Source organism: Streptomyces sp. GB4-14, from assembly GCF_022696125.1.
GTDB classification, from domain to species: domain Bacteria; phylum Actinomycetota; class Actinomycetes; order Streptomycetales; family Streptomycetaceae; genus Streptomyces; species Streptomyces werraensis.
In genome coordinates this window covers 1,368,669-1,425,810 of the sequence record NZ_RZHO01000002.1, presented here as the reverse complement: position 1 = coordinate 1,425,810, position 57,142 = coordinate 1,368,669, and the positions used below count along the sequence as shown (strand labels likewise).

The following is a 57,142-nucleotide window of genomic DNA, read 5'->3' as shown; positions in this document are numbered from 1 at the left end:
GTCCATCCTGCCACGCAGGCGGCCCCGGGCGCCGGTACGCAGTCGACGCGACGGCGACCGGGGCCGTGCTCCCTGGCCTTACGATGGCGCGGTGCTGGTCAAGTGGATTCGCTGCACCGTGGTGGACCGTCGGGGGTTCGAGCGGGGACAGCGGAAGTGGGCGGGGCTTCTGGGGGAGCCGGGGTTTCGCGCGCAGGGCGGAGGCTGGAGCCGGGGGCGGCAGGACGTGGCGCACGTCTTCTCCTTCTGGGAGAGCCGCGCCTTCTACGACTCCTTCATGGCCCGGTCCCACGACCGGCTGGCCTCCTCACAGGCGGGAACCTTCACAAACGCCCAGGTCAGACTGTTCGACCACCGTTTCGACGTGAAGACCGGGTTCGAGCCGCGCTTCACCGACGCCGACCTGATCCGGGTCGCGCTGTGCCGGGTCCACGAGGAGCGCGCCGAGCACTTCGTGCTGATGCAGGAGAAGGTGTGGAACCCGGCGATGGCCGGATCGCCCGGCATGGTGCGGGGGCTGTTCGGCGAGGCACCGGGCAACGAGTACCTCGTCCTGTCGATGTGGCGGTCCGCCGCCGAACACGGCAAGTACCGGACCGAACGCGTCGAGCGACTGGCCCTGCGGGCACAGACCGAGGCGGACGTCGCGGCCCTCGCGGGAGACATCGTCGACATGGAGTCCGCCTGGACGGTGTGAGCGCTTCCGTGGCCCGGCGCGGCAATGAAGTGTGACAAATGCCGTACGGAACCCGCACGAGTGCCCGAAGTGCCCCCACCCGATCTAGGGTTTTGGCATGGCACGACCACGGCGCATCGTCCTTGTCCGGCACGGTGAATCAAGGGGCAATGTTGACGACACCGTCTACGAGCGCGAACCCGACCACGCCCTCGGCCTCACCGAGCGGGGCAGGAAGCAGGCCGAGGCGACGGGCGAGCGGCTCCGCGGCCTCTTCGGCCAGGAGCGGGTCAGCGTCTACGTGTCCCCGTACCGACGGACGCTCGAGACCCTGAACGCCTTCCGCCTCGACCCGGACCTGATACGCGTCCGTGAGGAACCCCGCCTGCGCGAACAGGACTGGGGCAACTGGCAGGACCGCGAGGACGTCCGCCTCCAGAAGGCCTACCGGGACGCCTACGGCCACTTCTTCTACCGCTTCGCCCAGGGCGAGTCCGGCGCCGACGTCTACGACCGCGTCGGCGGCTTCCTGGAGAGCCTGTTCCGCAGCTTCGAGGCCCCGGACCACCCGCCCAACGTCCTCATCGTCACCCACGGCCTGGCCATGCGGCTGTTCTGCATGCGGTGGTTCCACTGGACCGTGGCGGAGTTCGAGTCGCTGTCCAACCCCGGGAACGCCGAGGTGAGGATGCTCGTCCTGGGCGAGAACGGGAAGTACGAGCTCGACAGGCCTTTCGAACGCTGGCGCGAGCCGGAGCGCTACCCGATCACCGGACAGGCGGAACGCACTGGAGTCGGCGAGAGCCGGATGGGAGAGTTCCGAGGCGATGACCACTGATCGTTCCCCGGAGGCGCGGCTGGAGCGCGCGCTGGCGAGCCTGCGCGGCCTGTCGGTGGGGGATGCGCTCGGCTCGCAGTTCTTCGTGCCGGTGAACCATCCGCTGCTCAAGCGCCGCGAACTGCCCGAGAGCCCCTGGCAGTGGACCGACGACACCGAGATGGCGTGCTCCGTCGTCACCGTCCTGGCCGCGCACCACCGCATCGACCAGGACGCCCTGTCCCACTCCTTCGCCCACCACCACGACTTCGACCGGGGCTACGGCCCCGCCGTCAACCGCCTGCTGCGCCTGGTCCGCGAAGGCGGCGACTGGCGCGAACTGGCCGCCGCGCTCTTCAACGGCCAGGGTTCGTGGGGCAACGGCGCCGCGATGCGCATCCCGCCCCTGGGCGCCTGGTACGCCGACGACCCCGAGCAGGCCACCCACCAGGCGGAGATCTCCGCCTACCCCACGCACCAGCACCGCGAGGCCGTGGTCGGCGCCATGGCCGTCGCCGCGGCGGCCGCCCTCGCCGCCGCTGCGGACGGGCCGCCCGGCGCGGGGGACCTCCTCGACGGGGTCATCGCGCTGATCCCCGCACGCAGTGCCGTCGGCGCGGGGCTGCGCCGGGCGCGCGACATGCTCGACTACGGCGACGCGGCCACCGTCGCGGCCGTCCTCGGCTGCGGACGGCGGACGACCGCGCACGACACCGTGCCCTTCGCGCTCTGGTCCGCCGCCCGCTCCCTGGGCGACTACGAGAACGCCTTCTGGACGACCGCGCAGGTGGGCGGGGATGTCGACACCACCTGCGCCATCGTGGGCGGGGTGGTCGCGGCAGGGCCGGCGGGGGCGCCTCCCGAGGAGTGGACCGAGCGGGTGGAGCCGTTGCCGGAGTGGGTGGCGCGGGACGTCGAGGTCTGAGGGCTTCGGTCTTCGGGAGCGCGTCGCGGGCGGGTCGCGGGAAACTCTCCGTATGTGACGGGAACTCTGCGTGACCGGCTGCTCGTTGTCGGTGTGTCCGCTGCGGGCGGTGTGCGGCTCGGTGGACCCGTGGGTCCTCGGGAGCTGACACGTGTCGTCCCGCTGTGGACGCGTGGTGAGAGTGCTTCGGGGGGCGGCATGACGGTGTGGGCGGGGGTGCTGTTCGTGTGGTGCGGCGCGCTGCTGTCGTACGCGCGCCGGCCCGGCGTCGCCCCGCCGGCCCCCGTGGGGTCGGCCGGTGCGTCGCCGGGCCGGGCGCGTGTGGTGGGGGCGCCCCCCTCAGCCGATGCCGGGTCCCGCCGTGCCGGACAGCGCCTCCAGGTCGCTCTTGCGGACCCGGATGACGAGCCAGGCGACGGCCAGGGCCAGTACCGCCATGGCGGCCGCCGGGACGAAGGCCGAGGAGATGCCCTGCGCGAGCACCTCGTGCCCCCACGGCGCCGGAAGCTGCTGAGTCCGGGCGAACTCCGCCTTCTGCTCCGCCGTCGCCTCCGCGAGGAAAGCGGGCACCTGCTTCTCCGCCTCGTCCCGGCCGGCCGTGCCGAACACCGTGGTCAGCAGCGCCAGGCCCACCGACCCGCCCACCTGCTGGGTCGCGTTGAGCAGGCCGGACGCGGCTCCGGCCTCGTGCTGGGCCACCCCCGAGACCGCGGTGAGCGTCAGCGTCACGAAGTTCAGACCCATGCCGAAGCCGAAGACCAGCATCGGCCCGAGGATGCCGCTGACGTAGGAGCTGTCGGAGTCGATCAGCGTCTGCCAGGCCAGCCCCAGCGCGGCCAGGGTCGAACCGATGATCATGAACGGCTTGGGGCCGAACACCGGCAGGAACCGCTGCGAGATTCCCGCTCCGGCGGCGATCACGACCGTGACCGGCAGGAAGGCGAGTCCGGCCTCGATCGGGGTGTACCCGAGGACGTTCTGCACGAAGAGAACGATGTAGAAGAACATGCCGAACATCGCCGCGGCGAGGCTGAGCATGATCACATACGTGCCCGAGCGGTTGCGGTCGGCGAACATCCGCAGGGGCGTGATCGGTTCCTTGGCGCGCGACTCGATCAGCGCGAAGCCCGCCAGCAGGATGGCCGAGGCGACGAAGGAGCCGATGGTGACCGTGTCGCTCCAGCCCTCCTCGGCCGCGCGGATGAAGCCGTAGACCAGTGTGGCCATGCCGGCCGTCGAGGTCACCGCACCCGCGATGTCGAAGCGTCCGCTGTGCCGTTCGGACTCGTTGATGTACATCGGGGTGAGGACCGCGATCAGCAGGCCGATGGGCACGTTGACGAAGAGCACCCACCGCCAGTCGAGCCACTCGGTGAGCATGCCGCCCGCGAGCAGTCCGATGGCGCCGCCACCCGCCGAGACCGCGGCGAAGACGCCGAAGGCCCGGTTGCGTTCGGGGCCCTCCGGGAACGTGGTGGTGATGAGCGCCAGCGAGGTCGGCGAGGCGATCGCGCCGCCCACGCCCTGCAGGACGCGCGCCGCGAGCAGCTGCCACGGCTCCTGGGCGAGCCCGCCGAGCAGGGAGGCCGCGGTGAACAGCAGGATGCCGCTCATGAAGACGCGGCGCCGCCCGAGGATGTCGCCGGCCCGGCCGCCGAGGAGCAGCAGCCCGCCGAAGGTCAGGGTGTAGGCGCTGACCACCCAGGTGAGGTCGGTGGTACTGAATTGCAGGGCATTCTGGATGTGCGGGAGCGCGATGTTCACAATCGTCGCGTCGAGTACGACCATGAGTTGACAGGCCGCGATGACGGCGAGGGCGATGCCGGGGCGCCCTGGCCGGCGAGCCGCACCCGGCTTTGGATCCTGGAGCAAAGGAGAGGTGGTCACGATGGGTCCCCCACGGAAGAGTTAGTGAACGAGCGCGTTCACTGTTGCGTCAACGGTAGAAGCCCCCGACAGTGAACGCAAGCGTTCACTGAATGCCCGCCGTGTCGGTGCGTCCCCCTTCGGTGCCGTGCGGCGGATGCTTCATCCCCGAATGCCCGCTTCCTCTGCTCGTTGGAGAGAGTCAGATGGTTACTTCGAGCTGGGCCGCCGCCCAGGCTCAGACGGCCGCCTCCCGCCGCCGCGGCGCCGTACTGGAACGCGCGATCCTCGAGGCCGCGCTGGAGCAGCTCAGCACGGTCGGCTGGAACGGCCTGACGATGGAGGGCGTCGCCGCGGGCGCCCAGACGGGAAAGGCGGCGGTCTACCGGCGCTGGCCCTCCAAGGAGGATCTCGTCGCCGACGCCCTGCGCGCCGCGCTGCCCGACTTCCATGAGGCGCCGGATCTGGGAAGCGTGCGCGAGGACCTGCTGGAGCTGTGCCGCAGGGCCCGGGACGCCATGTTCTCCAAGCCGGGATTCGCTCTGCGCGCGGTCATTCACGAGTGCGACAGCACCGAGGCCGAGCGCTTCCACGCGGTGATCTTCAACGGTGTCGTGGAGCCGACCCTCACGATGCTCCGCGAGGTGGTCGAGCGAGGTGTCGAGCGGGGAGAGGTGCGGCCGGACGCGGCCAACGGATACGTCTTCGACGCCATCCCGGCGATGATGATGTACCGCTCGAAGATGTGCGGCAGCGAATGGTCGGATGTCGATCTCGAGCAGATGATCGACCAGTTGATGGTCCCGCTGCTGCGTCCGCACGCCTCCTGATCACAAGGTGGTGACGGCGGTGACCGCAGTCCGGGAACCGGGGTGTCGGACGCCGGACCCGGCGGCGTACGCTAAGGGCGCCATGCCGTACGAACCACCTACTCACACCGTCGAGCGCTCACTCCGCGCCACGACCGGAGCGAAGATCGTTGCAGGTGTCGACGAGGTGGGGCGTGGCGCGTGGGCCGGCCCGGTCACCGTCTGCGCGGCGATCACCGGACTGCGCCGGCCCCCCGAGGGACTCACCGACTCCAAGCTCCTCACCGTCAAACGCCGCACCGAACTCGCCGAGACGCTGCGGGACTGGGTGACGTCGTACGCCCTCGGCCACGCGTCGCCCGAAGAGATCGACGACCTGGGGATGACCGCCGCGCTCCGGCTGGCGGCCGTCCGCGCCCTGGAGGGCCTGCCCGTCCGGCCCGACGCGGTCATCCTCGACGGCAAGCACGATTACCTCGGCTCGCCCTGGCGGGTCCGGACGGTCATCAAGGGCGATCAGTCGTGCGTGGCCGTGGCGGCGGCGTCGGTCATAGCCAAGGTCCAGCGCGACAAAATGATGGCCGAACTGGGCGCCGACCATGCAGACTTCGGTTTCGCGGACAACGCCGGGTATCCGTCCCCCGTGCACCGGGCCGCGCTGGAGGTCCGGGGGCCCACCCCGTTCCACCGCCTGTCGTGGGCGTATCTTGATGCGCTGCCCCAGTGGCGGCACCTCAAGAAGGCCCGCGCCTGGGCGGAGGCGCGCGTCCCGGAGATCGAGGGCCAACTCGGCTTCGATTTCTGACCGGACGCTCGCACTGATGTGCCACCCGGCGATGCCGGCCGTGCCACCGTTTGATAAAAATCAGCTCATGCCTCTCATTCCCGAGGAGCCTCAGATTCACGAGAGTGCCCAGGGTCCCCGCGCCACGCCGGCCAGCGGCCGCATCGCGCCGACCCCCCGCCCCGTACCCGGTCCCCGCCCCGCGGCTCCGTCGCGTCCCGGTCGTCCCGGCCCGCCGCGGCCGGCGCCTCCGGCCCAGCGCACCTCGCGTGACGCGGCCCCCGCGGCCAAGCCCGGCCCTTCGGTTCCGCACGCCGCCGACGGCCCGCAGATCCAGCTGATCCCGGCTTCCGCCGAGGGGGCGCTCGACGCCGCCGAGGAAGCCGTCGACCTGCTCCTGGACTCCGGCCGCGCCCCCGGCGACGTGCTGGTGATCACCACAGGTGAACAGCACCCGTGGGCCACCCATGAACTGTCCTTCGGCGAGGCGTCCTACTGGGCGCAGCACGACGCCGGCGACGACGTCTTCTACACGGACGCCCAGGTGGCGGACCGTGCCAAGGCGCGTCCCGTCGTGGTGGTCGCCGTCAACGGCGGCCCCGAGTCCGTGACCGCCACCGCCCTGAAGGCGGCCCACGCCCGGGCCGGCGCGCTGCTGATCGTCTGCGGGGACCCGCAGCGCATCAACTCCGTGCTGGGCGCCGGGGTCTGAGCCGACGCCACGGCGTCGTCAGCCACTCGGGCGGGGACAGCGTGCTTGTGTGGACGCGGACGGTCGCGGTGCTTTCCCGTACCGCTGACCGGTCGGTGTGCCCGGGGCGGTCGGTGCGTCCCGGGGACGGGCGAGGCGCTCCGCACCCGGTGTGGCTCGTGGCTCTCCTCGGGCCCGCTCGCGGGCTCTCGGCGGCTCCCCGGGGCCACGGGCACGGCTTACGGAGCCTCCGGTTCCTGAGGGGCGGCCGGCCCGCGACGTCTCGTCCGCCATGGTCGCCGCTCCGTGGCGTCGTACCGGGGCGAGCCGACACCACGGGCTCGCGTGAGGCACGCGCGCGTCCGTCGGGCGCGCGGGCGGGCGAACGGCCCGACGTCAGCGGGCCGCGGCGCGCCGCAGCACCTCCGACGCGGCTCCGCCGGTGCGCGGGATCCGCGGCGGCGCCTCGGACATGGCGACCGGCTCCGGCTCCGAACCGGCGCTGGGATGGCGGCCGCCCCGGCCCTCACCCAGGACCTGCCAGCCGTCACGGGTCAGCGTGATGTACGCACCGCAGCGCAGCCCGTGCAGGGTGCAGGCGTCCCGCAGCCCCCACATCCAGGCTCCGTCCTCCTCCGTCCAGCGGGCGTCGCCCTCACGGCAGTACAGCAGGACGGCGGTGCGCACCGGGGTGCGGCGCCGCAGGTCGTGCGGGATGACCCGGCGAAGCTGGGCCAGCAGCGCGTTGCGGTACATCCAGCCGTCGGCGGAGGCGGAGTGCCGTGTGAACGACGCGCTCGCCCGCAGGCGTTCGTCCGGATCGAGCACGGCGACGACCGCGGTCGCCGGACCGGGACGGTGCCGGGCGTGCAGCCCGCTGACGACCTCGCGCGGGCTGCGCAGCAGCGGGATTCCCGCGGCCGCCCACTCCGCAGGCTCGAGCACACGGTTGGCGGATGCGGCGGACGTCGACAGCGATGCCGCCGAGGACGGAGCGAATCCGAAGGTCACGGTCCTCCCTTCGGCTACGCCCACACTGCGGGCGGGTCGGATTCGGGGGAGCGCGCACGCAACAGAGCCCTACCTGGTCGGCGGGCGAGCCGTGCGGGTGCGTCCTTCAATTCTTCCTGTCGAACTTGGATGCGGCAACGAGCAATTGAGGCGGGAGACCGTTATCGGCTGATCCGCGGCTAATATCCCCACCTGCCGAATACGGGCTTCCGCTCAGCCCTGTACGGCCAGTACCAGCGGCAGCACTCCCTGCGCACCCGCACGCCGCAGCAGCCGTGCCGCGACGGCGAGTGTCCACCCCGTCTCGGTGTAGTCGTCCACCAGAAGCACCGGACCTCCGGCCCGCGCGAGTGCCTCCGCGAGCTCGGGCGGGACGGTCAGCGCACCGGCGAGCGCCTTGAGCCGCTGGGCGCTGTTGCTGCGGGGGAGTTGATGCTGCTCGCCGGTGCTCTCCACCGTCCCGAGCAGCGGCAGCCGGCCCGTCTCCGCGATGTGCGCCCCGAGCGACCGGACGAGCTGCGGCCGCGTGCGCGAGGCGACGGTCACCACCCCGACCGGCCGGGGCCGGGCGTCGTCCGCCCCCGGCGCCCAACCACCCGGCCCCTTGGCCCAGTCGGCGAGCACGCCGACCGCGGCCCGGGCGACGTCGTCGGGCACGGGCCCGTCCGTCGCCTGCGGTGCGAGCAGCGGACGCAGCCGGTTGCCCCAGCCGATGTCCGAGAGCCGGCCGAGGGCCCGGCCCTGAGCGGCCTGCTCACCGGCCGGGATACGGCCCTTCAGGTCCACGCCGATCGCGGGGAGGCCGGTGGGCCACATGCGCCGGGGCTCCACCTCGACGCCGGCCCGGCCGAGGTCGGCGCGGGCCGCGTCGAGCGCCGCGGCGGAGGCCTCGGCCGTGTAGCGGGCGCCCGCGCAGTTGTCGCAGCGGCCGCAGGGCTTGGCGCCCTCGTCGTCCAACTGCCGCTGCAGGAACTCCATCCGGCAGTCCGTCGTCGCCACGTAGTCACGCATCGCCTGCTGCTCGGCCGCACGCTGACGCGCCACCCACGCGTAGCGCTCGGCGTCGTACGACCAGGGCTGCCCGGTCGCGATCCAGCCGCCCTTGACCCGCTTCACGGCCCCGTCCACGTCGAGCACCTTCAACATGGTCTCGAGGCGGGAGCGGCGCAGCTCCACGAGCGGTTCGAGCGCGGGGAGGGACAGAGGGCGGTCGGCGCGCGCGAGCACGTCGAGTGTGCGGCGCACCGTCTCCTCCGGAGGGAAGGCGAGGGAGGCGAAGTACTCCCAGATCGCCTCGTCCTCCTTGCCCGGCAGGAGCAGCACCTCCGCGTGCCGGACACCACGGCCCGCGCGGCCGACCTGCTGGTAGTAGGAGATGGGCGAGGACGGCGACCCCAGGTGGACCACGAAGCCCAGGTCGGGCTTGTCGAACCCCATGCCGAGGGCGGAGGTGGCGACGAGCGCCTTCACCTTGTTGGCCAGCAGGTCCTCCTCGGCCTGCTGCCGGTCGGCGTTCTCCGTCCGCCCGGTGTACGAGGCGACCACATGTCCGCGCCGGCGCAGGAACGCGGTGACCTCCTCGGCCACGGCCACCGTCAGCGTGTAGATGATCCCCGATCCGGGGAGCTGGTCCAGGTGGTCGGCGAGCCAGGCCATGCGGTGCGCCGCGTCCGGCAGGCGCAGCACGCTCAGGCTGAGGCTCTCCCGGTCCAGCGGACCCCGCAGCACGAGCGCGTCCGAGGAACCGCCCGTACCGAGCTGCTCGGCGACGTCGGCGGTCACCCGGGCGTTGGCCGTGGCGGTGGTGGCGAGGACCGGCACTCCCTCCGGCAGGTCGCTCAGCATGGTCCGCAGCCGCCGGTAGTCCGGGCGGAAGTCGTGACCCCAGTCGGAGATGCAGTGCGCCTCGTCCACCACGAGCAGCCCGGTCGCGGCGGCCAGCCGGGGCAGCACCTGGTCCCGGAAGTCCGGGTTGTTCAGCCGCTCGGGACTGACCAGCAGCACATCCACGTCCCCCGCGTCGATCTCCGCCCGCACGGCGTCCCACTCCTCGCTGTTGGAGGAGTTGATCGTCCGGGCGTGGACCCCGGCCCGGGCGGCGGCCTCGACCTGGTTGCGCATGAGCGCGAGGAGCGGGGAGACGATCACGGTCGGTCCGCCGCCCCGGGCCCGCAGCAGCGCGGTCGCCACGAAGTACACCGCGGACTTGCCCCAGCCCGTGCGCTGGACGACCAGGGCGCGGCGCTTCTCGGCGACCAGCGCCTCGATCGCCCGCCACTGGTCGTCACGCAGCCGTGCGGTGCCCGTGTCGTCGCCGACGAGACGGGCGAGCACCGCGTCGGCGGCCGTCCGGAGATCCGTGTCGTTCGTGTGCTCCATGGGTCCCATACAACAGGACGGCGCCGACATCGGCTCAGGGCTGTGGACGAAGGCCGGCCGGCGGCGATGGCGGTGACATGGACCTGATCCGACTTGTCCACAGGTAAACCGGAATGTCGCAATCCGCGAGAAGGTCGCGGCATGACGAACCACAGCGGGACGACCGGTCCCTCCGAGAACAGTGACATCCCCGTCCAGGGCGGGCGCGACGCGGCGGAGCCAGGACAGGAAGCGGCCGCGGCCAGGACCGAAACGACCGTGCCGGTGAGCCGGAAGGACCGCCCTCCGCTCCCGCCGGACCTGACGTGCACCGCGTACGAGAGCCACGGCGACCCGCAGCAGGTGACCCTGCGCACCCCGGCCGAGCTCGCCGACGCCGTGCCCTACCTCCTCGGGTACCGCCCGGAGGACAGCGTGGTCCTCGTCTCCCTGCACGACACCGGGGGGCGGGGCAGGTTCGGCGGCCGGGCCCGGCTCGGCATCCCCGCCGACCCCGGCGAGTGGCCCTCGGCCGCCCGCCGGCTCGCCCAGGGCCTGGTGACCGGCGGCGAGCGGCGAGGCTCCCGGCCCGAGCAGATGGTCGTCTTCCTGTGCCAGGAGCCGGGACCGGGCGAGACCGGCCGGGAGGTCAAGGAGCGGCTGGGACCGCTGGCCCACGCCCTGCGACTGGAGTGCGGAGCCCTGGACGTACCCGTCGTCGAAGCTCTCTGCGTCTCCGACGGCCGCTTCTGGTCGTACTGCTGCGACGACCGGGCCTGCTGCCCGGCAGAGGGGACGCCGATGGGTCTGCCCGGCACGTCCGTGCTGGCCGCCGCGGCCGCCTACGCCGGGCTGCAGGTCCGCGGCTCCCTGCGCGAACTGCACTCCCGGCTCCAGCCCTGGGAGACCTCCGCCGCCCATGACCAGCGTCGCGCACTGGACGAGGCGGCGCTGAAGCTGCTGCCCCGGATCGTCGACGCGGAGGACCGGAAGACCGTCGCCGACGAGACGATGGAACTGGCCGAGCGCCTCGTGCGCCGCCTCGCCGACGCGCCGCCCGTCTCCGGCACCCTCCCGGCGGACCTGCGCGACGACGAACTGGTCGGATTCGACGAGGCGGCTCTGGTGCTCCACGGGCTCCAGGACCGCACGACCCGCGACCGCGCCGCCGCGTGGATGGAGGGCGACGAGGCGGCCCCTGCCCTCCGCCTGTGGCGCACCTTGGCGCGCCGCTGCGTCGGCCCGTACGGGGAGTACGCCGCCGCGCCCCTCACCCTCGCCGGGTGGGTCGCCTGGTCCTCCGGGGACGAACTGGAGGCCCGGGAAGCACTCGCCATGGCCCTCGGGGCCGACCCGGACTATCTCTTCGCGCGTCTGCTGCACCAGGCGTGCAACGAGGGGCTCGACCCGGAGTCGATCCGCCGCTGCTTGCGGGGCGAGGGGGAGAGGGAGGAGGGCGGCCCGGCCGAGGCGGGCGGGACGCCCGGCCACGGTGCGGGCGAGGCGCCGGGACGGGGCGCGTGTCAGGCTCCCGGTCGCGATGCGGAGCCCGCGCCCAGGAGGCGCCGGATGCGGGCGGCCGGTCGCGCGGGGCGTTCCGCTCCCCGGGGAAGTGGCGCGACCGGGCGGGTGCCGCGCCCCCGCATGTCACCGGGCGGGGCCCGGCCCAAGGGCGCCGCGCACCCTGACGCGGCGAGCCGGCGCGGGCACCGTCAGGAGGGTGCGCACTCGATGTCACGTGGCGAGGAGGGGGAGGAGTAGAAGAGATGCCTGGACAGGCGCAGACCGGCCGGCGATCCGGCCGGTGAAGGGAGTGTTTATCGTCAGGCAGACGACTATGATCGCCGCATGCCCTACGACCCGTCAGCCTTTCCGCCTTTCGCCGTCACCGTGGACCTGGTCGTGCTCACCGTGCGACGTCACGCTCTGTGTGCACTGGCGGTGCGCAGGGGCGAGCCCCCGTTCCAGGGGCGCTGGGCACTGCCCGGAGGCTTCGTGCGGGCCGACGAGGATCTGGCGCAGGCGGCGGCGCGGGAGCTGGCCGAGGAGACGGGGCTGCGGGTTCATGATCCGGCCATCCCCGCCCAGGACCACGGCGCCCACCTCGAGCAGCTGGCCACGTACGGGGACCCCAAGCGTGACCCGCGCATGCGGGTGGTGAGCGTCGCGCACCTGGCGCTCGCCCCGGACCTGCCCGCACCCCGGGCGGGCGGCGACGCCAGCAACGCGCGCTGGGCGCCGGTGGACGAGCTGCTGGAACAGGGCGGCTACGGCAGGGACGGCGAGCCGGTGGCGCCGCTCGCCTTCGACCACGCCCAGATCCTCTCGGACGGGGTGGAGCGCGCCCGCTCGAAGATCGAGTACTCCTCGCTGGCGACGGCGTTCTGCCCACCGGAGTTCACCGTCGGTGAGCTGCGCCGGGTCTACGAGGCCGTCTGGGGCGTGGCGCTCGACCCGCGGAACTTCCACCGCAAGGTGACGGGCACCCCGGGCTTCCTGGTGCCCACCGGCGGCACCACCACCCGGCAGGGCGGCCGTCCCGCCCAGCTCTTCCGGGCCGGCGGCGCCACCCTGCTCAACCCGCCCATGCTGCGCCCTGAGGTCTGACACAGGAAGGGGCCGGCTCCGGGACGCGTTCCCGGACCGTCTCCTCCCGTGCAACGGGCCCTGTGGTGCCCGAAAAACCCGATATGGCGCGCTATCTTGCATCGGGTGATCCAGGCCATCGGACTGACCAGCATCTCCCGCAAAGAGCAGCCGCCCGCAGTCGACAACGTCTCCTTCGAGGCGCACGCGGGCCGCTTCACCGCGTTGCTCGGAGCACCGGGCGCGGGCAAGACGACGGCGTTGAGACTCATGCTGGAGCTCCAACGCGGGCGGGGGATCACCTACTTCAGAGGCCGCCCCCTGCACCGGATCCCGCACCCCGCGCACGAGGTCGGTGTGGTGCTGGGCGACGTGCCGGGGCACCCTGCCCGCTCGGTCCGCGGACATCTCCGCATGCTGTGCGCGGCCTCGGGGGTCCCGGCCCGGCGCGCGGACGAAGTGCTCGAAGCGGTGGGCCTGGTGAGCCTGCGCGACGAGCGCCTCGGCACCCTGTCGCGAGGTATGGACCGTCGTCTGGGCCTGGCCTGCGCCCTCCTGCCGGACCCGCACACCCTCGTGCTCGACGACCCCGCGGGAGGGCTCGCGGTGGGGGAGCGGCGCTGGCTGTACGACATGCTGCGGGAACACGCGGCGCAGGGCGGGACGGTGCTGTGCAGCACGGCCGATCCCAAGGAGGCGGCGCGGTTCGCCGATCACGTGGTCACGTTGGACGGCGGACGGGTCGTCGCCGACCAGCGTGCCGCCGACTTCGCCCGCACGCGGCTGCGCCCGCGCGTCGTCGTCCGCAGTCCGCACGCAGCCCGCCTTTCCGCGCTGCTCGCCCGGCGGGCCCGTTCCACGCAACGGTCCGTGGAGGTCGTACGCGAGGGCGGCAACCGCCTCTGCGTCTACGGCAGTACCTGCGCCGAGGTGGGGGAGACGGCCTTCCGGAACGGCATCGTCGTGCATCAACTGGCGGACGAGACCGGGGACATGGGGCCGGGGGCCGGCACGGACACGAAAGCCTCGCCGGCACCGGAGTCCCAGCCCTCCGCTGCGACCGACGCTCGGCCCGGTCCCGACCCGGAGCCCGGAGCCGCAGCAGTCCCCAACCCCAGCCCCACCCCCGGCCCCAACCCCGAGCCGGAAACCGGAACACCCGCACCCGAGCCCGTCCCCGCCGTGTCACCCCAGCCGGAGCCACCCCGGGAGGCGCCCGGCGACGGCACCCCCCGGCCGACGCCACCACGGCAACCCGCCCCACCCCGCCCCACCACCGTCACCCTCCCGCCCCCCGTCCTCGTCCGTCCCGCACCCACCCCGCTGCGGCCGGTCCGCTACGAGATCCGCCGGGCCACCGGGGTGCCCACGGGGTACGTCGTGGGGGCGTGCGTCCTCGCCGTGTCCGCCCTCACCGCCGTGCTGCTGGCCCGCATCGGTCACACCCCGCAGCCGCGGCTGCTGGCCGCCTGGCCCGTGGAGGCGCCGCTGCCGCCCGCCGCGCTCGGGGCGGGTCTGCTCGGCGCGCTGGCGTTCGGCGACGAGTTCCGCCACCCCGCGCTCGCCGTGGACCGGGGGACGGTCCCCAGGAGGCTCGGCCTGCTGACCGCGAAGCTCTTCGTCGCCTCGCTGAGCGCCCTCGCCCTGGCCGTGCTGACCGTCGGCTGCACCGCCGAACTGCTCTATCTCGTCTACGGAAGCGAGCTGGTCGCGCTCCCGGCGGACTGGCCCGCACTCACCGCCGGGTGGCTCGCCCTGGTCACGGGCTGCGCGTGGGCCGGGGTGCTGGCCGCAGGCGTGTTCCGGTCCACCACGGCGGGGCTGGCCGCCGTCGTCGCCGTGCCGCTTCTCGTCGTACCCGCCGTGCACAAGATCACGGAGGGGCCCTCGACGCGCGGTCCGGCGCCGTTCGGCGGGCGGTTGCGGGACGGGCTTCCGCTGCGCTGGCCCTTCGGGGGTGAGCAGCACCTGGAGGCGCTGCTGCGGCTGCTGGCCCAACCCGTGGGCGGGGCCATGGCGTTGTCGGTGTCGGTGCTCCTGTGCGCGTACGCGTTCACGGGTCTGCGAGGCCGAGTCCGATGACGTCCGATGACGATCGGGATTGTGCTTCTCGGGCTCCCTCTGATCGTAACTCCCCGTGAAAAGCTCATTTCTTTCCGATAAGGCGTCAATTGCGACGAGGTGAGCGATCACCCTTTCGTGTGCTTTTCACCAAAGACCTCAAGGGAGTTGGAGCCGACGCCGACAAAGGATGCGTGAGTACCCTTGCGCACACCATGATGACCGCCGCCCGCTCCGCCGACTCCGGCCTCGCGACCCCGGGCGAACTCGACCGCTACCCCTACGCGGAGGCGCCCGGCACCGACCGGGGCGCCGCATGGGACACGGCGGAGCCGGATCTGGGCCGCGTGGGCCGGCGGACCGCGGGCAGCCGCGGACGCGGGCTGCACGGGCAACTGGTCCAGCAGCTGGGACAGATGATCGTTTCCGGTGACCTGGGCGCCGACCGCCCGCTGGTGCCCGAGGAGATCGGCCAGCGTTTCGAGGTGTCCCGTACCGTCGTCCGCGAGTCGCTCCGCGTCCTGGAGGCCAAGGGCCTGGTCAGCGCCCGGCCGAACGTGGGCACGCGGGTGCGCCCGGTCAGCGACTGGAACCTTCTCGACCCGGACATCATCGAGTGGCGGGCCTACGGGCCGCAGCGGGACGACCAGCGCCGGGAGCTGAGCGAGCTGCGCTGGACGATCGAGCCGCTCGCCGCGCGCCTGGCGGCCGGACACGGCCGGGAGGACGTCCAGCAGCGGCTGACCGACATGGTGGAGATCATGGGGCACGCCCTCGGACAGGGCGACGCGCTGACCTTCGCCCGGGCGGACAACGAGTACCACTCCCTGCTCATCCAGGTCGCCGGCAACCGCATGCTGGAGCATCTGTCCGGCATCGTGTCCGCCGCCCTCCAGGTGTCGGGCGGCCCGGTCACCGGCTGTGAGCGGCCGAACGAAACCTCGCTGGCCCACCACGCCCGGATCGTCGACGCCCTCGCCGGCGGCGACGGAGCAGCGGCCGAGGCGGCCATGCGGCAACTTCTCACGGTCCACCCCGAGGTGGAGCGCGTGGTGCCCGCACCGCGCGAGCACTGACCGCATTTCCCTGATGGCGCGGTCCGGCCTGCCATCCCCCTCCTGTGGCAGAGCCGCGTCCGTGAGCCGTTCCCCGTCGGACCCTGCGGAGCCGTCGACGGTTCCGCAGGGTCCGACGGTACGCAACACTTGCTCCGGCCCGGGGTGGCGACCGCCTCACCCCAGGTGCACGCTTCTGTCCTCATCTGTCAGGTTTTGACCGGTTGTGGGGTGTGACTCGGGCCACGCGGGACGGGCGTAACGCTCCTGGGAAGAACGCGATGACCTAAGAGGTGACAGCCGCGGAGGGAATACGGACGCCGTTCACGGCGCTGTGCATCTCCCCGGCCCCCGCCCGCGCCGTCGGCCCATCCCCAAGCCGGCGGTCGGCCCCTGTCCACTGTGGACGGGGCCGGAAGCCGTTTTCCAACGTTCCGAGAGGTTGTTCGTGTCGGCCAGCACATCCCGTACGCTCCCGCCGGAGATCGCCGAGTCCGTCTCTGTCATGGCGCTCATCGAGCGGGGAAAGGCTGAGGGGCAGATCGCCGGCGATGACGTGCGTCGGGCCTTCGAAGCTGACCAGATTCCGGCCACTCAGTGGAAGAACGTACTGCGCAGCCTCAACCAGATCCTCGAGGAAGAGGGTGTGACGCTGATGGTCAGTGCCGCAGAGCCCAAGCGCACCCGCAAGAGCGTCGCAGCGAAGAGTCCCGCCAAGCGCACCGCCACCAAGACCGTGGCGGCCAAGACGGCGACCCCCAGAAAGGCCACCGCCGCCGCGTCCGCGGCTCCGGCCGCCGACGCGGCCGCCGAGGAGGAGGCGGCGCCCGCGAAGAAGGCGGCCGCCAAGAAGACCACCGCCAAGAAGACGGCGGCGAAGAAGACCACGGCCAAGAAGACCGCCGCGAAGAAGACCACGGCCAAGAAGGACGACGCCGAGCTGGTCGACGAGGAGGTCCTCGAGGAGACCAAGGTCGCGGACGAGCCCGAGGGCACCGAGGCCGCGGGCTTCGTGCTGTCCGACGAGGACGAGGACGACGCGCCGGCCCAGCAGGTCGCCGCCGCGGGCGCCACCGCCGACCCGGTCAAGGACTACCTCAAGCAGATCGGCAAGGTCCCCCTGCTCAACGCCGAGCAGGAGGTCGAGCTCGCCAAGCGCATCGAGGCGGGCCTGTTCGCCGAGGACAAGCTGGCGAACTCCGACAAGCTGGCGCCGAAGCTGAAGCGCGAGCTGGAGATCATCGCGGAGGACGGCCGCCGGGCCAAGAACCACCTGCTGGAGGCCAACCTCCGACTGGTGGTCTCCCTGGCCAAGCGCTACACCGGCCGCGGCATGCTGTTCCTGGACCTCATCCAGGAGGGCAACCTCGGTCTGATCCGCGCGGTCGAGAAGTTCGACTACACCAAGGGCTACAAGTTCTCCACGTACGCCACCTGGTGGATCCGTCAGGCGATCACCCGCGCCATGGCCGACCAGGCCCGCACCATCCGTATCCCGGTGCACATGGTCGAGGTCATCAACAAGCTCGCGCGCGTCCAGCGCCAGATGCTCCAGGACCTGGGCCGTGAGCCCACCCCGGAGGAGCTGGCCAAGGAGCTCGACATGACCCCTGAGAAGGTCATCGAGGTCCAGAAGTACGGTCGCGAGCCCATCTCCCTGCACACCCCGCTGGGCGAGGACGGCGACAGCGAGTTCGGTGACCTCATCGAGGACTCCGAAGCCGTCGTCCCGGCCGACGCCGTCAGCTTCACGCTGCTGCAGGAGCAGCTGCACTCCGTGCTCGACACCCTGTCGGAGCGCGAGGCGGGCGTCGTCTCGATGCGGTTCGGTCTCACCGACGGTCAGCCGAAGACCCTCGACGAGATCGGCAAGGTGTACGGCGTCACGCGTGAGCGGATCCGTCAGATCGAGTCGAAGACCATGTCGAAGCTGCGTCACCCGTCGCGTTCGCAGGTGCTGCGCGACTACCTCGACTAGGACGTCGCTCCCGCCGCGACGGCCTGTCGCGCGCCGCTGTCCGTGAAGGCCCGGCCCCCTCCGAGGGGCCGGGCCTTCACCCTGTCGCGCGGGTGCGGACGGTGACCACTTCCCTCACTGTGGGTGTCCAAGGTTCACCCCAGTGTGAGGAGCGTGCATGCGACGTCGACTTGCCAGGGCCCTGGCCCGGCCGCTGACCCTCGTGGCTGCGGGGACCGTCATACCGCTGGCCTCGGCCGCTCCGGCGGCCTCCGACAGCGTCGTCGTCGGTGGCTTCCCCGTCGATGTGTCACAGAGTCCGTACACCGTGGCGCTCTCCAGTCGTGACCGGTTCGGCGGTGCGCGGGCGGGCCAGTTCTGCGGGGGTGTGGCGGTCGGACGGACCACGGTGCTCACCGCCGCCCACTGCATGGACCCGGAAGTGCTCGGCGCCGCCCCGGAGCGGGTGCGCGACCTCAAGGTCATAGCCGGGCGGAGCGAGCTGCTCTCGGAGAGCGGCCAGGAGGTCGCCGTGCGCAAGGTCTGGGTGAACCCGGACTACGACGGTGACACCAACTCCGGCGACTTCGCCGTGCTCGGCCTTGCCGAGCCGCTCCCCGTCGCCTCGGTCATAGGCATGGCCGGGCCGGGCGACCCGGCGTACCGCGCGGGCACGCCGGCCACGGTCTACGGCTGGGGGGACACCACCGGCTCCGGCAGCTACGCCGGCAGCCTGCACGGAGCGCGCGTACGGGTGCAGCCCGACGCCCTCTGCGAGAAGGCGTACTCCGGGGGCTCCAACGGCACCTACCGCGCCGAGACGATGCTGTGCGCGGGTGAGGTGGCCGGTGGCCGGGACGCCTGCCAGGGCGACAGCGGGGGGCCACTGGTCGCCCAGGGCCGGCTCATAGGCCTGGTCTCCTGGGGAGCGGGCTGCGGCTGGGCGGGCAGTCCGGGGGTCTACACCCGCATCTCGGACGTCCTGGACACACTGGGGTGGCCTGCGACGGCACCGGGCTGATAGCGGGCGCCGACGGCTGCTGTGGAGCCCGGGCGGTGCCGCCCCTCCTTGCCCGACGGGGACGGCTCGGAACGCGTGAGCAGCGCCTGCGGCCGTCAGGGCGCCACACCACCGCCACAGGCCACGCCCGATGCCCCACGGCACGCTCCCGACGCCTGGCGTGGCGCCAGCCGCCGTCAGTCCTCGACGGGCAGTCGCATGCAGCCGTCGGGCCGGCACTGCGGAGCTCTGGGCTCCGATAGGCGCTTTCACTCGCGCCCCGGGCGTGCCCGGCCATCTCACAGGCCCCGGCGCCTGACGCCCTGGCCCCCGACCTCAGCGGCAGCGTGAACGCAGACGGGCGGCGTCCTCCGCAAGGGGAGGACGCCGCCCGTTCGCCGGCCTGTGCCGGGCTGGCTGCTCGTCGTCGGACGCGAAGTGTCAGCGCTCCTCGTCAGGAGTGGCCTTCGGAGCGGTCAGCCGCTCCGTCTCGTCCTGTATCTCAGCGGCGATCTTCTTGAGTTCCGGCTCGAACTTGCGACCGTGGTGGGCGCAGAAGAGCAGTTCTCCACCGCTCAGCAGGACGACGCGCAGGTATGCCTGGGCGCCGCAGCGGTCGCAGCGATCGGCGGCCGTCAGCGGGCTCGCGGGGGTCAGAACAGTAGTCACGTCGCCTCTTCTCTAGCTCGACGAGCTGTCGTACCAGGGTCAACATCCAACCAGCCCCAAAACGTTCCCGCTCGAGGCTTTTCCTCGAAAAAAATCTCCGAGGCGGCCGGCTGCTGCCGGTTGGCGGCGAATGTGCCGTAGTGCGTGTCTCTGTGTCGTACGGATTCGCGTTGTATCGGTGGTCGGCCCTCCCGGCTGGGTTGCCGGTTGTTCATGAGGACGTGCCCGGAGCCTAAATGGTTCATGCCTCGATGGGAACGTGATGTGTGCTTCACTCCATCGAGGGATCGAACACCCATGCGACTCTCGACTAGGGTGGGACCGGGACGAGGGTGGCGTTACAACGGCTCTACCAGGCCTCGGTACCCTCTCACCGGTGAACCAAGCCGCGCCCTTACCCATCGGGGCCCCATTTGAAATTCAGCGAGGAGCGAACCGCGTGACCGCCGAGACGTCCGTGCCGTCGTCCACAGCGCTGCTGGCAGGAGCAGACCGGGACGGTTCCAACTACACCGCGCGGCACCTGCTCGTCCTCGAGGGGCTCGAGGCCGTGCGCAAGCGCCCGGGTATGTACATCGGGTCCACGGACAGCCGTGGCCTGATGCACTGCCTCTGGGAGATCATCGACAACGCCGTGGACGAGGCCCTCGGCGGTTACTGCGACCACATCGAGGTCGTCCTCCACGACGACGGCTCGGTGGAGGTCAAGGACAACGGCCGCGGCATCCCGGTCGACGTCGAGCCCAAGACCGGCCTCTCCGGTGTCGAGGTCGTCATGACCAAGCTGCACGCCGGCGGAAAGTTCGGCGGCGGCTCCTACGCCGCCTCCGGCGGTCTGCACGGCGTCGGCGCCTCCGTGGTGAACGCGCTCTCCGCGCGCCTCGATGTGGAGGTCGACCGCGGGGGGCACACCCATGCGATCAGCTTCCGCCGCGGCGTCCCCGGCGCCTTCTCCGCCCTCGGCCCGGACGCGAAGTTCGAAGCGAAGAGCGGTCTGCGCAAGGCCAAGAAGATCCCGAAGACCCGCAGCGGCACCCGTGTGCGCTACTGGGCCGACCGCCAGATCTTCCTCAAGGACGCCAAGCTCAACCTGGACACCCTGCACGCGCGCGCCCGGCAGACCGCGTTCCTGGTGCCCGGCCTGACCATCGTCGTCCGCGACGAGTACGGGCTCGGCGAGGGCGGCAGCAAGGGCGAGGAATCCTTCCGCTTCGACGGCGGCATCTCCGAGTTCTGCGAGTTCCTCGCCTCCGACCGGCCCGTCTGCGACACGCTCCGCTTCACCGGGCAGGGCTCCTTCAAGGAGACGGTCCCGGTCCTCGACGAGCACGGTCAGATGACGCCCACCGAGGTCACTCGTGAGCTCGGCGTCGACGTGGCGCTGCGCTGGGGCACCGGCTACGAGACGACCGTCAAGTCGTTCGTCAACATCATCGCCACCCCCAAGGGCGGCACCCACGTCGCGGGCTTCGAGCAGGCCGTCGCCAAGACGATGAACGAGGTTCTGCGCGCCAAGAAGATGCTGCGCGTGGCCGAGGACGACGTCGTGAAGGACGACGCTCTCGAGGGCCTCACGGCGGTCGTGACGGTCCGCCTTGCCGAACCTCAGTTCGAAGGCCAGACCAAGGAGGTGCTCGGCACCTCCGCGGCCCGCCGCATCGTGAACAACGTGGTGGCCAAGGAGCTCAAGGCGTTCCTCACCTCCACCAAGCGGGACGCCGCCCAGCAGGCCCGCGTGGTCATGGAGAAGGTCGTCGCCGCGGCCCGTACGCGCATCGCGGCCCGTCAGCACAAGGACGCGCAGCGCCGCAAGACGGCCCTGGAGTCCTCCTCCCTGCCCGCCAAGCTCGCCGACTGCCGCAGCGACGACGTCGACCGCAGCGAGCTGTTCATCGTCGAGGGCGACTCCGCGCTCGGCACGGCGAAGCTGGCCCGGAACTCCGAGTTCCAGGCGCTGCTGCCGATCCGCGGCAAGATCCTCAACGTGCAGAAGTCGTCTGTCACGGACATGCTCAAGAACGCCGAGTGCGGCGCCATCATCCAGGTCATAGGAGCCGGGTCCGGCCGGACCTTCGACATCGACGCGGCGCGCTACGGCAAGATCATCATGATGACCGACGCCGATGTGGACGGCTCCCACATCCGCACGCTGCTCCTGACCCTGTTCCACCGCTACATGCGGCCCATGGTCGAGGCCGGCCGGGTCTTCGCCGCGGTGCCGCCGCTGCACCGCATCGAGATCGTCCAGCCCAAGAAGGGCCAGGACAAGTACGTGTACACGTACTCGGACCGGGAGCTGCGGGACAAGCTCATGGAGCTGCAGAGCAAGGGCATCCGCTACAAGGACTCGATCCAGCGCTACAAGGGTCTCGGCGAGATGGACGCCGACCAGCTGGCCGAGACCACGATGGACCCGCGCCACCGCACCCTGCGCCGGATCAACCTCACCGACCTCGAGGCCGCCGAGCAGGTCTTCGACCTTCTCATGGGCAACGACGTCGCGCCGCGCAAGGAGTTCATCTCCAGCTCCGCCGCCACGCTGGACCGCTCCCGCATCGACGCCTAGGAGTGCCGGGACCGAGGGGCGCCGTTCCGACCGGGACGGCGCCCTTTACCCGCCCTCCAGGGCCCCTGGCACGCCCCGGTCACCTGATGGGGTGAAGCAGTACGAGAAGAAGAGTCAGGGAACTTCCCGTTCTGTCCATCCTTGGGCATGCAGCGAAGCAACGCGGGGGACGTGACCTACGACGATCCCTGGTACGACGCCCTGGCCTCGGGCTGGGGCGAATCGGTCCCGGCCGTGGCACTGCCGCAGGCCCGGCCCGAACCGGACGCCGTCGCACCCGCGGCGGCCGACATCTACCTCGAGGTGCAGCGCAGCGCGGCCTTCCAGGAAGTACGCCGCCGCTACCGGCGGTTCGTGGTCCCCGGAGCCGTCGCCTTCCTCCTCTGGTACGTCGCGTACGTCGTCACCGCCACCACCGTCCCCGGACTGATGGCGCGCCCCGTCGCGGGCGCGGTGAACGTCGGGATGCTCGCCGGTCTCGGCCAGTTCCTCACCACCTTCCTGCTCACCTGGGCCTACGTCCGCCACGCCCGCCTGCGGCGCGACCGCGCGGCGCTCGAACTGCGCTGGGACACCCAGGAGCTGGCGCGAGGCAGAGGCGGCGCGTCATGACGACCGACCACCGCACCACCGCTCTGCTGCTGTTCAGCGCGTTCGTCGCCGTCACCCTGATCATCACCACCTGGGTGAGCCGCCACCGTCAGGGCTCCGCCGAGGAGTTCTACGCGGGCAACCGCCTCTTCTCGCCGATGGAAAATGGTTTTGCCATCGCCGGCGACTACATGTCGGCCGCCTCCTTCCTCGGCATCTCCGGACTCATCGCCCTCGTCGGCTACGACGGGATGCTCTACTCGGTGGGCTTCCTCGTGGCCTGGCTGGTGGTGCTGTTCCTGGTCGCCGAACTGGTCCGCAACTGCGGCCGGTTCACACTCGCCGACGTGGTCGCCTCCCGGATGCGGGAGCGGCCGGTGCGCATCGCCGCCGGCACCTCCTCCGTCGCCGTCTCCGTGTTGTACCTGGTGGCGCAGATGGTCGGCGCGGGCAGTCTCGTCGCGCTCCTCCTCGGCGGCACCGGCGAGGCCGTACAGGCCTGGACCGTGGTCGGCGTCGGCGCGCTGATGGTGATCTACGTGTCGCTCGGCGGCATGCGCGCCACCACCTGGATCCAGATCGTCAAGGCGGTCCTCCTGCTCGGCGGCACCGTCACGCTGACCGTCCTCGTGCTGCTGCGCTTCCACGGGGACGTCAACCGCCTGCTGCACACCGCCGCCGAACGCAGCGGCCACGGCGACGCGTTCCTCGCCCCCGGCCTGGCCTACGGCGGCGACTGGACCGCCCGCTTCGACTTCATCAGCCTCGGACTCGCCCTGGTGCTCGGCACGGCGGGCCTGCCGCACATCCTGTCCCGCTTCTACACCGTCCCCACGGCGCGCGCCGCCCGGCGGTCCGTGGTCTGGGCGATCGGACTGATCGGCGGCTTCTACCTGATGACCATCGTGCTGGGCTTCGGCGCCGCCGCGCTCATCGGCCCGGACGCCGTGCGCGCCTCGCACGCGTCGGGCAACACGGCGGTCCCGCTGCTCGCGCTCGACCTGGGCGGCGGCGCCGGCACCACCGGCGGCACGGTCCTCTTCGCGGTCGTGGCCGCCGTCGCCTTCGCCACCATCCTCGCCGTGGTCGCCGGGATCACGCTCGCCTCCTCGGCGTCCGTCGCCCACGACCTGTACGCCTCCCTGCGCCGGCCCGGCGGCAAGCCCCGCAGCGAGGTCGCCGTCGCGCGCGCCGCCGCCGTCGGCATCGGCGTCGTAGCGATCGCCCTCGGCCTGCTGGCCCGCGACCTCAACGTCGCGTTCCTCGTCGGCCTGGCCTTCGCCGTCGCCGCGTCCGCGAACCTGCCCGTCCTGCTCTACTCGCTGTTCTGGCGCGGCTTCACCACCCGCGGCGCCGTGTGGTCCGTCTACGGCGGTCTGATCCCGGCGGTGGTGCTCGTGATGCTGTCCCCGGTGGTGTCCGGCAGCCCCGACTCCCTGTTCCCCGGCCTCGACCTCCAGCTCTTCCCGCTGCAGAACCCGGGACTGGTCTCCATCCCGCTGGGCTTCCTCTCCGGCTGGCTCGGCACGGTCACCTCCGCCGAGGCCCCCGACGAGGCCCGCCACGCCGAGACCGAGGTGCGCTCGCTGACGGGCGCGGGCGCGACCTAGCGGACGGGGCCGCCGCCCGGAGACGTACGGCGCCGGCATCCGTAGGGGAGAGGGGCACGGTTCCTTCCCCCGCCCCCATGGACCGTGTCTCAGGCGCGGGTCGCCCACACGTAACGGTGTTCCGGGCGGCCCGCGTCCCCGTACCGCAGGGTCAGCGTGGCCCGTCCCGTGCGCTCCAGCAGCTTCAGATAGCGCTGGGCGGTCTGGCGGCTCACCCCGGTGCGTTCGGCGATCTCCTGGGCCGACAGCGGCCCTTCGGCGGCCCTCAGCGCCCGCCGTACGAGGTCCGCCGTGGTAGGGGAGTGCCCCTTGGGCAGCTGCGGCTCGGTCGCCTCCGACAGCGCGCCGAAGATGCGGTCGACCTCCGCCTGCTCCGCCTCGCCGCCTCCGTCCAGGGTGCGGCGCAGCCGCGCGTACGCCTCCAGCTTGCCGCGCAGCCCCGCGAAGGCGAACGGCTTGACCAGGTACTGCAGCGCCCCGTGCCGCATCGCCGCCTGCACGGTCGCCACGTCCCGGGCGGCCGTCACCATGATCACGTCGGCCTGGTGGCCGCGCCGCCGCATCTCCCGGACGACGTCGAGACCCGTCCGGTCGGGCAGATAGTGGTCCATGAGGACGAGATCCACCCGGGGCAGCGTCTCCACCCGCTCCAGCGCCTCGGCCGCGCTGTGCGCCGGGAGTACGGCGTGGAAGCCGGGCACCTTGTCGACGTAGGCCGCGTTGACCTGCGCCACCCGGACGTCGTCGTCCACGACCAGGACCTCGATCACCGCGCCCCCTCGGGTCCGGCCTTCTGGGAAGAGGCGCCCGTGAGGGCGGCCGGCGGCTCCGGCTCGCTCAGCGCCTCCGGCAGGACGACGGTGAACTCGGCGCCCCCGCCCGGCGCCTCACCCACGCGGGCGTCGCCCCCGTGCCGGTGCGCGAGCCGGCGCACCAGCGGCAGACCGATACCGCGCTCGCGGTGGCCGGGCGGCTCCTTGGTGGACCAGCCCTCGGTGAAGATCAACTCCCGCTGCCCGGGCGGGACACCAGGGCCGGTGTCCCGCACCACGAGCACCGCCGTGCGGCCCTCCGCGCGCAACTCGACCTCCACGCGCGCGTCGGGCGTGCCGGCGACGGCGTCGAGCGCGTTGTCCACCAGGTTGCCCACCACGGTCACCAGCCCGCGCGGATCGACCAGCCGGTCCGGCAGGCGCGACCGGTCCGACAGCCGCAGCACCGCTCCGCGCTCGGCCGCCACCGTCGCCTTGCCCACCAGCAGCGCCGCCAGCAGCGGGTCCCGGATCCGCTCCGTGACCTGCTCCGACGTCGCCCGGTGGTCGCCCACCACCTCGCCGACGAACTCCACCGCGTCCTCGTACATCTCCAGCTCCAGCAGCCCCAGCAGGGTGTGCATACGGTTCGCGTGCTCGTGGTCCTGGGCGCGCAGCGCGTCGATCAGGCCGCGTGTGGAGTCGAGCTCCCGGCCCAGCCGGTCCAGCTCGGTCCGGTCGCGCAGGGTGGCCACGGCGCCTCCGTCGTCCGTCGGCATACGGTTCGCGACCAGCACGCGATGTCCGCGGACCGTGAGCAGGTCGGTGCCGGTCACCCGCCCCGCCAGCACGTCGGCCGTGCGGCCCGCGCCCAGCGCCTCGTCCGGCGAGCTGCCGACGGCCTCCTCGCCGATGCCCAGCAGCCGCTGCGCCTCGTCGTTCAGCAGCCGGACACGCCCGTCACGGTCCAGGGCCACGACGCCCTCCCGGATGCCGTGCAGCATCGCCTCGCGCTCCGCGAGCAGTGCGGCGATGTCGGAGAAGGCCAGGTCGCGGGTCTGCCGCTGGACCCGCCGGGAGATCAGCCAGGCCGCGAGCGCGCCCACCGCGAGGGCGCCGCCCGCGTAGGCGAGCAGTCCCGGGATGGCGTGGATCAGCCGCGCGCGGACGCTGTCGTACGCGATGCCGACCGACACCGCGCCGATCACCTCGCCGTCGGCGTCACGCAGCGGGACCTTGCCGCGCGCGGAGCGGCCCAGGGTGCCCTCGTCGATCTCCATGACCTCACGGCCGGCCAGCGCCTGACCGGGGTCGGTGGACACCAGGCCGCCGATCCGCTCCGGGTCGGTGTGCGACCAGCGCACGCCCCGCCGGTCCAGCACCACCACGTACTCCGCGCCGGTGGCCCGCCGGATCCGCTCCGCCTCCCGCTGCACCGGCCCGTCGGCCGTGGGTTCCGTGGCCCGCAGGTCCTCGGCGATCTGCGGCTGCTGGGCGGTGGTCTGCGCGATCGCCAGGGCGCGGCGCATCGCCTGGTCGTCCAGCTGCTCGCCGAGCGGCGCGAGGAACAGTCCGGTCGCCAGGACGGCGACGCCCGCCGCGATCGCCACCTGCATCAGCAGGACCTGGGAGAACACCCGCCGCGGCAGGCCGAGGCGCAGACGGCGAGCGGGGGTCGTGGGGGTCATGCCCCGACGGTACGTGGGGAAGGCGGGGGTGCCGTAGAGGGTGTGACGTGCTTCTCGTGGGGGTCAACCGGCCACGGTCGCGTGGGTGAGGGCACGGACGCCGACGACGTCCATCCGCGCGGGCGAGCCGAGCACCGAGCCGCAGCTCTCCGGACGGGGCGGCAGGGAGGCGCCCTGGGCGACCTCGACGCGCCACCGTCGCCCGTCCACGTGCGCGACGGTCACCTCCCAGCGGGGCGCCGCGCCCTCGGTCCGTACGACGCTCAGCGCCTGCGCGGCGTCCTCGCGCACGGCGCGCCGCACGGCCAGCTCGGCCGCCTGGCCGGGCCGCTCCCACGCGGAGCCGCCCCGGCATCCCTCGGTGACGATCCGGCCCTCCTGCACGCCGTGCAGCACCTCCTTGACCGCGTGCGCCTCCGCCCGCCCGTACGCGTAGCCGTACGGCAGCACCAGCACGGTGGGGGAGAAGCGGTGACCGCCGAGGTGGGTGACCTCCCAGACGCCTTCGACGCCGGACGAGGCCAGTTCGGCCGCGAGGGGCCTGCCGAGCAGGGCGCAGCAGCGGTCGCGCTTGCCGTTGGTGCAGACGAGGGCGAGAGGGTCGCCGTCGTGGGGGGCGCCGCCCAGCGCCGCGTCGAAGCCGTCGGCCTGACCGCGGCCGAGCGCCGGGAAGTCGAGGCCGAGCAGGCGGGCGGGGTCGGTGGTGGTCGCGGAGTGCAGCCAGACGTTGCCCGGGACGGTGTGGGCGACGTACACGCGACGTGTGGCGGGCATGCGGCTGTCCGCGTGGCGTCCGGGACGCCTTATGAGGGCGATGCGTACGCCGGTGCCCTTGGCGGCGGCCTCCAGGGCGCGGCCCAGGGCGGGGTCGAGGTGGCTGGACGTGAGCGCCTTGGCACCCCACGGGCCGGGCTGCTCCAGCAGCAGCCAGGTCCTCGCGGTCGCCGCGGTTCCCGCGACGGGCTCGTCGAGCTCGCGGGAGACGGTAGAGCACGTGCTACTCACACAGGTGAGCCTAACCTGAGTTCCACTTCGGCGCCTTGTCGGCCCACTCGCGCTTGAGGCGCATTGCCTCGATCGGCCTCGGAAGCGTTCCTGGCGCCTTACGGACGTATCCCGGGCTGACGCGCGAGATCACCCTCGCGGGTGATAGAAGAACCCTCTAGTGCGTTGTGTCCGCTGAGGCTGAGCGTGCCGTTGTGTTCGTCGTGGTCCATGACCTGTCACGATGGCGCCGCCGCGGGCGTAGGCGCTCGTGCCTTGAGAGCAGAGGAAATTGAACAGTGAGTCAGATCATCCGCCGTCTCGGTGTCGCTCCGCGTTACCGAGGCAGCACGAATGGTGCGACGTGTCCCGACCTCTTCGAGCTGGCCGACGGGAACTTCGCCGTTATTGGCACGGACGCCACTGATTCGCTCGAGTCCCAGCTGCCAGAGGATGCCGCTCGTGCCGACTACGAGCGCATCGTCGTCATCACCAGGGAAACCCTGATCAAGGCGAAGGCGGACATCCCGGACGCGTAGGTCACGTCTCGGTGGGTGGGGTGCCCACCACCCACCATTCGTCGGTATCTGCCTCGTCCAGTTGCGACAGCAAGTCGTCGATCATCTCACCGAGCTTGGCTTCTTCCGTTCCTCGGAGGCTGGCGCGTTGAGGGCGGGTGGCTTCCCAGTAGTCCCGCATGTGGGGGTTCTGGAACATGCCTCTGGCGTGCATGAAGAACTCGTCCAGTGGGATGTTGCCGATGCGGTAGTAGCAGAGCAGGTTCGTGTACTGAGCGTTGGCGAACAAGTACTGGCGGCGTTTCTGAGCGGAAACGGGTTCCTCGAAGTAATCCAGTACCTCGGCCAGTTCAGGGTCGTCGATCGCTTTGCTCAGCAACTCCCAGTGCTGCCGTTGCTGCATGGCCAGGTTGGCCCGCTGCTGATTGCCGGCCTGTTCTTCCAGGCGCTCCAGACGCCGGTTGATCGCGTCCGACGCGTTCCGCTGTGCCGTCACCGCAGCGATTACCCCTGCAACCATCCCCAGACCGACTGCGGTGACCGACTGGAACCTCCGCAGCCCCACGCTCTTTGTGCCCATGTCAAATACCCCCGATCAGGCCGCCGTCCGCCGGTCGTCGGGTGGTGGGTCGACTTCAGGGAACCGGCGAGCGGTGGGCGGCGCTTGCCGCCTTCCAGGGTGCCGAGCGGCTCTGATCGGCGGGAAGGCGGAGAGGAGGCGCACGGAGGGAAGCGAGGGTCGCACGATCCGGCGCCTTGCCAGACGTCTGCCCCGCGAATGCTGCTAACAATCGTTCACTTCGGGGTCGTTGCGGGTACTCGTATCCTGGGCCGTCAGTCGTTGGTCCGTGCGCACGCCGTCAGCGAGCCGGTGTGCGCACAGGTGTGAGAGGGGTCGTGTGTCGGAGCGGAGCAGCGGGCGGCAGATTCCGGTGGTCGTACTGGCCGGATTCCTCGGCTCGGGAAAGACCACCCTGCTCAACCACCTCCTCCACAGCAGCGGCGGCAGCCGTATCGGGGCGGTCGTGAACGACTTCGGGGCCGTCGAGATCGACGCCATGGCGGTCGCGGGCGCCCTGGGGGACTCGACCGTGTCGCTCGGCAACGGATGCCTCTGCTGTGCCGTCGACGCCAGTGAGCTCGACGAGTACCTCGAGCGGCTCGCCCGCCCCTCCGTCGGCATCGACGTCATCGTCATCGAGGCGAGCGGCCTGGCCGAACCGCAGGAGCTGGTCCGCATGGTGCTCGCCAGCGAGCTGCCGGACATCGTCTACGGCGGGCTCGTCGAGGTCGTCGACGCCGCCGAGTTCGACGACACCAGGGCCGCCCACCCCGGCATCGACCGGCACCTGGCGCTCGCCGACCTCGTGGTCGTGAACAAGACCGACCGGGTGGACGGCCCGGAGCCGGTGCTGAAGACGGTCAGGGACCTCGTCGACCGCGCGGCGGTGGTGCCCGCCGCCCACGGCCGGGTCGACCCGGAGTTCCTCTTCGACTGCCGGCCGAACGAGGAGCGCATCGGGCAGTTGTCCTTCGACGATCTCCACCGGGACGACGACCCCGGGCACGACCATCGCGCTCATCTGCACGCCGGCTACGACAGCCTCTCCTTCGTGTCCGAGCAGCCGCTGGACCCCCGACGTCTCATCGCCTTCCTCGACAGCAGGCCCGCCGGGCTGTACCGCATCAAGGGGTACGTCGACTTCGGCCCGTACGACGCGCGCAACCGGTACGCCGTGCATGCCGTCGGCCGTTTCCTGCGTTTCTACCCGGAACCCTGGCCGGCCGGCGCCGGGCGGGTGACGCAGCTCGTGCTGATCGGGACCGGCCTCGACACCGGCGCCCTGCGCGCCGAGTTGGACGGGTGCGTGAGCGACGGCGCCCCACACACCGACGACGAGGCCGGCATGTGGGGCGTCCTGCGCTACGTCCAGGAGGCCGAGGACCCCGAGGCCTAGACCGGCCCCGCCACCACGGCCACGGTCCTGCCCAGGGACACGCCCGAGCCGTCCCGGCGCGGGTCGATCTCCGGGAGGTCCACCGCCGTGCCGTTCTTCTGCGCCGCGCGCGCCGGGGCGGGGCCCGCCCAGGCCAGGGACAGGCAGTCCTCGCCCTTCAGGAACCGCTGGCAGCGCACACCGCCGGTGGCCCGGCCCTTGCGCGGATACTGGTCGAACGGGGTCAGCTTGGCCGTCGTCTGGACCGAGTCGTCCAGCGTGCCGCGCGAGCCCGCGACGGTGAACACCACGGCGTCCGCCGCCGGGTCGACCGCCGTGAAGCTGATGACCTTCGCACCCTCCCCGAGCTTGATGCCCGTCATACCGCCCGCCGGACGCCCCTGCGGACGCACGATCGAAGCCGGGAAGCGCAGCAGCTGCGCGTCGTCGGTGATGAAGACCAGGTCCTCCTCGCCCGTGCGCAGCTCGGTCGCGCCGACGATCCGGTCGCCCTCCTTGAGGGTGATGACCTCCAGCTCCTCCTTGTTGGAGGGGTAGTCGGGCACCACGCGCTTGACCACGCCCTGCTGGGTGCCGATCGCCAGGCCGGGCGAGGACTCGTCGAGCGTGGTCAGGCACACCACCTGCTCGTCGTCCTCCAGGGACACGAACTCCGCCAGCGGCGCACCGCCCGACAGGTTCGGCACGGGCATCGACTCGGGCAGCTGGGGCAGGTCGATCACGTTGACCCGGAGCAGCCGGCCCGCCGAGGTGACCACGCCGATCTCGCCGCGCGCGGTCGCCGGGACCGCCGAGACGATCACGTCGTGCTTGACGCGCTTGCCGCCGGAGGTGTCGGCGAGCGGCCGGTCGTCGGCGGTGCGCGCCAGCAGTCCCGTGGACGACAGGAGCACCCGGCACGGGGTGTCCGCCACCTGCAGCGGCACCGCGGCCGGGGCGCCGGCCGACTCCAGCAGCAGCGTGCGCCGGTCGTTGCCGAACTTCTTCGCCACCGCGGCCAGTTCCGACGAGACGAGCTTGCGCAGCTCCGCGTCCGACTCCAGGATCCGGGTCAGCTCCTCGATCTCCGCGTTCAGCCGTTCCTTCTCGGCCTCCAGCTCGATCCGGTCGTACTTGGTGAGACGGCGCAGCGGGGTGTCCAGGATGTACTGCGTCTGGACGTCGCTCAGCGAGAAGTGCTCGATGAGCCGCTGCTTGGCCTGCGCCGAGTTCTCGCTGGAGCGGATCAGGCGGATGACCTCGTCGATGTCGAGCAGGGCCGTGAGCAGGCCCTCGACCAGGTGCAGCCGGTCGCGCTTCTTGCCGCGGCGGAACTCCGAGCGGCGGCGCACCACGGTGAAGCGGTGGTCGAGGTAGACCTCGAGCAGCTCCTTGAGGCCGAGGGTGAGGGGCTGGCCGTCCACCAGCGCCACGTTGTTGATGCCGAAGGACTCCTCCATCGGCGTCAGCTTGTACAGCTGCTCCAGCACGGCCTCCGGCACGAAGCCGTTCTTGACCTCGATGACCAGGCGCAGGCCGTGCTCGCGGTCGGTGAGGTCCTTGACGTCGGCGATGCCCTGGAGCTTCTTGGAGCCCACCAGGTCCTTGATCTTGGCGATCACCTTCTCCGGGCCGACCGTGAACGGCAGCTCGGTGACGACCAGGCCCTTGCGGCGCGCCGTCACGTCCTCGACGGTCACCGTCGCGCGGATCTTGAACGTGCCACGGCCGGTCTCGTACGCGTCCCGGATGCCGTTGAGGCCGACGATCCGGCCGCCGGTGGGCAGGTCGGGGCCCGGGACGTGCTTCATCAGGGCGTCGAGGTCGGCGTTGGGGTGCCGGATCAGGTGCCGCGCGGCGGCGACGACCTCACGCAGGTTGTGCGGCGGCATGTTGGTGGCCATGCCGACGGCGATGCCCGAGGCGCCGTTCACCAGGAGGTTGGGGAACGCGGCGGGCAGGGCGACCGGTTCCTGCTCCTGGCCGTCGTAGTTGGGCGCGAAGTCGACCGTGTCCTCGTCGATGGACTCGGTCATCAGACTCGTGGCCTCGGCCATGCGGCACTCGGTGTACCGCATGGCGGCCGGCGGGTCGTCGTTGCCCAGCGAGCCGAAGTTGCCGTGGCCGTCCACCAGGGGCAGGCGCATGGAGAACGGCTGTGCCATGCGGACCAGGGCGTCGTAGATCGACGCGTCGCCGTGCGGGTGCAGCTTTCCCATCACCTCGCCCACCACGCGCGCGCACTTGACGTAGCCGCGCTCGGGCCGCAGGCCCATCTCGTTCATCTGGTAGACGATGCGGCGGTGCACCGGCTTGAGACCGTCACGCGCGTCGGGCAGGGCCCGGGAGTAGATGACCGAGTACGCGTACTCGAGGAAGGAGCCCTGCATCTCGTCGACGACGTCGATGTCGAGGATCTTCTCCTCGTACGGGTCGTCGGGCGGCGGGGTCTTCGTGCTGCGGCGGGCCATCGCTGCCGGCTCCTTGCTGAAGCGTGGGACGGGATCTGACGCGGACCATTGTGGACCTTCGCACTGACAGGGCGGGACCAGGACCCGGGTCCTGCCGCCCGGTTCGGCGCGGTACGGCGGCGCGAGCAGGCTACGCGGCTCCGTCGCCGCGCACTCCGCGGGGTCGCCCTGCGGGCCGCGTCCACATCTCTGCGGGGCGCCCCGCCGACCGCGCCCACGCCTCCGCACGGGGGTCGCCCCTGTGACCGACGCGGCCCCCGCGTGAGCGTGACCCGCTCCCCGCCCGAGCGCGCCACCGTCCCCTCCGCGCCCCGGCGCACACCCCCACCCGCCCGCACCCCAGGCGCACGACGGCGCACCCCAGAGGCGACCCGGCGCACACCCCCCGTCACGCGTCGTGCGCTTCCCTCACCTCCCGCACCCCTCACACCACCCGCCCCACCAGGTTCTCGCTCTCGGCGTAGCGGCCCGGTCCGGGAACTCCACCGGCTGTCCGCACGCTTGCATACAGTGGCAGGACCGGCAGAAACGGCGGTGTCGACGACGACCGCCTCCGCGATCGAAGGGACGTACATGCCCATGGGTCACACGGCCACAGCCCAGGCAGGCTCCGGAGGCCTGACAGCGACCGAACACCGCCTGGCCAACGGCCTGCGCGTGGTGCTCTCCGAGGACCACCTGACCCCGGTCGCGGCGGTGTGCCTCTGGTACGACGTGGGCTCACGGCACGAGGTCAAGGGCCGTACGGGCCTGGCTCACCTTTTCGAGCACCTGATGTTCCAGGGGTCCGCCCAGGTGAAGGGCAACGGCCACTTCGAACTGGTGCAGGGCGCCGGCGGCTCGCTCAACGGCACCACCAGCTTCGAGCGGACCAACTACTTCGAGACCATGCCCGCCCACCAGCTGGAGCTCGCCCTCTGGCTGGAGGCCGACCGCATGGGCTCCCTGCTGACCGCCCTGGACGAGGAGTCCATGGAGAACCAGCGGGACGTCGTGAAGAACGAGCGCCGCCAGCGCTACGACAACGTTCCCTACGGCACCGCCTTCGAGAAGCTGACCGCCCTCGCCTACCCGGAGGGCCACCCGTACCACCACACCCCGATCGGGTCGATGGCGGACCTGGACGCGGCGACCCTGGAGGACGCCCGCCAGTTCTTCCGCACGTACTACGCGCCGAACAACGCGGTGCTGTCCGTGGTCGGCGACATCGACCCCGAGCAGACGCTCGCCTGGATCGAGAAGTACTTCGGCTCCATCCCGTCGCACGACGGCAAGCCCGCCCCCCGCGACGGCTCGCTGCCCGACGTCATCGGCGAGGAGCTGCGCGAGGTCGTCGAGGAGGAGGTCCCGGCGCGGGCGCTGATGGCCGCCTACCGGCTCCCGGAGGACGGCACGCGCGCGTGCGACGCGGCCGACCTGGCGCTCACCGTCCTCGGCGGCGGCGAGTCCTCGCGCATCTACAACCGCCTGGTGCGCCGCGACCGCACGGCCGTCGCGGCCGGGTTCGGCCTGCTGCGGCTGGCCGGGGCGCCGTCCCTGGGCTGGCTGGACGTCAAGACGTCGGGCGACGTCGAGGTGCCGGTGATCGAGGCCGCCATCGACGAGGAGCTCGCCCGGTTCGCCGAGGAGGGCCCCACCGCCGAGGAGATGGAGCGCGCCCAGGCCCAGCTGGAGCGCGAGTGGCTCGACCGGCTCGGCACGGTCGCCGGCCGCGCCGACGAACTGTGCCGCTACGCCGTGCTGTTCGGCGACCCGCAGCTCGCCCTGACCGCCGTGAGCCGGGTCCTGGAGGTGACGGCCGAGGAGGTCCAGGAGGTCGCCAAGGCGCGCCTGCGGCCCGACAACCGCGCGGTGCTCGTCTACGAGCCCGTCGCCCCGGCGGCCGGTGACGAAGCCGACGCAGCCGACGAAGCCACCGAAGCCGCCGCAGCCGGCACCGACGAGAACGAGGAGGCGGCGAAGTGACCGAGCTCGCCACGATGGAGTTCCACCCCCGGCCGCAGGCGGGCGAGGCCAAGCCCTGGGCCTTCCCGGCCCCCGAGCGCGGCGCCCTCGACAACGGCCTGACGGTGCTGCGCTGCCACCGCCCCGGCCAGCAGGTCGTCGCCGTCGAGGTGGTCCTCGACGCGCCCCTGGACGCGGAGCCGGAGGGCCTGGACGGCGTCGCCACCATCATGGCGCGCGCCTTCTCCGAGGGCACCGACAAGCACTCCGCCGAGGAGTTCGCCGCCGAGCTGGAGCGCTGTGGCGCCACCCTCGACGCGCACGCCGACCACCCCGGCGTCCGCCTCAGCCTCGAGGTGCCGGCCTCGCGGCTCCCCAAGGGGCTCGGACTGGTCGCCGACGCCCTGCGCGCGCCCGCCTTCGCCGACAGTGAGATCGAGCGGCTGGTCCGCAACCGCCTCGACGAGATCCCGCACGAGCTGGCGAACCCGTCCCGCCGCGCCGCGAAGGAGCTCGCCAAGGAGCTGTTCCCGGCGAGCGCGCGCATGTCCCGCCCGCGCCAGGGCACCGAGGAGACCGTCGCGCGCATCGACTCCGCGGCGGTGCGCGGCTTCTACGAGAAGCACGTCCGCCCGGCCACGGCGACCGCCGTGGTGGTCGGCGACCTCACCGGCGTCGACCTGGACGCGCTGCTCGCCGACACCCTGGGCGCCTGGACGGGCTCCCAGGCGCAGCCGCGGCCCGTACCGCCGGTGGTCGCGGACGACACCGGGCGCGTGGTCGTCGTGGACCGGCCCGGCGCCGTGCAGACGCAGCTGCTGATCGGCCGTACCGGCCCGGACCGGCACGACCGGGTGTGGCCCGCGCAGGTGCTCGGCACGTACTGCCTCGGCGGCACCCTGACCTCCCGTCTGGACCGCGTCCTGCGCGAGGAGAAGGGATACACCTACGGCGTACGGGCGTTCGGCCAGGTGCTCCGCTCGGCCCCTGACGGCACGGGCGCGTCTATGCTGGCCATCAGCGGCTCGGTCGACACCCCCAACACCGGCCCGGCGCTGGACGACCTGTGGACCGTGCTGCGCACGCTGGCCGCCGAGGGCCTCACCGACGAGGAGCGGGACGTCGCCGTGCAGAACCTGGTGGGCGTGGCGCCGCTCAAGTACGAGACCGCCGCGGCCGTCGCGAGCACGCTGGCCGACCAGGTCGAGCAGCACCTGCCGGACCACTACCAGGCCGACCTGTACCGGCAGTTGGCGGCGACCGGCACCGTGGAGGCCACGGCGGCGGTGGTGAACGCCTTCCCGGTGGACCGTCTGGTGACCGTGCTCGTCGGCGACGCGGCGCAGATCAAGGCGCCCGTGGAGGCGCTCGGCATCGGCGAAGTCACCGTCGTGACGGCCGAGTAGGGCCGCGGCGGGACGCACGCGCGCGGGAGCCCCGGTGACGGGTACGTCACCGGGGCTCCCTTATGCCCGAATTGGGGCGGAGGTTGCCTGTCTGCCGTGTGGGATGCGCTACAAAACCCGGGAACCGTTTGGGGATTGCGAGGCGTCCCGCTTAGTTTCATGCGGGCTGTTCGTCGGGCAGTGCGCCGCATCCGCGGCACCGGACAGTCATCGCCGAGTCCCCGTACGGCGCGAGCCAGGGGAGCCGGGGACCCACATGAAGTCCCTGGGGTGAATCGGACGCCCGCGCGTGTCGCGAGGGGGTCCGTAGGAGACCTTCCTGCTCCGAACCCGTCAGCTAACCCGGTAGGCGAGAGGGAAGGAAAGGACCAGCTTGTACATGGCGTTCACCCGCGCCACCGGGAAGCACCGTCGTCCCAGCCGCGTCCAGCGCGGCACCGCCCGCGCCGCGGGCGTCGCGGCCCTCGCGGGCACCGGCGTCGTCGGCACCCTCGCGGCCCCCGCGCTCGCCGCCGAACCGGCCTCGGCCCAGACCGGCCTGACTCCCGTCGTCACCCTGGGCGACGTGGTCGCCGACCGCATCGACGCCCAGGCCGCCGCCCAGCACGAGGCCGCCCGCGTGGCGGCTCAGGAGGCCGCGCGCAAGGCCGCCGAGGAGGCGGCCCGTGAGCGCGCGGCCGAGGAGGCCGAGAAGGCCCGTGCCGAGAAGGAGCGCGCCGCGCGTGAGGCGGAGCGCAAGCGCCTCAACACCTTCGTCTCCCCGATCCCCGGCTCGTACGTGTCGACCGCGTACCAGAGCGGCGGCGCCATCTGGTCGTCCGGCAGCCACACCGGGATCGACTTCCACGCAGCGAGCGGCACGCCCGTCCACTCCGTCGGCGTCGGCACGGTCGTCGAGGCCGGCTGGGGCGGCGCGTACGGCAATCAGGTCGTCATCAAGATGCACGACGGCACGTACACCCAGTACGCGCACCTGTCGTCGATCGCGGTGTCGGTGGGCCAGGAGGTCGCGGCCGGGGAGCAGATCGGCCTGTCCGGCGCCACCGGCAACGTCACCGGCGCCCACCTGCACTTCGAGGCGCGCATGTCCGCCGAGTACGGCTCCGACCTCGACCCGGTCGCCTACCTCCGGTCGCACGGCGTGAACATCTGAGGCGCACCCTCCCGCCTTCGGGCCCCGGCTCTCCGCGAGCCGGGGCTTTCGCCGTTTCCGAACCCGTCGGTGCGGGCGCCCCCTGTCCAAAAATTATGTATGGATTCCGGTCCGCCGTCGGAAATTGTCGTCGATTGCAATAGAGTCACGAACGGACGTCAATCGTCGACGTTTCACGGGGATTAAGCCGGAGGTCGGTCATGCGTATTCCCGCGCACTCGGTGTGCACGGCGATCCGGGACGACATCGTCGCCGGTGTCTACGAGCGCGGGAGCCGGCTCACCGAGGAACTGCTCGCCCGCCGCTACGGGGTCTCCCGCGTCCCCGTCCGCGAGGCGCTGCGCACCCTGGAGGCCGAGGGGTTCGTGGTGACCCGTCGGCACGCGGGCGCGTGCGTGGCGGAGCCCACCGAGCAGGAGGCCGCCGACCTGCTGGAGATGCGCCGGCTCCTGGAGCCCCTGGGCGCCTCCCGGGCCGCGCAGCGGCGCACCGACGCCCATCTGAAAGTGCTGCGCGGCCTGGTCAGGCTGGGGCAGGAACGCGCACGTCAGGGCAGCAGCGACGACCTCCGCTCGCTGGGCGGCTGGTTCCACGAGACGCTCGCCCAGGCCTCCGGCAGCCCGGCGCTGACGTCGATGCTGACCCAGCTCAGGCACAAGATCGCCTGGATGTACGCGGTCGACGGACCTTCCGACCCGGTCGCGTACTGGGCGGAGCACGGCGCGATCGTGGACGCCGTGGCGCGCGGCGACGGCGAGCGGGCGCGGACCCTGACGGCGCTGCACACCGAGCAGGCGGACGCCGGGCACCGGCTGCGGTTCGGCTCCGGCGCCGACCGAGCCGTCCGCACGGACCGTGTGAGGAACTCGCAACATCCCGTAAACATGACGGGCCTGCGCCATTAACACGGTTCCCGTATACAAAGAGTGCGGAAATCGCGGGGGGTTTTTCTGCTGCCCTGAAATGGGGAAGAGAAAGGCCCGCCCGGTGATCGGGGCGGGCCTTTCCGTGTCGCACGGCCGTCGCGTGCGGAATTCCGGTTCAGACGGTCTCGGGGAGTTCCTCGAGGCCCTCGGCGACCAGCTTCGCCAGACGGTCCAGGGCGGCGTCCGCGCCCTCGGCGTCGGAGGCGAGGACGATCTCCTCGCCGCCCTGGGCGCCCAGGCCCAGGACGGCCAGCATCGAGGCCGCGTTGACGGGGGTGCCCCCGGCCTTGGCGATCGTCACCGGGACGCCTGCGGCCGTGGCGGCTCGGACGAAGATGGAGGCGGGGCGGGCGTGGAGACCCTCGGCCCAGCCGACGTTGACGCGGCGCTCAGCCATGTGTTGCTGCCCTTCACTGTTCAGGGTTGTCTAGACCAGTCTTCCATATCGTGACGCGTGCCCGGAGCGGCGTCAGGGACGGCCCCCCGAGGCCGCCGGGCCGCGGCCTCGGCCCGGCGGTCGTCCACCACAGACTGCCTCGCGCCGCCGTCGGACGCGAGCCGTACTCTGGGGCCCATGCAGACCTCGTCGGACCGCCACGAGTACCCCGCCCACTGGGAGGCCGACGTGGTGCTGCGCGACGGCGGCACCGCACGCATCCGCCCCATCACCGCCGACGACGCCGAGCGCCTGGTCAGCTTCTACGAGCAGGTGTCCGACGAGTCGAAGTACTACCGCTTCTTCGCGCCCTACCCCCGGCTGTCCGCCAAGGACGTCCACCGCTTCACCCACCACGACTTCGTGGACCGGGTCGGGCTCGCGGCGACCGTCGGCGACGACTTCATCGGCACCGTGCGCTACGACCGCATCGGCGCCGGCGGCCGGCCCGCGACCGGGGCGGAGGCCGACGAGGCCGAGGTCGCCTTCCTGGTGCAGGACGCCCACCAGGGCCGGGGCGTCGCCTCGGCCCTCCTGGAGCACATCGCCGCAGTCGCCCGGGAGCGCGGCATCCGCCGGTTCGCCGCCGAGGTGCTGCCCGCCAACACCAAGATGATCAAGGTGTTCACCGACGCCGGGTACACCCAGAAGCGCAGCTTCGAGGACGGCGTGGTGCGCCTGGAGTTCGACCTGGAACCCACCGACCGCTCCCTGGCCGTGCAGTACGCGCGAGAGCAGCGCGCGGAGGCCCGCTCGGTGCAGCGGCTCCTCGCGCCCGGCGCGGTCGCCGTCATCGGCACCGGCCGCGCCCCCGGCGGCGTCGGACGCAGCATCCTGGGCAACATCCGCGACGGCGGCTTCACCGGCCGCCTCTACGCCGTCAACGGGGCGCTGCCGGAGGGACAGAAGGAACTCGACGGCGTCCCCGCCTTCCGCTCCGTGCGTGACATCGACGGGCCCGTGGACCTCGCGGTCGTCGCGGTGCCCGCCGAACGGGTCCCCGAGGTGGTCGCCGAGTGCGGCGAGCACGACGTCCAGGGCCTCGTCGTGGTCTCCGCCGGCTACGCCGAGTCCGGCCCCGGGGGCAAGGAGCGCCAGCGCGCCCTGGTCCGGCAGGCCCGCAGACACGGCATGCGGATCATCGGACCGAACTCCTTCGGCGTCATCAACACCTCGCCCGAGGTACGGCTCAACGCCTCGCTCGCCCCCGACATGCCCCGCGCCGGCCGCATCGGCCTGTTCGCCCAGTCCGGCGCCATCGGCGTCGCGCTGCTGTCCCGGCTGCACCGGCGCGGCGGCGGCGTCACCGGTGTCACCGGCCTGTCCACGTTCGTCTCCTCCGGCAACCGCGCCGACGTCTCCGGCAACGACGTCCTGCAGTACTGGTACGAGGACGCCGACACCGATGTCGCCCTGATGTACCTGGAGTCCATCGGCAACCCCCGCAAGTTCACCCGCCTCGCCCGCCGCACCGCCGCCGCCAAGCCGCTGGTCGTGGTGCAGGGCGCGCGCCACGGGGCGGGCCCGCGCGGGCACGCCGTCCGCGCGACCCAGCTGCCGCACGCCACGGTCTCCGCCCTGCTGCGCCAGGCCGGGGTGATCCGCGTCGACACCATCACCGAACTGGTCGACGCCGGCCTGCTGCTCGCCCGCCAGCCGCTGCCCGCCGGACCCCGGGTGGCGATCCTCGGCAACTCCGAGTCCCTGGGCCTGCTCACCTACGACGCCTGCCTCGCCGAGGGGCTGCGCCCGCACCCGCCGCAGGACCTCACCACCGCCGCCTCCGCGGCGGACTTCCACGCGGCGCTGTCCCGCGCCCTGGCCGACGACTCCTCCGACGCCGTCGTCGTCACCGCCATCCCCTCGGTGGGGGAGGGCTCGGTCGGCGACGCCGCCCTCGCGGAGGCGCTGCGCTCGGCCGCCGCCGAGCAGCCCACCAAGCCGGTCCTCGTGGTCCACGTCGAGCTGGGCGGCCTCGCGGAGGCCCTGTCCGCCGCGACGAGCACGGCGCCCCAGCCGGGCGCCGCCTCCGGCCCCGTCCCCACGGCCGGCGGCACACCGACGGGGGAGCGCGCGGAACCCCGGACAGGGGCGGACGAGAGCGCCGAGGCGGACGGCAGGGGCGCGCCCGCTCCCGTGCCACCCCCCGAGGGCGCCCACCCCATCCCCGCCTACCCCGCCGCCGAGCGTGCCGTGCGGGCGCTCGCGCAGGCCGTGGCGTACGGGCAGTGGCGGCGGGACGCCGTCGACCCCGGCAAGGTGCCCGAGTACGAGGACATCGACGAGCGGGGCGCCGCCGCCCTCATCGACCGGCTGCTCGCCCGCGGCCAGGGCCTCACCCTCACCACCGAGGCCACCTGCGAACTGCTCGCCGCCTACGGCGTCCACGTGCACCGCGCGCTGCCCGCGCCCACCCCGGACGCCGCCGCCGAGGCCGCCCGCACGCTCGGCTACCCGGTCGCCCTCAAGGCGACCGCCCCGCACCTCAGGCACCGCGCCGACCTGGGCGGCGTCCGCCTCGACCTCGCCGACGAGGAGCAGCTGCGCCGGGCGTACACCGAACTCACCGAGCTGTTCGGCAGCCCGCAGGAGCTGCGCCCGGTGGTGCAGCGGATGGCCCCGCGCGGGGTGGACACGGTGGTCCGCGCGGTCATCGACCCCGCGGCCGGCGCCGTGCTGTCCTTCGGGCTCGCCGGGGCCGCCTCCCAGCTGCTCGGCGACATGGCGCACCGCCTGATCCCGGTGACCGACCGGGACGCCACCTCGCTGGTCCGCTCCATCCGCACGGCCCCGCTGCTGTTCGGCTGGCGCGGCTCGGCGCCCGTCGACACCCCCGCCCTGGAGGAGCTGATGCTGCGCGTGTCGCGCCTCGTCCACGACCACCCGGAGGTGGTCGCGGTCACCCTGGAGCCGGTCGTCGTCGCCCCGCACGGCGTCAGCGTCCTGGGCGCCTCCGTACGCCTGGCGCCGCCGCCCGCCCGGGACGACCACGGGCCCCGGACCCTCCCCGCCTACTGACCCGGGGCGAGCGGTGCCTCGCAGTCGGTGGCCACCCGTAGGATGGGCCACATGGCCAAGACCAGTACGACGTCCCAGGGGCTGCGGACGGCGATCGAGCGCAGCGGCTACTACCCGGCCCTCGTGGCCGAGGCGGTGGAGGCCGCCGTGGGCGGCGAGCCCGTGCGGTCGTACCTGGTCCACCAGGAGACGACGTTCGACCAGAACGAGGTGCGGCGGCACGTGACCGTGCTCGTCCTCACCGCCAACCGCTTCATCGTCAGCCACACCGACGAGCAGGCCGCGGACAGCACGTCCCCGACCCCCTACGCCACCACGTCCACCGAGTCGGTCAAGCTCGGCCGGATCTCGTCGATCGTGGTCAGCCGCGTGGTCGCCAACCCCGAGTCGTACACACCGGGCACGCTGCCCCGCGAGATCGTGCTCACCATCGGCTGGGGCGCGGTCTCCCGCATCGACCTGGAGCCGGCCGCCTGCGGCGACCCCGACTGCGACGCCGACCACGGCTACACGGGCAGCTCGACGGCCGACGACCTGAGCCTGCGCGTCAGCGAGGCCGGCGACGGCCCGGAGACCGTGCGTCAGGCCCTCGCCTTCGCCCAGGCCCTGTCCGAGGCGACCGCGGACCTGCACTGATGGCTCACCCCCCGCCCGCCGCCCACGACCGCGGACACCTGACGTCCGGCATGTGGGACACCCACCCGGAGCCCCTGGCCGTCGGCTCCGCGCCCGTCCCGGCCTACGGCACCGGCTCCCTGGCCGACCTGCTGCCCACCCTCGCCGCCGGCCTCGGCGTCCCCGGCATGACCGCGGGCATCGGCGAACTGACCCCCGCCGACCGCAACTGCGTCTTCCTCATCGACGGACTGGGCTGGGAGCAGCTCAAGGCCCACCCGGAGGAGGCGCCGTTCATGTCGTCCCTGCTGCCCGCCTCGCGCGGCGGCACCGGACGCCCGATCACCGCCGGCTACCCGGCGACCACCGCAACCTCCCTCGCCTCCGTCGGCACCGGCCTGCCCCCGGGCGCCCACGGCCTGCCCGGCTACACCGTGCGCGACCCGGACACCGGCGAGCTGATGAACCAGCTCCGCTGGCAGCCCTGGACCTCGCCGGGCGCCTGGCAGCCGTACCCGACGGTGTTCGAGCTGGCGCACCGCGCGGGCGTGCACGCCGCCCAGGTGTCCTCCCCGACCTTCGCCAACACCCCGCTCACCAAGGTCGCGCTCAGTGGCGGCACCTTCCAGGGGCGGCTGTCCGGCGAGGACCGCATGGACGCCGCCGCCGAGCAACTGGCCGCGGCCGACCGCTCCCTGGTCTACACGTACTACGCCGAGGTCGACGGCGCCGGCCACCGGTTCGGCGTCGACTCCGACACCTGGCGCGGCCAACTCATGTACGTGGACCGTCTGGTGCAGCGTCTCGCCGAGCAACTGCCGCCGCGCAGCGCCCTCTACGTGACCGCCGACCACGGCATGGTCGACATCCCCTTCGACGAGACCCACCGCATCGACTTCGACGAGGACTGGGAGCTGAAGGCGGGCGTCGCCCTGCTCGGCGGCGAGGGCCGCGCGCGCCATGTGTACGCGGTGCCCGGCGCCGCGGGTGACGTGCTGGCCTGCTGGCGCGAGGTGCTCGGAGAGCAGTTCTGGGTCGCCTCCCGTGACGAGGCGATCGCCGCCGGCTGGTTCGGACCGGAGATCGACGGGCGGGTGTACCACCGGCTCGGCGACGTGATCGCCGCCGCGCGGGACGACGTCCTGCTCATCGCCTCCGAGCGGGAGCCCAGGGAATCGGCGATGGTCGGCAACCACGGTTCCATGACCCCCGCCGAGCAGCTGGTCCCCCTGCTCGAAGTACGCTCCTGACGCGCTCCGCCGTCCCTGACCTCTGCCGAAAGGTTCCCGACCCCCCATGTCCGAGCTGGTGTTCTTCTGCGGAACGATGGACTGCGGGAAGTCGACCCTCGCTCTGCAGATCGAGCACAACCGGTCGGCGCGCGGCCTGGTCGGCATGATCTTCACCCGTAACGACCGGGCCGGCGAGGGCAAGCTCTCCTCCCGGCTGGGCCTGGTCACGGACGCGGTGGAGGTGGAGGACGGCGCCGACCTGTACGCCCACCTCGTGGACCACCTCTCACGGGGCCGGCGCGCGGACTACGTGATCGCCGACGAGGCGCAGTTCCTGGACCCCGAGCAGATCGACCAGCTCGCGCGTGTGGTGGACGACCTGGACCTCGACGTCTACGCCTTCGGCATCACCACCGACTTCCGCTCCAAGCTGTTCCCCGGCTCCCAGCGCCTGGTCGAACTCGCCGACCGTGTCGAGGTGCTCCAGGTCGAGGCCCTGTGCTGGTGCGGGGCCCGTGCCACGCACAACGCCCGCACGGTCGGCGGCGTGATGGTCGTCGAGGGCGCCCAGGTCGTCGTCGGTGACGTGACCGGCTCCGCGGACGAGATCGGCTACGAGGTGCTGTGCCGGCGCCATCACCGGCGCCGGATGACGGCGGCGACGGCGCGGGCGGCGACGCTGGCGCCGGACGTCCTGCCGGTGTCGTCGGGCTGAGGGCGCAGCCGGGCCCTGCGGGACAGCGAGCAGTCCAAACAAGTGATCGAATCCTGCGGCTGGTTCGACTATGATCGTCGACTGGCAAGGCCGTAGCGCAGAGGTCGTCGCGCCCACGCATCAAGCTGGAGGACGTCGGTTCGAATCCGACCGGTCTTGCCGCCCTGTTCGTGGAGAAACGTCGACAGACGTCGGTCCGTCCTGGGCGGGCGGGGGCCGTACCGCCCCCGGCGGACCGGGCACCGGCGACGGACCGGTGGAGTGGTGATGACGCAGCCGACACCCGTGCGCTGCCCGGCGATCGAGCACCCGGACGTCCCGGCCGCCGATCCCGTGGGCCTGGACCCGCTGCTGGCCAGGCTCGGGTCGAACCGGGGGGTCGAGGACGACGAGACCTTCCCGCTCGGCACCCTCCGCGCGGACGGCCGGGTCGACCTGTGCAAGCAGGGACTCGGAGCGGCGGGCGCCGCCCGGCTGATGCCCGCCGCGGCAGCTTCCCCGCACGCCCGGCACCTCCTGCTCGGCACCAACGCCATCGGCGACGAAGGGGCGTCGACGGTCGCCCGCGCCCTCGCCGAAGGCCACGGAGCGCACGAGGCCCACGCACCGCACGAGGGCCACGGACCGCACGCGGGCCACGGACTGCACACCCTCTACCTCGGCTGCAACCGCATCGGCCCCGACGGCGTCACCGCCCTCGCCGACGTGCTCTCCGCCGACGACACCGTCCGCGCCCTCTGGCTCAAGCGCAACCCGGTCGGCGACGACGGCGTCACGGCCCTCGCCGCGATGCTCCGCCGCAACACGGCGCTGCGCACCCTCGACCTCGTCAACACCGGTGTCACCGCGGCGAGTCTGCGCCTCCTGCTCGACGCCCTCACCAGCCGCCCGCAGCCGGTCGAACGTCTCTTCCTCGGCGGGAACGGCCTGACCGCCGACACCGCCGGACTGCTCGCCGCGCTCGTCCGGGACGCGGGGGTGCGCGAGCTGTACCTGCCCGCCAACCACCTCGGCGACCGGGGCGCCGCCGTGCTCGCGGCAGCCGCCGCCGACTCCGCACACCCCGTACGGCTCGGCCTGGGCGGCAACGGCATCGGTCCCGCCGGAGCACGCGCCCTCGCCGACGCCCTGGGCGGCATCGAGGCGCTCGACCTCGGACGGCCCATGTCGGAACGGAGCCTCGGCGCACCCGCCAACGCCACCGGCGACGACGGCGCCCACGCCCTGGCCTCCGCACTCCCCGGCAGCCCTCTGCGCCGGCTGGAGCTGCGCCACACCGGCCTCACCGGACGCGGCGCCAAGTCCCTCCTGGCGGCCGTCCCGGACGACTCCCCGCTGGAGTACGTCGGCCTGGGCCCCGGCCTGCCCCGCAAGGTGAAGCGCTCCTTCACCCGGCGCCTGAGGCCCATGACCGCAGCCCACCCCGACCTGCGCGCGACAGGGAGCGTCTACCGGTGAGCCGCCGCACCGCAGCACCCGCGTGCTTCTCACGGGCGGAGGCGTCGAGTTGGCGCCGGATCCGCCGGTACGCCGTTCCCCGCACCATGATCGAGCGCGCGACCGAACGCCGGACGGCGGGTGACTGGAGGGGCGCCTGCGCCGCGGCCCTGGTCGACGTCGACATCGACCTTGCGGAGATCACCGAGCACTGCGGTCAGGACGTCGCCGACGCGCTGGAGGACGACCTGCGGCACCTGGTCCCCGACCTGGTGCGCTGGCACCTGCCCCGGACGCTCCACGGCTGGACCACCCTGGACACCGACCGCACCGTCGTCCTCGCCCGGTACCGGCCGGTCGGCGCCGACGAAGGTCCCCGCGCCACGCCGTACCTGCACCTCACCACGCGCGCGATGCGGCAGGGACCGCAGCGGGTCACCCTGAGCTTCGGAACGCTCGCCGACGAGGGGCCGGCCGGCGTCTTCGGCAGCACGACCGAGGACTGGCGGTACGCCCGGCACCTGTGGGACGACCGGCACACCGAGGACCTCCGCGAGCACGTCGGCGGTCCAGGACGGCTCCCCTTCTTCGACGCGGAGGGCGGACTGCTCGCCCCGGACGCGCTGCCTTCCTCGGATCCTGGAGCCGGTGACCCGGCAGCGCGGGCCGAGTGGGTGACGCTGCTGCACGAGAAGGGGGAGGCCGGGGAGGCCTTCGCCGCCGCCGGGATCGACGCCGACCTGTCGGCGCCGGAGGGCCGCCCAGGCCGGTACCGGAGCGATCCGACGGTGACCGTCGGCAGGTACGCGCTCGACCACACCCGTCTGGAGCGGGAGGTTCGCCGGCTCCGGGACGAGGGGGTCGGCGACCGCTTCCTGATCCCCGACGACTGGCGCACGCGGCTGCTGCTGGAGCCGACGGACACCGGTCTCGCGCTGAGGGTCGTGGAGCGCGCGGAGGCCCAGGGACTCCCCTTCCTGCCCGAGACGCTCTGGCGCAGACTCCCCGACCTCGACCTGCTCCGTGTGGGCGGGATCGAGCCGGAACACCTGCATCCGCTGGTCGGCGCGGCCCTGTTCCCCGGCATACGCCCCGACGGCGGTGTCGGCGGGCCGCCGGGGCCCGATGCTCCGCCGCCCGTCCGGGTGCGCTGCCGGGGCGAGTGGCACGAGGTCGGCTTCCGGCCGGGCGTCCTGCTCCGTATGCCGCACAGCGACGTGGAGCAGCAGCGCGAGCGGGCCCTGCGCGCGTTCGGCGGTGCCGTCGCCGGATGCTTCGCCGTGGAGCAGACCTGGGCGTCGGGTGACGGCCGGCTGCCGAAGGCGCTCCGCGCCCAGCGGCGCGACCTGTTCCTCCGCGCCCAGCACGGCGACACCGACGGCGTCCTCCGCCTCCTCGACATGGGCGTGGACTGCCGTGTCCGTGACGCCGCCGGCCGCTCCCTGCTGCACGTGCTGAACCTCGTCGACCACGAGCCGCTGCTGCCCCGGCTGCTCGCCGCGGGGCTCGACCTGGAGGCGAGGGACTCGCAGAACAAGACCCCGCTGTTCGTGGCGGTCGCCGAGGGCGGTTCCCGGGCCCTCGTGGAGGCGCTGCTGGACGGGGGCGCCCGGATCGACGTCGAGGACCACATGGAGCAGTCGCTGGCGCACGTGATCCGCCGATACCGGCGGGACGATCTGGCCTTTCTTCGCGAGCGCGTCCGCGAGGAGCACCCGGACGCCGGCGGCGACTGGTGGGAGGACTACCTGGACCACCGCGACGAGAACGACTAGCGCGTCGGCCCGACGGCCCCCGGCTGCCCCTCTGTCCCGCACGGCCCGAGTCCGCCCAGCACAGCGAGGAACCCGCCTTGACCACCAGCCCCGCCCCCGACCCGCTGGCCGCCGCCGACGCTCTCGTCGCCCGGCTGCGCGCACGCCGCACCGAGCCCGCCGCCAGCCCTCAGCTTCAGGCGCTGGCGCTGGCGGTGACGGCCAACCAGCCCGTCCTCCTCTGGGGCGAGCCCGGCATCGGCAAGTCGGCCGGACTGGAACAGCTCGCCGCCGGGCTCGGACTGCCGCTGGAGACGGTCATCGCGAGCGTCCACGAGCCCTCGGACTTCGCCGGGCTGCCGATCGTCGGGGACGACCCGGCGGCGACGGGCGTGCCCATGGCTCCGCCGGACTGGGCGGTCCGGCTCCGGGAGGCCGGGCACGGCCTGCTGTTCTTCGACGAGTTGTCCTCCGCGCCCCCGGCCGTGCAGGCGGCGCTGCTGCGGGTGGTCCTGGAACGCCGGGTCGGCAGCCTGGTCCTGCCCGACGCGGTGCGGATCGTCGCCGCCGCCAACCCGCCGTCGAGCGCCGCGGACGGCTGGCACCTCAGCCCGCCGCTCGCCAACCGCTTCGTCCACCTCCACTGGACCCACGACCCGGCCACGGTCGCGCGCGGCATGGCCGGAACCTGGCCGGAGGCGACGGTCCCGGTCGTCGACCCCGCCAAGGTGCCCGGCGCGGTGGCGCGGGCGCGCGGCGCCGTCTCCGGATTCCTCACCGCCCGCCCCGGCCTGGTCCACCAGCTCCCCGGCGACGCGGAGGCGCGCGGACGCTCCTGGCCGTCCCCGCGCACCTGGGAGATGGCGCTGCGGCTGCTGGCCACGGCGTACGCGACCGGCGCGGGCCGTGAGGCGACGGCCGCCGCGCTCACCGGGGCCGTCGGGGACGGCGCGGGCATCGAGCTGCTGTCGTACCTGGAACACCTGGACCTGCCCGACCCCGAGCGGGTCCTCGCCGACCCCGACGCGTTCGCGCTGCCCGACCGCGGCGACCGGCAGCTGGCCTTCCTCATCGCGATCGTCGCCGCCGTGCAGAGCGATCTCACGCGGCCCCGCTGGGAGGCCGCCTGGGCGGTGCTGGCGAAGGCGGTGGACGCGGGCGTGCCGGACGTGGCCGCCCGTGCCGCCACCGACCTCGCGGCGATGCGTCGGCTGGACTGGCCCGTACCTCCCGGCATCGACGCGTTCCTGGACCTGCTGCGGCTGTCCGGGGCCCTGCCCGGCGGCCGTTGAGGCGAGCGGGCATGACGGACCCCCGCGACGGCCTGGACCGCACCAAACTCCTCGCCGCCCGCTACCGCGCGGCGCACGACCGTCCCTATCTGGCGTCGGCGCTGTACGCCCTCGGCATCGTGGCGAGCGGCGCGGTGCCGACGATGGGCGTGGACCGGCACTGGCGCTGCTACGTCTCGCCCGCGTTCGTCGACGCGACCCCCGTCGAGGAGCTCGCGGGCGTGTGGGTCCACGAGGTGGCGCATCTGCTGCGCGACCACCACGGCCGCGCCGGACGGCTCCGCGCCGCCGACCAGCGCGACCACTACCGCGTCAACGTCGCCCAGGACTGCGAGATCAACGACGACCTCCTCGCCGACGGCCTGCGCCTGCCCGCCGGACGTGTGGAACCCAGCCTCTACGGCCTGCCGGACGGCCAGTTGTTCGAGGAGTACCTGCCGGCGCTGCCCCCGCACGTCCGGGAACACGACTGCGGCTCGGGCGCCCACGGCACCCGGGCGCCGTGGGAACTCCCGCAGGCCGACGGCCCCGACGGGGTCGGTGAGGCCGAGGCGCAGGCACTGCGCCGGCACACCGCCGAGGCGATGCGCGCCCACCTGCGCTCCCGCGGCACCCTGCCCGGCGGCTGGCGGCGCTGGGCCGAGCAGGTCCTGGAACCCAGGGTCGACTGGCGGCAGGCCCTGACCGGCGCGGTACGGGAGGCCGCCGCCTGGGCGGGAGGCGCCGTCGACTACACCTACCGCCGTCCCTCGCGCCGCACCCCGGCGCTGCGCGGTGTGGTCCTGCCGAGCCTGCGCCGTCCGCTGCCCCGGGTGGCCGTCGTCGTCGACACCTCGGGCTCGATGGGCGACGCCGAACTCGCCGCCGCGCTGGCCGAGATCGCGGGCGTCCTGCGCGAGGTCGGAGTGCGAGGCAACCGCGTCACCGTCCTCGCCTGCGACGCCGACGTGCACGCCGTGTCGCGGGTGACGTCCACCGAGCAGGTCACGCTCGGCGGCGGGGGCGGCACGGACATGCGCGTCGGCATCGACGCCGCGCTCGCGTCCCCCGACCGCCCGTCGGTCGTGATCGTCCTCACCGACGGGTTCACCCCCTGGCCCGCCGAAACCCCGTCCTGCCGCCTGATCGCGGCTCTGATCGGCGAGGGCCCGCCCGAGCCGCCGCACTGGGTGGAGACGGTGCGCGTCCCGGCCGCCTCCGTCTAACCGGCCACGTCGAGCAGCAGTTCGCTCAGCTCGACCGGCATCGTGATCATGCAGTCGTGCCCGGTGGGCAGTTCCCGTACCTGCGACGGCGTCCCGTCGGGCTGGAACGCCGGGACCGGGCGCCGGACGATGCCCTCCGGGGCCGCGCCCACGCAGTGGATGTGGGTGCGCGGGACCTGGCGCAGGGACGGGTTGGGTGTCCAGGCCCACCTCGGGGCCGAGCAGGTGCGCCTTGTCGCCGTAGCCGGTCAGCGAGGGGCGGAACACGCGGTGGCCGACGGCCTCCAGCAGCGGGGCCGTCCGGTCCCAGCACCGGGCGTCGTGCCAGGCGCCATGGACAAGCAGATAAGTCGACACAGGGGTGCCTTCCAAGAAGGGAGCATGGGGAAGAAGGCGGTTCCCTTCCGTGCCTCGGTACGCTTCGGGAACCGTCCGTTCATCGTGGTGCACCCGCCCGACCTGGGGCAACAAGGCACATTCCGGTGACCCGGTTCCCTGGAGGTAACCATGACCGCAGCCGACGGCCCGTCACCGATGCCGCACCGGCAGGACCCGTGCCGCACCAGCGACGTCCTCGGCATCGTCGGCGACAAGTGGTCCCTGCTCGTCGTCCGCAACCTCAGCCAGGGGCCGCGCCGCTTCACCGAACTGAAGCGCGCCACCACCGGCATCAGCCAGCGCATGCTCACCGTCACCCTGCGCAGCCTGGAACGCGACGGCATCCTCACCCGCACCGTGCACAACGTCATGCCGCCGCACGTCAGTTACGCGCTCACGCCGATGGGCATGACCCTGCGCGAGGCCACCGCACCCCTGCTGGAGTGGTCCACCCGCAACCTGGACGGCATCCACGCCGCCCGGGCCGCGTACGACTCACGGACGCAGACGGCTCCGCCGCCCTCCTAGTCCTCCCGCCCGCGCCGCGTGCAGTCCGACGGTGACCGACTCCGGCATCCGGTCCCGCGACGGTCGGCGCAGCCGCCCGGTCATGTGGGCGGCGAGCAGCCGGCACTCGGGGCCGCCGCCGTACCGCCGGTCCCCGGGCGTGCTCGGGGACCCGACGATGTCGTGCCAGGCCCCGTGCTGTGCCGGCACGGCAGCTGCGCCGCGTGCCGGACCGCGCGCGTCAGCGCGGCCCTCGTACCAGCGCGAACCGTGCCCCCTCCGGGTCCGCCACCGTGGCGACCCGGCCGTGCTCGGTGTCCCGGGGACCGCCGAGCACCTGGCCGCCGAGATGGAGCACCTGGTCCACCGCGTCGTCGGTGTCCGCCACCGTGAAGTACGTCGTCCAGTACGGGCCCCGGTCCCGGGGCAGCGCGTTGCCGACGCCGTGGACCCCGGTCACCGGGCGGCCGTCCAGGCGCAGCGTCACGTAGTCCAGGTCGGCGGAAACGACCGGCTCCTCGTCGTAACCGAACACGGTCCCGTAGAACTTGGCCACGTTCGTGGTCTCGAAGGTCGTCAGTTCGTTCCACGCCGGGGTGCCGGGCCGGCCGGTGACGCCCGCGACGGCCCCGTCGGCCGACTGCCAGATCCCGAAGACCGCGCCGCTCGGGTCCGAGGCGAGCGCCAGCCGTCCCGCGTCGTCGGCGTCCAGCGGCCCCACGCCCACGGTCCCGCCGCAGGAACGCACCGCCTCGGCCGTCAGGTCCACGTCGTCCGAGGCGAAGTACGGCGTCCACGCGACGGGCAGCCGCCGGTCCGGGGGCAGCACCCCGATCCCGGCCACCGCGTCGCCGTCGAGCACGGCTCGCACGTACGGACCCAGCGGCCGCGGGCCGGGCCGGAACTCCCAGCCGAACAGCGCCCCGTAGAACTGCTCGGTCGCGTCGAGTCCGCGCGCCATCAGGCTCACCCAGCAGGGGGTACCGGGCGCGTGCCGGGCGGTCCCGTCGCCGTCCGGGCGGGAGTTCCCCCGTGCGTCGGTCATCGTCACTCTCTTCTCGGCCGCCCGTACGTCGGCCGTGTCCGCTCGCCCCTGCAAGGGGCCGTCCCGTGTCCGGCCCGGCGGATCGTTCCCGCACCGCAGCCGACACCGTATGTGCCCGATCCCGTACGCCCGGTGACCGGATGTGCCCGGCCGAGCAGAGTAGCCGGACCGGGACGAGTCGGCCACCCCGTGCGCGAGGATGGTGACCATGAACGCCATCATCTCCGCATCCGAACTCGCGGACGCGCTGCGGTCGGAGCGTCCTCCGGTCCTGCTCGACGTCCGCTGGCAGCTCAGCACGGCCGCCGCGAGCGGTCAGCCGTTCGACGGCCGGGCCGCGTACGCGTCCGGCCACATCCCCGGCGCCGTCTTCGTCGACCTGGACCGCGAACTGGCGTCCGCGCCGGGCTCGCGGGGCCGCCATCCGCTGCCGGACCTGGAGGTGTTCGGCGCGGCGATGCGGCGCGCGGGCGTGTCCGCCGGGACGCCCGTGGTCGCGTACGACGGCGGCATCGGGTGGGCGGCGGCCCGCGCCTGGTGGCTGCTGCGGTGGACCGGCCACCCGGACGTGCGAGTCCTGGACGGCGGACTGCCCGCCTGGGGCGGCCCGCTGGAGACGGAGGCGCCGACGCCGGCCGAGGGCGACTTCGTGCCGAGGCCGGCGGAGGGCGCCGTGCTGGACGCGGACGGCGCGGCGGCGCTGGCGCGGTCGGGGGTGCTGCTGGACGCGCGTGCGGGGGAGCGGTACCGGGGCGAGGTGGAGCCGATCGACCCCGTCGGCGGCCACATCCCGGGCGCGCTGTCGGCGCCGACCTCCGGCAACGTGGACGCGGACGGCCGTTTCCGCCCTGCCGCGGAACTGCGCGCCCGCTTCGGCGAGCTGGGCGTGACGCCGGACGCGCCGGTCGGGGTGTACTGCGGCTCGGGCGTGTCGGCGGCGCACGAGGTGCTGGCGCTGGAGATCGCCGGTGTCCCGGCGGCTCTGTACGTCGGCTCCTGGTCGGAGTGGTCCTCGGACCCGGGGCGTCCGGTGGCGGTGGGGCCGGAGCCGCAGTAGCCGAGGTGCTCCCGCCCCGGGGCTCCGCCCCGGACCCCGCTCCTCGAGCGCCGGGGGGGGCTGAATTGGCCTCAGGCGCCGGACGGGCTGATTCCATCCCGTCCGGCGCCTGAGGACGAGGCCCGCCTGGGCCGACAAGGCGGCGGCCTGCCCCCGTAGAGGTAAGGGTTATGGGCCGGCGAGCCGGCCTACTCCTGCTTCTTGCGTCGCGTCCCGAACACGATCTCGTCCCAGCTCGGGACCGCCGCGCGGCGGCCCGGGCGGACGCCGTCCGCCTCGGCCTGGCGGTCGGTGGAGCCGATGAGACGGTCCCGGTGGCCGCCCACCGAACGAGGCATCAGCACATCCGCGTAGGCGGAGCCGGCGGACGCGGCCGGCGCGGGCGGCTCCTCCGCCTCGGGCTCGGACTCCGGTTCCTCGGCGGCCGGTTCGGTGCGCTCGGGCACCACCAGGTCGCCGCGGAAGCTCGGCACGGCCTCCAGCAGGCTGGTCAGCGAGTCGCGCTCGCCCGAGGCGGTGGCCGCGGTGGACTCCTCGGGCGGCTCGGACGCCTGCGCGGGCAGGCTGGGCCGCTCGCGGTCGGCGGGGCGGTCCAGCGGGCGGTCACGCGGCAGCCGGGCGATGCGCGGGACGAACGGGAAGCTGGGCTCGGGTGCGGCGAGATCGTCGGACTCGCCGATCAGCGAGCGCGCCTCGTCGTCGACGGCCTGGACGAGCCGCCGGGGCGGGTCGTACGTCCAGCTCGCCGAGTGCGGTTCGCCCGCGACCCGGTAGACCAGCAGGACCTCCCAGGTGCCGTCGTCGCGGCGCCAGGAGTCCCACTGCACGGTGTCCTTCTCGGCGCCGCGCAGCAGCAGCCGCTCCTGCACGGCCTCGCCCAGCGGGGGGCCGGAGTTCTCGCCGGGGCGGCGGACCGGCGTCTTGCGGGCGCGCTCGGCCATGAAGGCGCGCTCGGCGAGGACGGGGCCCTCGAAGCGCCGCACGCGGTCCACGGGGATGCCGGCCATCTGCGCGACCTCTTCCGCGGTCGCGCCCGCCCTTATACGGGCCTGGATGTCGCGGGGGCGGAGGTGGCTCTCCACCTCGATCTCGATCTGGCCGAGGCGGGGACGGTCGCCGCGCACGGCGGCGCGGAGCCGTTCGTCGATCGGAAGCGTGTACTCCGTGCTGTCCGCAGCCTTCAGCACCAGCCGTGTGCCGTCATTCGAGACGGCCACGACACGCAGTTCGGGCATGGGGACCTCCCGGGTGGTGCCTGCCGACGTCACGTGCGTCGCTGCTTCCGCTAGTCGAGTGTGGCCTGCCCGGGTGCAGCCTGCCACAACCTTGCCGAGTTGCCCGGCGTGTCGGGCGCGGGCCCTGGAACGCCGTTATGGCACGGTTACCTATTCGCAACGCTAAGTGACCAAGTGCGTCACCCTGTGCAACTAGCCCCCTCCCGGCGGTCCTCCGAGGACCCGGGCACCCTGACGGGAGTCCGGACCCAGGGCTCGCAACAGTACTCCATTTGGGCCACGTGCGTGGATTGGCACGCCGTGCGAGTTCCCGCAAGAGGTGGGACTTGGCCGTCGTTGCCCCACTCATCCGCCCCCGGACGCGCGGGACTTGTGGGGAGGTTCACGCCATCGCCGGAAACGGAGGCAATGTCTACGGCCGGGCCGCACGCCCCTGACTACGCGCCCAGAACCCGCCGCAGGTAGTCGTTGCGGAACCGCCGTTCCGGGTCCAGCCGGTCCCGCAGCGCGACGAACTCGCCGAAACGCGGATACACCCGTGAGAGGTACTCGGCGTCACGCGTGTGGATCTTCCCCCAATGGGGTCGTCCCTCGTGTGCGGTGAAGATGCGCTCGGCGGCGGTGAAGTACCGCTGGTACGGCGTCCCCTTGAACATGTGGACCGCCACATAGGCGCTCTCCCGGCCGGACGCCGTGGACAGGGTGATGTCGTCGGCCGGCGCGGTGCGCACCTCGACCGGGAAGCTCACCCGCAGCGGGGACCGGTCCACCATCGCCTTCAGCTCCCGCAGCGTGTCCACGAGCGCGTCGCGCGGCACGGCGTACTCCATCTCCACGAAGCGCACCCGGCGCGGGGAGGTGAACACCTTGTAGGGGATGTCGGTGTACGTCCGCGCGGACAGCGCCCGGCTGGAGATCTGCGCGATGGCGGGAATCGTCAGCGGGGCGGCGCGGCCCACCCAGTTGGCGACCTGGAAGACCCCGTTGGAGAGGAACTCGTCTTCGAACCAGCCGCGCAGCGGCGGCACCGGGCGCTCCGGGCCCGCGCTGCGGTTGTTGCGCTTGGTGTTGGTGTTGCCGGTGTGCGGGAACCAGTAGAACTCGAAGTGCTCGTTCTCGGCGTGCAGCGCGTCGAATTCGGCGCACACCCGGTCGAACGTCATGGGCTCCTCGCGCGCGGTGAGGAGAAAGAGCGGCTCCACCGCGAAGGTGAGGGCGGTGACGATGCCGAGGGCGCCGAGGCCGATCCGGGCGGCGGCGAAGACGTCCGGGTTCTCCTTCTCGGAGCAGGTGAGCACCGAGCCGTCGGCGGTGACCAGTTCGAGGCCCTTGATCTGGGCAGCGATGGAGGCGGAGTCACGGCCGGTGCCGTGGGTGCCGGTGCTGGTGGCGCCGGAGACCGTCTGCTCCATGATGTCGCCCATGTTGGTCAGCGACAGGCCCTCGCGGGCGAGGGCGGCGTTGAGCCGCTTCAGCGGGGTGCCCGCCTCGACGGTGACGGTGCCCGCGTCCCGGTCGATCCTCCGTATCCCCGTCAGCAGCTGAGGGTGTACCAGGAGGCCCTCGGTCGCGGCGATGGAGGTGAAGGAGTGGCCGGTCCCCACCGCCTTCACCGGCAGCCCGTCCTCGGCGGCCCGGCGCACGGCGTCGGCCAGTTCGTCGACCGAGGCCGGCGTGACCTCCCGGGCCGGCCGGACGGAGACGGTGCCTCCCCAGTTACGCCACGTGCCGTTCCTCGCGCTCGTCGTGCCGACCAACGTAGCCTCCCCGACCCGGCGCCGGCCGCTTGAGCCGGCGGTACCCGAGGAAACCGACCGCGACCGCGACGACCCCGGCTGCCGCCGGGACCCCGTACCCGGCGCGCGCCCCGGCCGCGTCGATCACCCAGCCGCCGGCGGAGGAGCCGAGGGCGATGCCGACCGCGAGCCCGGTGCTCACCCAGGTCATCCCCTCGGTGAGCTGCGCGCGAGGTACGTGCTCTTCGATGAGGGACATGGTCGTGATCATCGTGGGAGCGATGGACAGACCCGCAACGAACAGCGCCACGGCCAGAAACGGCAAGTTCCCGACCAGTAGGAGTGGGATCATACTCACGGCCATGGTGCAAACGCCGAGCAGCCACCGACGTTCGGGCGCCCCGGCGAAGTGCAGCAGCCCGAACACCAGACCGGCCACGCACGAACCCAGGGCGTACACGGCGAGCACCACGCTGGCCGCGGCCTTGTGTCCCTCCTCCTCGGCGAAGGCGACCGTCACCACGTCCACCGCGCCGAAGATCGTGCCCGTCGCCGCGAACGTCGCCACCAGGACCTGGAGACCGCGCGACCGCAGCGCCGAGCCGCCGCCCTTGCGTTCACGCGGGTGCGGCTCCGGCTCGGTGGCGCGCTGCGCGGTCAGCCAGAAGACGCCCACCGCCAGGAAGCAGGCCGCCAGCAGCGGGCCGGCCTCCGGGAACCAGGCCGTGGACAGCCCGATGGAGACGATCGGGCCGACGATGAAGCACACCTCGTCGATCACCGACTCGAACGAATAGGCGGTGTGCAGACTCGGGGTACCGCGGTACAGCGCCGCCCAGCGGGCCCGGACCATCGCGCCGAGGCTCGGCACGCAGCCGATCCCCACGCACGCGGCGAACAGCACCCACTCCGGCCAGGAGAAGTGCACGGCGAGCAGCAGCACCGTCACCGCGGACAGCGACACCAGCGTCGCCGGGCGCAGCACCCGGCGCTGCCCGTACTGGTCCACCAGACGCGACACCTGAGGGCCGACCAGCGCGGCGGACAGCGCGATGGTCGCCGAGAGGGCGCCCGCCAGCCCGTACCGGCCGGTCACCTGGGAGATCATCGTGACCACGCCGATGCCCATCATGGACAGCGGCATGCGGCCGAGGAACCCCGCGGCGGAGAAGGCCTTGCTGCCGGGGGCGGCGAACAGGGCGCGATAGGGGCTGGGCACGGGGTCTCCGGAAGATCAGTAAGGTGCTACCGCAGTCGATACAGATTACCGGCGACACCGCCCCCTTGCGCCGGTGATGTACGGCACCTTCTGCCCGCGACACTCCCGGCCCCCGTCCCCGCTGTCGGCGCCGGGTGGGAGGATCGAGACATGTCTGACGTGCTCGATGCCAGTCCCTACGACGCCCTGCTCCTGCTCTCCTTCGGCGGCCCGGAAGGCCCGGACGACGTCGTCCCGTTCCTGGAGAACGTGACGCGCGGACGGGGCATCCCCAAGGAACGCCTCAAGGAAGTCGGGCAGCACTACTTCCGGTTCGGCGGGGTCAGCCCCATCAACGACCAGAACCGCGCCCTGCTGGACGCCTTGCGCAAGGACTTCGCCGAGCACGGCCTGGACCTGCCGGTCTACTGGGGCAACCGCAACTGGGCGCCGTACCTCACCGACACCCTC

46 protein-coding genes, 2 pseudogenes and 1 riboswitch (1 of these 49 running past the window's edge) are annotated in these 57,142 nt (G+C 72.8%); of the genes and pseudogenes, 33 read left to right on the top strand and 15 right to left on the bottom strand.

Annotated elements, in window-relative coordinates; translation table 11 throughout:
- The first annotated feature begins 91 nt into the window (after window positions 1-91).
- The 3 genes from ELQ39_RS07560 (at window position 92) to ELQ39_RS07550 (ending at window position 2,418) form a co-directional block, all read left to right on the top strand.
- Entirely contained in the window at window positions 92-697 is a 606-nt protein-coding gene (locus ELQ39_RS07560; protein ID WP_242591458.1) for a DUF4937 domain-containing protein, read from the top strand.
- Between the two features lie 97 nt (window positions 698-794).
- Window positions 795-1,514, top strand: coding sequence for a histidine phosphatase family protein (locus ELQ39_RS07555; protein WP_242591457.1), 720 nt, complete (start codon window positions 795-797; stop codon window positions 1,512-1,514).
- Window positions 1,504-2,418 carry an ADP-ribosylglycohydrolase family protein gene (locus ELQ39_RS07550; RefSeq protein ID WP_242591456.1) on the top strand — a complete coding sequence of 305 codons (915 nt, stop codon included), beginning with the start codon at window positions 1,504-1,506 and terminating at the stop codon, window positions 2,416-2,418. The genes ELQ39_RS07555 and ELQ39_RS07550 overlap by 11 nt, the downstream gene beginning before the upstream one ends.
- Before the next feature lie 339 nt (window positions 2,419-2,757).
- On the opposite strand, the gene ELQ39_RS07545 is transcribed toward ELQ39_RS07550, so the two are convergent.
- Window positions 2,758-4,305, bottom strand: a complete 1,548-nt coding sequence (locus tag ELQ39_RS07545) for an MFS transporter (protein WP_242591455.1) — start codon at window positions 4,303-4,305, stop codon at window positions 2,758-2,760.
- 185 nt (window positions 4,306-4,490) lie between these two features.
- Between ELQ39_RS07545 and ELQ39_RS07540 the strand changes: the two genes are divergently transcribed.
- The 3 genes from ELQ39_RS07540 (at window position 4,491) to ELQ39_RS07530 (ending at window position 6,589) form a co-directional block, all read left to right on the top strand.
- A complete protein-coding gene (locus tag ELQ39_RS07540; RefSeq protein WP_190001015.1) occupies window positions 4,491-5,114 on the top strand; it encodes a TetR/AcrR family transcriptional regulator in 624 nt (207 codons plus the stop codon).
- Between the two features lie 82 nt (window positions 5,115-5,196).
- The gene (locus ELQ39_RS07535; RefSeq protein ID WP_190001016.1) at window positions 5,197-5,898 is read left to right on the top strand and encodes a ribonuclease HII; all 702 of its coding nucleotides are present in this window, start codon (window positions 5,197-5,199) and stop codon (window positions 5,896-5,898) included.
- Between the two features lie 67 nt (window positions 5,899-5,965).
- Window positions 5,966-6,589 carry a hypothetical protein gene (locus ELQ39_RS07530; RefSeq protein WP_225624982.1) on the top strand — a complete coding sequence of 208 codons (624 nt, stop codon included), beginning with the start codon at window positions 5,966-5,968 and terminating at the stop codon, window positions 6,587-6,589.
- Window positions 6,590-6,964: 375 nt separating this feature from the next.
- On the opposite strand, the gene ELQ39_RS07525 is transcribed toward ELQ39_RS07530, so the two are convergent.
- On the bottom strand, window positions 6,965-7,579 hold the full coding sequence (locus tag ELQ39_RS07525; RefSeq protein WP_190001018.1) for a hypothetical protein: 615 nt from the start codon (window positions 7,577-7,579) through the stop codon (window positions 6,965-6,967).
- Between the two features lie 213 nt (window positions 7,580-7,792).
- Window positions 7,793-9,958 carry a RecQ family ATP-dependent DNA helicase gene (locus ELQ39_RS07520; RefSeq protein WP_242591454.1) on the bottom strand — a complete coding sequence of 722 codons (2,166 nt, stop codon included), beginning with the start codon at window positions 9,956-9,958 and terminating at the stop codon, window positions 7,793-7,795.
- 141 nt (window positions 9,959-10,099) lie between these two features.
- On the opposite strand from ELQ39_RS07520, the gene ELQ39_RS07515 reads away from it, so the two are divergent.
- The 6 genes from ELQ39_RS07515 to ELQ39_RS07490 all read left to right on the top strand — a co-directional run bounded on the left by ELQ39_RS07515 (window position 10,100) and on the right by ELQ39_RS07490 (window position 18,617).
- On the top strand, window positions 10,100-11,698 hold the full coding sequence (locus tag ELQ39_RS07515; protein ID WP_242591453.1) for a DUF4192 domain-containing protein: 1,599 nt from the start codon (window positions 10,100-10,102) through the stop codon (window positions 11,696-11,698).
- Window positions 11,699-11,785: 87 nt separating this feature from the next.
- Complete coding sequence (locus tag ELQ39_RS07510) at window positions 11,786-12,544, top strand: NUDIX hydrolase (RefSeq protein ID WP_190001021.1); 759 nt, start codon at window positions 11,786-11,788, stop codon at window positions 12,542-12,544.
- A gap of 105 nt (window positions 12,545-12,649) precedes the next feature.
- On the top strand, window positions 12,650-14,605 hold the full coding sequence (locus ELQ39_RS07505) for an ATP-binding cassette domain-containing protein (protein WP_242591452.1): 1,956 nt from the start codon (window positions 12,650-12,652) through the stop codon (window positions 14,603-14,605).
- Window positions 14,606-14,778: 173 nt separating this feature from the next.
- Window positions 14,779-15,660: a FadR/GntR family transcriptional regulator gene (locus ELQ39_RS07500; protein ID WP_190001023.1), complete on the top strand. Its 882-nt coding sequence runs from the start codon at window positions 14,779-14,781 to the stop codon at window positions 15,658-15,660.
- A gap of 427 nt (window positions 15,661-16,087) precedes the next feature.
- Complete coding sequence (locus ELQ39_RS07495) at window positions 16,088-17,617, top strand: RNA polymerase sigma factor (protein WP_337662995.1); 1,530 nt, start codon at window positions 16,088-16,090, stop codon at window positions 17,615-17,617.
- 157 nt (window positions 17,618-17,774) lie between these two features.
- Window positions 17,775-18,617: a S1 family peptidase gene (locus tag ELQ39_RS07490; protein ID WP_225624987.1), complete on the top strand. Its 843-nt coding sequence runs from the start codon at window positions 17,775-17,777 to the stop codon at window positions 18,615-18,617.
- Window positions 18,618-19,037: 420 nt separating this feature from the next.
- On the opposite strand, the gene ELQ39_RS07485 is transcribed toward ELQ39_RS07490, so the two are convergent.
- On the bottom strand, window positions 19,038-19,265 hold the full coding sequence (locus ELQ39_RS07485; RefSeq protein ID WP_048456232.1) for a DUF7455 domain-containing protein: 228 nt from the start codon (window positions 19,263-19,265) through the stop codon (window positions 19,038-19,040).
- A gap of 439 nt (window positions 19,266-19,704) precedes the next feature.
- Here ELQ39_RS07485 and ELQ39_RS07480 point away from each other — a divergent pair, with 439 nt between their 5' ends.
- The 3 genes from ELQ39_RS07480 to ELQ39_RS07470 all read left to right on the top strand — a co-directional run bounded on the left by ELQ39_RS07480 (window position 19,705) and on the right by ELQ39_RS07470 (window position 24,032).
- Window positions 19,705-21,831 carry a DNA gyrase/topoisomerase IV subunit B gene (locus ELQ39_RS07480; protein ID WP_242591450.1) on the top strand — a complete coding sequence of 709 codons (2,127 nt, stop codon included), beginning with the start codon at window positions 19,705-19,707 and terminating at the stop codon, window positions 21,829-21,831.
- A 147-nt stretch (window positions 21,832-21,978) separates the two neighbouring features.
- Entirely contained in the window at window positions 21,979-22,443 is a 465-nt protein-coding gene (locus ELQ39_RS07475; protein ID WP_190001027.1) for a DUF485 domain-containing protein, read from the top strand.
- Window positions 22,440-24,032 carry a solute symporter family protein gene (locus tag ELQ39_RS07470; RefSeq protein ID WP_242591449.1) on the top strand — a complete coding sequence of 531 codons (1,593 nt, stop codon included), beginning with the start codon at window positions 22,440-22,442 and terminating at the stop codon, window positions 24,030-24,032. Before ELQ39_RS07475 ends, ELQ39_RS07470 begins: the two co-directional genes overlap by 4 nt.
- Window positions 24,033-24,121: 89 nt before the next feature.
- Here ELQ39_RS07470 and ELQ39_RS07465 read toward each other — a convergent pair whose 3' ends face one another.
- The 3 genes from ELQ39_RS07465 to ELQ39_RS07455 all read right to left on the bottom strand — a co-directional run bounded on the left by ELQ39_RS07465 (window position 24,122) and on the right by ELQ39_RS07455 (window position 27,477).
- Window positions 24,122-24,802 carry a response regulator gene (locus ELQ39_RS07465; protein ID WP_242591448.1) on the bottom strand — a complete coding sequence of 227 codons (681 nt, stop codon included), beginning with the start codon at window positions 24,800-24,802 and terminating at the stop codon, window positions 24,122-24,124.
- The gene (locus ELQ39_RS07460; protein WP_242591447.1) at window positions 24,799-26,472 is read right to left on the bottom strand and encodes a sensor histidine kinase; all 1,674 of its coding nucleotides are present in this window, start codon (window positions 26,470-26,472) and stop codon (window positions 24,799-24,801) included. Before ELQ39_RS07460 ends, ELQ39_RS07465 begins: the two co-directional genes overlap by 4 nt.
- 63 nt (window positions 26,473-26,535) lie before the next feature.
- Window positions 26,536-27,477, bottom strand: coding sequence for a sucrase ferredoxin (locus ELQ39_RS07455; protein WP_242591446.1), 942 nt, complete (start codon window positions 27,475-27,477; stop codon window positions 26,536-26,538).
- 278 nt (window positions 27,478-27,755) lie between these two features.
- Between ELQ39_RS07455 and ELQ39_RS07450 the strand changes: the two genes are divergently transcribed.
- The gene (locus tag ELQ39_RS07450; RefSeq protein ID WP_107115401.1) at window positions 27,756-27,995 is read left to right on the top strand and encodes a hypothetical protein; all 240 of its coding nucleotides are present in this window, start codon (window positions 27,756-27,758) and stop codon (window positions 27,993-27,995) included.
- Between the two features lies 1 nt (window position 27,996).
- Here the strand turns inward: ELQ39_RS07450 and ELQ39_RS07445 are convergent, their stop codons facing one another.
- A complete protein-coding gene (locus tag ELQ39_RS07445) occupies window positions 27,997-28,554 on the bottom strand; it encodes a DUF6082 family protein (protein WP_242591445.1) in 558 nt (185 codons plus the stop codon).
- A 319-nt stretch (window positions 28,555-28,873) separates the two neighbouring features.
- Here ELQ39_RS07445 and ELQ39_RS07440 point away from each other — a divergent pair, with 319 nt between their 5' ends.
- Window positions 28,874-29,932 carry a CobW family GTP-binding protein gene (locus ELQ39_RS07440; protein WP_242591444.1) on the top strand — a complete coding sequence of 353 codons (1,059 nt, stop codon included), beginning with the start codon at window positions 28,874-28,876 and terminating at the stop codon, window positions 29,930-29,932.
- On the opposite strand, the gene ELQ39_RS07435 is transcribed toward ELQ39_RS07440, so the two are convergent.
- Window positions 29,929-32,382, bottom strand: a complete 2,454-nt coding sequence (locus ELQ39_RS07435) for a DNA gyrase/topoisomerase IV subunit A (protein WP_242591443.1) — start codon at window positions 32,380-32,382, stop codon at window positions 29,929-29,931. The genes ELQ39_RS07440 and ELQ39_RS07435 overlap by 4 nt on opposite strands.
- A gap of 573 nt (window positions 32,383-32,955) precedes the next feature.
- On the opposite strand from ELQ39_RS07435, the gene ELQ39_RS07430 reads away from it, so the two are divergent.
- From ELQ39_RS07430 to ELQ39_RS07415, 4 genes are all read left to right on the top strand, one after another.
- Window positions 32,956-34,347, top strand: coding sequence for a M16 family metallopeptidase (locus ELQ39_RS07430; protein ID WP_242595562.1), 1,392 nt, complete (start codon window positions 32,956-32,958; stop codon window positions 34,345-34,347).
- On the top strand, window positions 34,344-35,732 hold the full coding sequence (locus tag ELQ39_RS07425) for a M16 family metallopeptidase (protein WP_242591442.1): 1,389 nt from the start codon (window positions 34,344-34,346) through the stop codon (window positions 35,730-35,732). Before ELQ39_RS07430 ends, ELQ39_RS07425 begins: the two co-directional genes overlap by 4 nt.
- Window positions 35,733-35,933: 201 nt before the next feature.
- Window positions 35,934-36,099, top strand: a riboswitch (cyclic di-AMP (ydaO/yuaA leader).
- Window positions 36,100-36,111: 12 nt separating this feature from the next.
- On the top strand, window positions 36,112-36,885 hold the full coding sequence (locus tag ELQ39_RS07420; RefSeq protein WP_242591441.1) for a M23 family metallopeptidase: 774 nt from the start codon (window positions 36,112-36,114) through the stop codon (window positions 36,883-36,885).
- Window positions 36,886-37,085: 200 nt separating this feature from the next.
- Complete coding sequence (locus tag ELQ39_RS07415) at window positions 37,086-37,790, top strand: GntR family transcriptional regulator (protein WP_225624993.1); 705 nt, start codon at window positions 37,086-37,088, stop codon at window positions 37,788-37,790.
- 136 nt (window positions 37,791-37,926) lie between these two features.
- On the opposite strand, the gene ELQ39_RS07410 is transcribed toward ELQ39_RS07415, so the two are convergent.
- A complete protein-coding gene (locus tag ELQ39_RS07410; protein ID WP_006136411.1) occupies window positions 37,927-38,208 on the bottom strand; it encodes an HPr family phosphocarrier protein in 282 nt (93 codons plus the stop codon).
- Window positions 38,209-38,385: 177 nt separating this feature from the next.
- On the opposite strand from ELQ39_RS07410, the gene ELQ39_RS07405 reads away from it, so the two are divergent.
- From ELQ39_RS07405 to ELQ39_RS07365, 9 genes and pseudogenes are all read left to right on the top strand, one after another.
- The gene (locus ELQ39_RS07405) at window positions 38,386-41,265 is read left to right on the top strand and encodes a bifunctional acetate--CoA ligase family protein/GNAT family N-acetyltransferase (RefSeq protein ID WP_242591440.1); all 2,880 of its coding nucleotides are present in this window, start codon (window positions 38,386-38,388) and stop codon (window positions 41,263-41,265) included.
- A gap of 51 nt (window positions 41,266-41,316) precedes the next feature.
- A complete protein-coding gene (locus tag ELQ39_RS07400) occupies window positions 41,317-41,901 on the top strand; it encodes a DUF5998 family protein (RefSeq protein ID WP_190001039.1) in 585 nt (194 codons plus the stop codon).
- The gene (locus ELQ39_RS07395; RefSeq protein WP_242591439.1) at window positions 41,901-43,130 is read left to right on the top strand and encodes an alkaline phosphatase family protein; all 1,230 of its coding nucleotides are present in this window, start codon (window positions 41,901-41,903) and stop codon (window positions 43,128-43,130) included. Before ELQ39_RS07400 ends, ELQ39_RS07395 begins: the two co-directional genes overlap by 1 nt.
- A gap of 46 nt (window positions 43,131-43,176) precedes the next feature.
- Window positions 43,177-43,827, top strand: a complete 651-nt coding sequence (locus tag ELQ39_RS07390) for a thymidine kinase (protein ID WP_190001041.1) — start codon at window positions 43,177-43,179, stop codon at window positions 43,825-43,827.
- Between the two features lie 86 nt (window positions 43,828-43,913).
- Window positions 43,914-43,986: pseudogene (locus ELQ39_RS07385) on the top strand.
- Between the two features lie 108 nt (window positions 43,987-44,094).
- Complete coding sequence (locus tag ELQ39_RS07380; RefSeq protein WP_242591438.1) at window positions 44,095-45,285, top strand: gala protein; 1,191 nt, start codon at window positions 44,095-44,097, stop codon at window positions 45,283-45,285.
- Complete coding sequence (locus tag ELQ39_RS07375; protein WP_242591437.1) at window positions 45,282-47,039, top strand: ankyrin repeat domain-containing protein; 1,758 nt, start codon at window positions 45,282-45,284, stop codon at window positions 47,037-47,039. The genes ELQ39_RS07380 and ELQ39_RS07375 overlap by 4 nt, the downstream gene beginning before the upstream one ends.
- Window positions 47,040-47,116: 77 nt before the next feature.
- A complete protein-coding gene (locus ELQ39_RS07370; protein WP_242591436.1) occupies window positions 47,117-48,310 on the top strand; it encodes an AAA family ATPase in 1,194 nt (397 codons plus the stop codon).
- An 11-nt stretch (window positions 48,311-48,321) separates the two neighbouring features.
- Window positions 48,322-49,515, top strand: a complete 1,194-nt coding sequence (locus tag ELQ39_RS07365; protein WP_242591435.1) for a vWA domain-containing protein — start codon at window positions 48,322-48,324, stop codon at window positions 49,513-49,515.
- Here ELQ39_RS07365 and ELQ39_RS07360 read toward each other — a convergent pair.
- A pseudogene (locus tag ELQ39_RS07360) lies at window positions 49,512-49,872 on the bottom strand (alpha/beta fold hydrolase). The gene ELQ39_RS07365 and the pseudogene ELQ39_RS07360 overlap by 4 nt on opposite strands.
- A 150-nt stretch (window positions 49,873-50,022) precedes the next feature.
- Here ELQ39_RS07360 and ELQ39_RS07355 point away from each other — a divergent pair.
- The gene (locus tag ELQ39_RS07355; protein ID WP_242591434.1) at window positions 50,023-50,421 is read left to right on the top strand and encodes a winged helix-turn-helix transcriptional regulator; all 399 of its coding nucleotides are present in this window, start codon (window positions 50,023-50,025) and stop codon (window positions 50,419-50,421) included.
- 220 nt (window positions 50,422-50,641) lie between these two features.
- On the opposite strand, the gene ELQ39_RS07350 is transcribed toward ELQ39_RS07355, so the two are convergent.
- Window positions 50,642-51,445, bottom strand: coding sequence for a VOC family protein (locus ELQ39_RS07350; protein WP_242591433.1), 804 nt, complete (start codon window positions 51,443-51,445; stop codon window positions 50,642-50,644).
- A gap of 208 nt (window positions 51,446-51,653) precedes the next feature.
- Between ELQ39_RS07350 and ELQ39_RS07345 the strand changes: the two genes are divergently transcribed.
- Window positions 51,654-52,502, top strand: coding sequence for a sulfurtransferase (locus ELQ39_RS07345; protein WP_242591432.1), 849 nt, complete (start codon window positions 51,654-51,656; stop codon window positions 52,500-52,502).
- A gap of 188 nt (window positions 52,503-52,690) precedes the next feature.
- Here ELQ39_RS07345 and sepH read toward each other — a convergent pair whose 3' ends face one another.
- The 3 genes from sepH to ELQ39_RS07330 all read right to left on the bottom strand — a co-directional run bounded on the left by sepH (window position 52,691) and on the right by ELQ39_RS07330 (window position 56,692).
- On the bottom strand, window positions 52,691-53,737 hold the full coding sequence (gene sepH / locus ELQ39_RS07340; protein ID WP_225625003.1) for a septation protein SepH: 1,047 nt from the start codon (window positions 53,735-53,737) through the stop codon (window positions 52,691-52,693).
- A 437-nt stretch (window positions 53,738-54,174) separates the two neighbouring features.
- Window positions 54,175-55,494, bottom strand: coding sequence for a D-arabinono-1,4-lactone oxidase (locus ELQ39_RS07335; protein ID WP_242591431.1), 1,320 nt, complete (start codon window positions 55,492-55,494; stop codon window positions 54,175-54,177).
- On the bottom strand, window positions 55,454-56,692 hold the full coding sequence (locus ELQ39_RS07330; protein WP_242591430.1) for an MFS transporter: 1,239 nt from the start codon (window positions 56,690-56,692) through the stop codon (window positions 55,454-55,456). The genes ELQ39_RS07335 and ELQ39_RS07330 overlap by 41 nt, the downstream gene beginning before the upstream one ends.
- Before the next feature lie 150 nt (window positions 56,693-56,842).
- Between ELQ39_RS07330 and ELQ39_RS07325 the strand changes: the two genes are divergently transcribed.
- Window positions 56,843-57,142 carry the start of a ferrochelatase gene (locus ELQ39_RS07325; RefSeq protein ID WP_225625005.1) on the top strand. It continues 828 nt past the right edge of the window, so 300 of the gene's 1,128 nt are visible here — the first part of the coding sequence; it begins with the start codon at window positions 56,843-56,845; the stop codon falls past the right edge of the window.

Bases quoted from the DNA above. Each gene is read 5' to 3' on its own strand.
- ELQ39_RS07420 (WP_242591441.1), top strand. From the start codon at position 36,112: ATGGCGTTCACCCGCGCCACCGGGAAGCACCGTCGTCCCAGCCGCGTC.
- ELQ39_RS07520 (WP_242591454.1), bottom strand. From the start codon at position 9,958: ATGGAGCACACGAACGACACGGATCTCCGGACGGCCGCCGACGCGGTG.
- ELQ39_RS07435 (WP_242591443.1), bottom strand. From the start codon at position 32,382: ATGGCCCGCCGCAGCACGAAGACCCCGCCGCCCGACGACCCGTACGAG.
- ELQ39_RS07475 (WP_190001027.1), top strand. From the start codon at position 21,979: ATGCAGCGAAGCAACGCGGGGGACGTGACCTACGACGATCCCTGGTAC.
- ELQ39_RS07395 (WP_242591439.1), top strand. From the start codon at position 41,901: ATGGCTCACCCCCCGCCCGCCGCCCACGACCGCGGACACCTGACGTCC.
- ELQ39_RS07490 (WP_225624987.1), top strand. From the start codon at position 17,775: ATGCGACGTCGACTTGCCAGGGCCCTGGCCCGGCCGCTGACCCTCGTG.
- ELQ39_RS07510 (WP_190001021.1), top strand. From the start codon at position 11,786: ATGCCCTACGACCCGTCAGCCTTTCCGCCTTTCGCCGTCACCGTGGAC.
- ELQ39_RS07355 (WP_242591434.1), top strand. From the start codon at position 50,023: ATGACCGCAGCCGACGGCCCGTCACCGATGCCGCACCGGCAGGACCCG.
- ELQ39_RS07530 (WP_225624982.1), top strand. From the start codon at position 5,966: ATGCCTCTCATTCCCGAGGAGCCTCAGATTCACGAGAGTGCCCAGGGT.
- ELQ39_RS07430 (WP_242595562.1), top strand. From the start codon at position 32,956: ATGCCCATGGGTCACACGGCCACAGCCCAGGCAGGCTCCGGAGGCCTG.
- ELQ39_RS07550 (WP_242591456.1), top strand. From the start codon at position 1,504: ATGACCACTGATCGTTCCCCGGAGGCGCGGCTGGAGCGCGCGCTGGCG.
- ELQ39_RS07555 (WP_242591457.1), top strand. From the start codon at position 795: ATGGCACGACCACGGCGCATCGTCCTTGTCCGGCACGGTGAATCAAGG.
- ELQ39_RS07365 (WP_242591435.1), top strand. From the start codon at position 48,322: ATGACGGACCCCCGCGACGGCCTGGACCGCACCAAACTCCTCGCCGCC.
- ELQ39_RS07350 (WP_242591433.1), bottom strand. From the start codon at position 51,445: ATGACCGACGCACGGGGGAACTCCCGCCCGGACGGCGACGGGACCGCC.
- ELQ39_RS07515 (WP_242591453.1), top strand. From the start codon at position 10,100: ATGACGAACCACAGCGGGACGACCGGTCCCTCCGAGAACAGTGACATC.
- ELQ39_RS07400 (WP_190001039.1), top strand. From the start codon at position 41,317: ATGGCCAAGACCAGTACGACGTCCCAGGGGCTGCGGACGGCGATCGAG.
- ELQ39_RS07345 (WP_242591432.1), top strand. From the start codon at position 51,654: ATGAACGCCATCATCTCCGCATCCGAACTCGCGGACGCGCTGCGGTCG.
- ELQ39_RS07415 (WP_225624993.1), top strand. From the start codon at position 37,086: ATGCGTATTCCCGCGCACTCGGTGTGCACGGCGATCCGGGACGACATC.
- ELQ39_RS07380 (WP_242591438.1), top strand. From the start codon at position 44,095: ATGACGCAGCCGACACCCGTGCGCTGCCCGGCGATCGAGCACCCGGAC.
- ELQ39_RS07535 (WP_190001016.1), top strand. From the start codon at position 5,197: ATGCCGTACGAACCACCTACTCACACCGTCGAGCGCTCACTCCGCGCC.
- ELQ39_RS07405 (WP_242591440.1), top strand. From the start codon at position 38,386: ATGCAGACCTCGTCGGACCGCCACGAGTACCCCGCCCACTGGGAGGCC.
- ELQ39_RS07410 (WP_006136411.1), bottom strand. From the start codon at position 38,208: ATGGCTGAGCGCCGCGTCAACGTCGGCTGGGCCGAGGGTCTCCACGCC.
- ELQ39_RS07445 (WP_242591445.1), bottom strand. From the start codon at position 28,554: ATGGGCACAAAGAGCGTGGGGCTGCGGAGGTTCCAGTCGGTCACCGCA.
- ELQ39_RS07470 (WP_242591449.1), top strand. From the start codon at position 22,440: ATGACGACCGACCACCGCACCACCGCTCTGCTGCTGTTCAGCGCGTTC.
- ELQ39_RS07390 (WP_190001041.1), top strand. From the start codon at position 43,177: ATGTCCGAGCTGGTGTTCTTCTGCGGAACGATGGACTGCGGGAAGTCG.
- ELQ39_RS07540 (WP_190001015.1), top strand. From the start codon at position 4,491: ATGGTTACTTCGAGCTGGGCCGCCGCCCAGGCTCAGACGGCCGCCTCC.
- sepH (WP_225625003.1), bottom strand. From the start codon at position 53,737: ATGCCCGAACTGCGTGTCGTGGCCGTCTCGAATGACGGCACACGGCTG.
- ELQ39_RS07460 (WP_242591447.1), bottom strand. From the start codon at position 26,472: ATGACCCCCACGACCCCCGCTCGCCGTCTGCGCCTCGGCCTGCCGCGG.